Annotated in this window: 49 protein-coding genes (1 of these 49 only partly in view); 25 read left to right on the forward strand and 24 right to left on the reverse strand. The window is 73.7% G+C overall.

The annotated features are described in order from the left end of the window. The first annotated feature begins 458 nt into the window (after positions 1–458). Together ACFYP3_RS28165 and ptsP are read left to right on the forward strand one after the other, a co-directional pair. On the forward strand, positions 459–908 hold the full coding sequence (locus ACFYP3_RS28165) for a PTS glucose transporter subunit IIA (protein WP_030706660.1): 450 nt from the start codon (positions 459–461) through the stop codon (positions 906–908). 78 nt (positions 909–986) lie between these two features. Beyond that, positions 987–2657 carry a phosphoenolpyruvate--protein phosphotransferase gene (gene ptsP / locus ACFYP3_RS28170; protein ID WP_388838191.1) on the forward strand — a complete coding sequence of 557 codons (1671 nt, stop codon included), beginning with the start codon at positions 987–989 and terminating at the stop codon, positions 2655–2657. Positions 2658–2714: 57 nt separating this feature from the next. Here the strand turns inward: ptsP and ACFYP3_RS28175 are convergent, their stop codons facing one another. Next, positions 2715–3620 carry a hypothetical protein gene (locus ACFYP3_RS28175; RefSeq protein ID WP_388838194.1) on the reverse strand — a complete coding sequence of 302 codons (906 nt, stop codon included), beginning with the start codon at positions 3618–3620 and terminating at the stop codon, positions 2715–2717. 69 nt (positions 3621–3689) lie between these two features. Continuing rightward, positions 3690–5666, reverse strand: coding sequence for an acetoacetate--CoA ligase (locus ACFYP3_RS28180; protein WP_388838197.1), 1977 nt, complete (start codon positions 5664–5666; stop codon positions 3690–3692). A gap of 244 nt (positions 5667–5910) precedes the next feature. Here ACFYP3_RS28180 and ACFYP3_RS28185 point away from each other — a divergent pair, with 244 nt between their 5' ends. From ACFYP3_RS28185 to ACFYP3_RS28200, 4 genes are all read left to right on the forward strand, one after another. Beyond that, a complete protein-coding gene (locus ACFYP3_RS28185) occupies positions 5911–8388 on the forward strand; it encodes a glycoside hydrolase family 31 protein (RefSeq protein ID WP_388838200.1) in 2478 nt (825 codons plus the stop codon). 116 nt (positions 8389–8504) lie between these two features. Then, positions 8505–8978 (forward strand): SRPBCC domain-containing protein, encoded by a 474-nt coding sequence (locus ACFYP3_RS28190; protein ID WP_388838203.1) that lies wholly within the window; start codon positions 8505–8507, stop codon positions 8976–8978. Further along, entirely contained in the window at positions 8975–9319 is a 345-nt protein-coding gene (locus ACFYP3_RS28195) for an ArsR/SmtB family transcription factor (protein ID WP_388838206.1), read from the forward strand. The genes ACFYP3_RS28190 and ACFYP3_RS28195 overlap by 4 nt, the downstream gene beginning before the upstream one ends. Then, complete coding sequence (locus ACFYP3_RS28200; RefSeq protein ID WP_388838209.1) at positions 9316–9780, forward strand: SRPBCC domain-containing protein; 465 nt, start codon at positions 9316–9318, stop codon at positions 9778–9780. The genes ACFYP3_RS28195 and ACFYP3_RS28200 overlap by 4 nt, the downstream gene beginning before the upstream one ends. A gap of 114 nt (positions 9781–9894) precedes the next feature. On the opposite strand, the gene ACFYP3_RS28205 is transcribed toward ACFYP3_RS28200, so the two are convergent. After that, the gene (locus ACFYP3_RS28205; RefSeq protein WP_388838212.1) at positions 9895–10404 is read right to left on the reverse strand and encodes an NUDIX domain-containing protein; all 510 of its coding nucleotides are present in this window, start codon (positions 10402–10404) and stop codon (positions 9895–9897) included. Between the two features lie 29 nt (positions 10405–10433). Here ACFYP3_RS28205 and ACFYP3_RS28210 point away from each other — a divergent pair, with 29 nt between their 5' ends. The 4 genes from ACFYP3_RS28210 to ACFYP3_RS28225 are packed head-to-tail and all read left to right on the forward strand — an operon-like array spanning position 10434 to position 13198. Next, positions 10434–11138 carry a M15 family metallopeptidase gene (locus ACFYP3_RS28210; protein WP_388838215.1) on the forward strand — a complete coding sequence of 235 codons (705 nt, stop codon included), beginning with the start codon at positions 10434–10436 and terminating at the stop codon, positions 11136–11138. Positions 11139–11151: 13 nt separating this feature from the next. Further along, the gene (locus ACFYP3_RS28215) at positions 11152–11520 is read left to right on the forward strand and encodes an Mpo1-like protein (protein ID WP_388838218.1); all 369 of its coding nucleotides are present in this window, start codon (positions 11152–11154) and stop codon (positions 11518–11520) included. 32 nt (positions 11521–11552) lie between these two features. Continuing rightward, positions 11553–12008 carry a Zn-ribbon domain-containing OB-fold protein gene (locus ACFYP3_RS28220; protein WP_388838221.1) on the forward strand — a complete coding sequence of 152 codons (456 nt, stop codon included), beginning with the start codon at positions 11553–11555 and terminating at the stop codon, positions 12006–12008. Further along, complete coding sequence (locus ACFYP3_RS28225) at positions 12005–13198, forward strand: lipid-transfer protein (protein WP_388838224.1); 1194 nt, start codon at positions 12005–12007, stop codon at positions 13196–13198. The genes ACFYP3_RS28220 and ACFYP3_RS28225 overlap by 4 nt, the downstream gene beginning before the upstream one ends. Positions 13199–13418: 220 nt before the next feature. Here the strand turns inward: ACFYP3_RS28225 and ACFYP3_RS28230 are convergent, their stop codons facing one another. From ACFYP3_RS28230 to ACFYP3_RS28245, 4 genes are read right to left on the reverse strand one after another with little or no spacing between them, the layout of a single operon-like run. Further along, positions 13419–14045 carry an ATP/GTP-binding protein gene (locus ACFYP3_RS28230; RefSeq protein ID WP_030706636.1) on the reverse strand — a complete coding sequence of 209 codons (627 nt, stop codon included), beginning with the start codon at positions 14043–14045 and terminating at the stop codon, positions 13419–13421. Beyond that, positions 14026–14490: a DUF742 domain-containing protein gene (locus tag ACFYP3_RS28235; RefSeq protein WP_388838228.1), complete on the reverse strand. Its 465-nt coding sequence runs from the start codon at positions 14488–14490 to the stop codon at positions 14026–14028. Before ACFYP3_RS28235 ends, ACFYP3_RS28230 begins: the two co-directional genes overlap by 20 nt. A gap of 10 nt (positions 14491–14500) precedes the next feature. Then, positions 14501–14938, reverse strand: coding sequence for a roadblock/LC7 domain-containing protein (locus ACFYP3_RS28240; protein ID WP_030016314.1), 438 nt, complete (start codon positions 14936–14938; stop codon positions 14501–14503). Beyond that, positions 14935–17760 carry a nitrate- and nitrite sensing domain-containing protein gene (locus ACFYP3_RS28245; RefSeq protein ID WP_388838231.1) on the reverse strand — a complete coding sequence of 942 codons (2826 nt, stop codon included), beginning with the start codon at positions 17758–17760 and terminating at the stop codon, positions 14935–14937. Before ACFYP3_RS28245 ends, ACFYP3_RS28240 begins: the two co-directional genes overlap by 4 nt. A 387-nt stretch (positions 17761–18147) precedes the next feature. On the opposite strand from ACFYP3_RS28245, the gene ACFYP3_RS28250 reads away from it, so the two are divergent. Beyond that, entirely contained in the window at positions 18148–18597 is a 450-nt protein-coding gene (locus ACFYP3_RS28250; RefSeq protein WP_388838234.1) for a hypothetical protein, read from the forward strand. 86 nt (positions 18598–18683) lie between these two features. On the opposite strand, the gene ACFYP3_RS28255 is transcribed toward ACFYP3_RS28250, so the two are convergent. The 3 genes from ACFYP3_RS28255 to ACFYP3_RS28265 all read right to left on the reverse strand — a co-directional run bounded on the left by ACFYP3_RS28255 (position 18684) and on the right by ACFYP3_RS28265 (position 26250). Next, the gene (locus ACFYP3_RS28255; protein WP_388838237.1) at positions 18684–23456 is read right to left on the reverse strand and encodes a hypothetical protein; all 4773 of its coding nucleotides are present in this window, start codon (positions 23454–23456) and stop codon (positions 18684–18686) included. Positions 23457–23510: 54 nt separating this feature from the next. Continuing rightward, positions 23511–24410: a hypothetical protein gene (locus ACFYP3_RS28260; RefSeq protein WP_388838240.1), complete on the reverse strand. Its 900-nt coding sequence runs from the start codon at positions 24408–24410 to the stop codon at positions 23511–23513. A gap of 334 nt (positions 24411–24744) precedes the next feature. After that, the gene (locus tag ACFYP3_RS28265) at positions 24745–26250 is read right to left on the reverse strand and encodes a hypothetical protein (RefSeq protein WP_388838243.1); all 1506 of its coding nucleotides are present in this window, start codon (positions 26248–26250) and stop codon (positions 24745–24747) included. A 127-nt stretch (positions 26251–26377) separates the two neighbouring features. Between ACFYP3_RS28265 and ACFYP3_RS28270 the strand changes: the two genes are divergently transcribed. From ACFYP3_RS28270 to ACFYP3_RS28280, 3 genes are read left to right on the forward strand one after another with little or no spacing between them, the layout of a single operon-like run. After that, positions 26378–27145, forward strand: a complete 768-nt coding sequence (locus ACFYP3_RS28270) for a LamB/YcsF family protein (RefSeq protein ID WP_388838341.1) — start codon at positions 26378–26380, stop codon at positions 27143–27145. Beyond that, the gene (locus ACFYP3_RS28275) at positions 27142–27762 is read left to right on the forward strand and encodes an allophanate hydrolase subunit 1 (RefSeq protein WP_388838246.1); all 621 of its coding nucleotides are present in this window, start codon (positions 27142–27144) and stop codon (positions 27760–27762) included. The genes ACFYP3_RS28270 and ACFYP3_RS28275 overlap by 4 nt, the downstream gene beginning before the upstream one ends. Further along, positions 27755–28621, forward strand: a complete 867-nt coding sequence (locus tag ACFYP3_RS28280; RefSeq protein ID WP_388838249.1) for a biotin-dependent carboxyltransferase family protein — start codon at positions 27755–27757, stop codon at positions 28619–28621. The genes ACFYP3_RS28275 and ACFYP3_RS28280 overlap by 8 nt, the downstream gene beginning before the upstream one ends. Before the next feature lie 78 nt (positions 28622–28699). On the opposite strand, the gene ACFYP3_RS28285 is transcribed toward ACFYP3_RS28280, so the two are convergent. Together ACFYP3_RS28285 and ACFYP3_RS28290 are read right to left on the reverse strand one after the other, a co-directional pair. Beyond that, positions 28700–30097 (reverse strand): HEAT repeat domain-containing protein, encoded by a 1398-nt coding sequence (locus ACFYP3_RS28285; RefSeq protein WP_388838252.1) that lies wholly within the window; start codon positions 30095–30097, stop codon positions 28700–28702. Positions 30098–30429: 332 nt separating this feature from the next. Then, positions 30430–30852 carry an ankyrin repeat domain-containing protein gene (locus ACFYP3_RS28290; RefSeq protein ID WP_362812437.1) on the reverse strand — a complete coding sequence of 141 codons (423 nt, stop codon included), beginning with the start codon at positions 30850–30852 and terminating at the stop codon, positions 30430–30432. A 317-nt stretch (positions 30853–31169) separates the two neighbouring features. Between ACFYP3_RS28290 and ACFYP3_RS28295 the strand changes: the two genes are divergently transcribed. Both ACFYP3_RS28295 and ACFYP3_RS28300 read left to right on the forward strand, forming a co-directional pair. After that, positions 31170–31364: a hypothetical protein gene (locus ACFYP3_RS28295; RefSeq protein ID WP_030031218.1), complete on the forward strand. Its 195-nt coding sequence runs from the start codon at positions 31170–31172 to the stop codon at positions 31362–31364. 70 nt (positions 31365–31434) lie between these two features. After that, positions 31435–33048, forward strand: coding sequence for a hypothetical protein (locus ACFYP3_RS28300; RefSeq protein WP_388838257.1), 1614 nt, complete (start codon positions 31435–31437; stop codon positions 33046–33048). Between the two features lie 24 nt (positions 33049–33072). On the opposite strand, the gene ACFYP3_RS28305 is transcribed toward ACFYP3_RS28300, so the two are convergent. Continuing rightward, the gene (locus ACFYP3_RS28305) at positions 33073–34575 is read right to left on the reverse strand and encodes a PLP-dependent aminotransferase family protein (RefSeq protein ID WP_388838259.1); all 1503 of its coding nucleotides are present in this window, start codon (positions 34573–34575) and stop codon (positions 33073–33075) included. A gap of 217 nt (positions 34576–34792) precedes the next feature. Here ACFYP3_RS28305 and ACFYP3_RS28310 point away from each other — a divergent pair, with 217 nt between their 5' ends. The 3 genes from ACFYP3_RS28310 to ACFYP3_RS28320 all read left to right on the forward strand — a co-directional run bounded on the left by ACFYP3_RS28310 (position 34793) and on the right by ACFYP3_RS28320 (position 37730). Then, the gene (locus tag ACFYP3_RS28310; RefSeq protein ID WP_388838262.1) at positions 34793–35563 is read left to right on the forward strand and encodes a glycerophosphodiester phosphodiesterase family protein; all 771 of its coding nucleotides are present in this window, start codon (positions 34793–34795) and stop codon (positions 35561–35563) included. A gap of 68 nt (positions 35564–35631) precedes the next feature. Beyond that, a complete protein-coding gene (locus tag ACFYP3_RS28315) occupies positions 35632–37041 on the forward strand; it encodes an MFS transporter (protein ID WP_388838265.1) in 1410 nt (469 codons plus the stop codon). A gap of 314 nt (positions 37042–37355) precedes the next feature. Further along, positions 37356–37730: an RNA polymerase-binding protein RbpA gene (locus ACFYP3_RS28320; RefSeq protein ID WP_007262928.1), complete on the forward strand. Its 375-nt coding sequence runs from the start codon at positions 37356–37358 to the stop codon at positions 37728–37730. A gap of 118 nt (positions 37731–37848) precedes the next feature. On the opposite strand, the gene fxsA is transcribed toward ACFYP3_RS28320, so the two are convergent. The 4 genes from fxsA to ACFYP3_RS28340 form a co-directional block, all read right to left on the reverse strand. Then, positions 37849–38421: an FxsA family membrane protein gene (fxsA, locus tag ACFYP3_RS28325; protein ID WP_388838268.1), complete on the reverse strand. Its 573-nt coding sequence runs from the start codon at positions 38419–38421 to the stop codon at positions 37849–37851. 68 nt (positions 38422–38489) lie between these two features. Next, the gene (locus ACFYP3_RS28330) at positions 38490–39263 is read right to left on the reverse strand and encodes a polyprenol monophosphomannose synthase (protein WP_388838271.1); all 774 of its coding nucleotides are present in this window, start codon (positions 39261–39263) and stop codon (positions 38490–38492) included. A gap of 329 nt (positions 39264–39592) precedes the next feature. Then, entirely contained in the window at positions 39593–41221 is a 1629-nt protein-coding gene (locus ACFYP3_RS28335) for an amidohydrolase (RefSeq protein ID WP_388838274.1), read from the reverse strand. Between the two features lie 57 nt (positions 41222–41278). Then, complete coding sequence (locus tag ACFYP3_RS28340) at positions 41279–41719, reverse strand: Lrp/AsnC family transcriptional regulator (RefSeq protein WP_030011705.1); 441 nt, start codon at positions 41717–41719, stop codon at positions 41279–41281. Between the two features lie 217 nt (positions 41720–41936). On the opposite strand from ACFYP3_RS28340, the gene ACFYP3_RS28345 reads away from it, so the two are divergent. Further along, positions 41937–42413, forward strand: coding sequence for a hypothetical protein (locus tag ACFYP3_RS28345; RefSeq protein ID WP_388838277.1), 477 nt, complete (start codon positions 41937–41939; stop codon positions 42411–42413). 25 nt (positions 42414–42438) lie between these two features. On the opposite strand, the gene ACFYP3_RS28350 is transcribed toward ACFYP3_RS28345, so the two are convergent. Further along, positions 42439–43530, reverse strand: a complete 1092-nt coding sequence (locus tag ACFYP3_RS28350) for a phosphotransferase family protein (RefSeq protein WP_388838280.1) — start codon at positions 43528–43530, stop codon at positions 42439–42441. Between the two features lie 14 nt (positions 43531–43544). Continuing rightward, the gene (locus tag ACFYP3_RS28355; RefSeq protein ID WP_388838283.1) at positions 43545–44678 is read right to left on the reverse strand and encodes a hypothetical protein; all 1134 of its coding nucleotides are present in this window, start codon (positions 44676–44678) and stop codon (positions 43545–43547) included. A gap of 177 nt (positions 44679–44855) precedes the next feature. Here ACFYP3_RS28355 and ACFYP3_RS28360 point away from each other — a divergent pair, with 177 nt between their 5' ends. After that, positions 44856–45239: a ferrous iron transport protein A gene (locus ACFYP3_RS28360; protein ID WP_388838286.1), complete on the forward strand. Its 384-nt coding sequence runs from the start codon at positions 44856–44858 to the stop codon at positions 45237–45239. A 976-nt stretch (positions 45240–46215) separates the two neighbouring features. On the opposite strand, the gene ACFYP3_RS28365 is transcribed toward ACFYP3_RS28360, so the two are convergent. Continuing rightward, positions 46216–47388, reverse strand: a complete 1173-nt coding sequence (locus tag ACFYP3_RS28365) for an acyl-CoA dehydrogenase (protein ID WP_362857682.1) — start codon at positions 47386–47388, stop codon at positions 46216–46218. Positions 47389–47535: 147 nt separating this feature from the next. Next, complete coding sequence (locus ACFYP3_RS28370) at positions 47536–48255, reverse strand: TetR/AcrR family transcriptional regulator (RefSeq protein WP_388838289.1); 720 nt, start codon at positions 48253–48255, stop codon at positions 47536–47538. 85 nt (positions 48256–48340) lie between these two features. On the opposite strand from ACFYP3_RS28370, the gene ACFYP3_RS28375 reads away from it, so the two are divergent. Then, positions 48341–48961 carry a DUF6230 family protein gene (locus tag ACFYP3_RS28375; protein ID WP_388838292.1) on the forward strand — a complete coding sequence of 207 codons (621 nt, stop codon included), beginning with the start codon at positions 48341–48343 and terminating at the stop codon, positions 48959–48961. Positions 48962–48999: 38 nt separating this feature from the next. Further along, a complete protein-coding gene (locus tag ACFYP3_RS28380) occupies positions 49000–50004 on the forward strand; it encodes a DUF6114 domain-containing protein (protein WP_388838295.1) in 1005 nt (334 codons plus the stop codon). Between the two features lie 78 nt (positions 50005–50082). On the opposite strand, the gene ACFYP3_RS28385 is transcribed toward ACFYP3_RS28380, so the two are convergent. The 3 genes from ACFYP3_RS28385 to ACFYP3_RS28395 all read right to left on the reverse strand — a co-directional run bounded on the left by ACFYP3_RS28385 (position 50083) and on the right by ACFYP3_RS28395 (position 52290). Further along, the gene (locus ACFYP3_RS28385; protein WP_388838297.1) at positions 50083–50238 is read right to left on the reverse strand and encodes an SCO1431 family membrane protein; all 156 of its coding nucleotides are present in this window, start codon (positions 50236–50238) and stop codon (positions 50083–50085) included. 134 nt (positions 50239–50372) lie between these two features. Next, positions 50373–50807, reverse strand: a complete 435-nt coding sequence (locus tag ACFYP3_RS28390; protein ID WP_351596325.1) for an SPW repeat protein — start codon at positions 50805–50807, stop codon at positions 50373–50375. 115 nt (positions 50808–50922) lie between these two features. After that, positions 50923–52290, reverse strand: coding sequence for a peptidase C39 family protein (locus tag ACFYP3_RS28395; protein WP_388838300.1), 1368 nt, complete (start codon positions 52288–52290; stop codon positions 50923–50925). A 111-nt stretch (positions 52291–52401) separates the two neighbouring features. Between ACFYP3_RS28395 and ACFYP3_RS28400 the strand changes: the two genes are divergently transcribed. Further along, positions 52402–53055, forward strand: coding sequence for a uridine kinase (locus tag ACFYP3_RS28400; protein WP_388838303.1), 654 nt, complete (start codon positions 52402–52404; stop codon positions 53053–53055). Positions 53056–53433: 378 nt separating this feature from the next. Then, positions 53434–55218, forward strand: partial view of an AAA family ATPase gene (locus ACFYP3_RS28405; protein WP_388838306.1) — the 5' portion only. It continues 135 nt past the right edge of the window; 1785 of the gene's 1920 nt are visible here — the first part of the coding sequence; it begins with the start codon at positions 53434–53436; the stop codon falls past the right edge of the window.

Here is a 55218-nt window from a genome sequence, read left to right on the forward strand (position 1 = left end):
CGACTCTATCAGACTCTTTCGTGTCCGACTTCCTCGGTGCTTTCCGGTTCCGGCGCTTTCGCGCTTTCCCTTTCCGGCGATTCCGACTCTATCAGCGATTTCCCGACCCCTTGACCACTCGCCGTATTACCGAATAGGCATACGAAAAGGCAGCAGGGAGTTCAAGATCGTTGATGAAGAGTGAGGAGTCCCGTCCATCTGCCGTTCGCGAGAAGTTCACACGAGGCGTCCTGGCGGGAGTCACGACAGTACATCCCCCATGGTGCCCAAGCAAATCGATTCAGGCGTATGGTCTAGTCCACCGGTCTAGTCCACTAGTCTCCGTGCCGAAGGGACAGCCCGGATCGGGACCAACATCGGGCGAACCCGAACATCAAGTGACATATCCTTCAGAAGAGTACGCCGTTCGCAACAGGCAGTGACGGCGACACGATGAGCCCCACCCCTGGGAGGCCCCCATGACCAGCGTGACGTCCCCACTTGCCGGGATCGCCATCGGACTCGCGGCAGTGCCGGATCCGGTGTTCTCCGGCGCCATGGTGGGACCGGGCACCGCCATCGATCCCGTGCGCGAGCCCTCCGAGGCGGTGGCCCCCGTCGACGGCGTGGTCGTCTCCCTGCACCCGCACGCGTACGTCGTGGTCGACGGTGAGGGCCACGGTGTACTCACGCACCTCGGCATCGACACGGTCCAGCTCAACGGCGAGGGCTTCGAGCTGCTCGTCAACAAGGGCGACACCGTGACCCGCGGCCAGGCCGTCATCCGCTGGAACCCCGCTGCCGTCGAGGCCGCCGGCAAGTCGCCCATTTGCCCCGTCGTGGCACTGGAGGCGACGGCCGAATCCCTCTCCGACGTCGTCGACTCGGGCGACGTGAAGGCTGACGACGCTCTCTTCAGCTGGCAGTGACCTTTCGCCCGGAACGGGCGAGTGAGTCGGACATCCACCGCGGCGGCTCGGTCCGCCGCTCAATCGGAGACGGGTGAAATGGAGACAACGCTGCGAGGCGTCGGCGTGAGCCACGGGGTGGCGATCGGCGAGGTGCGGCACATGGGCACGGCTGTTCTCGAACCGCCGGCCAAGCAGATCACCGCGGACGAGGCGGAGCGCGAGCAGGGGCGCGCCCGTCAGGCGGTGAGTGCCGTGGCGGCCGATCTGATCGCGCGTGGCCAGCTGGCCGGTGGCGAGGCCCAGCACGTGCTCGAGGCCCAGGCGATGATCGCCGAGGACCCCGAGCTGATGGCGGACGTCGACCGGCGGATCGCCGTCGGCAGCACCGCCGAGCGGGGCGTGTACGACGCCTTCGCCTCCTACCGCGACCTGCTCGCGGGGGCCGGCGAGTACATGGCGGGCCGGGTGGCCGACCTGGACGACGTACGGAACCGCATCGTGGCGCGGCTGCTGGGTGTGCCGATGCCGGGTGTGCCCGACAGCGACGAGCCGTACGTGCTGATCGCGCGGGACCTGGCTCCGGCCGACACGGCGCTGCTGGACCCGACGCTCGTCCTCGGTTTCGTGACCGAGGAGGGCGGGCCGACCAGTCACAGCGCGATCCTCGCGCGGGCGCTGGGCGTGCCGGCGATCGTGGCGCTGCCGGGTGCCGGGGAGATCGCCGAGGGCACGGTCATCGCCGTCGACGGCAGCACCGGTGACCTGTTCGTCGAGCCCACCTCCGAGAAGAAGGCCGAGCTGGCGGCTGCGGCGGCCGAGCGCAAGGCGGCGCTTGCCGCGTCGTCGGGCCCGGGTGCGACGTCCGATGGTCACAAGGTGCCGCTGCTGGCCAATGTCGGCGGTCCCGCCGACGTGCCGGCGGCCGTCGAGGCGGGCGCGGAGGGTGTGGGTCTGTTCCGCACCGAGTTCCTCTTCCTGGACGACAGCAAGAAGGCGCCGTCCGAGGAGAAGCAGATCGAGTCCTACCGCAAGGTGCTCGAGGCGTTCCCCGAGGGCCGTGTCGTCGTACGGGTGCTGGACGCCGGTGCCGACAAGCCGCTGGACTTCCTGACCCCGGCCGACGAGCCGAACCCGGCGCTGGGCGTCCGTGGGCTGCGCTCGCTGCTCGACCACCCGGACGTGCTGCGTACGCAGCTCACCGCGCTGGCCAAGGCGGCCGAGGGGCTGCCCGTCTACCTCGAGGTCATGGCCCCGATGGTCGCGGACCGCACCGACGCCAAGGCCTTCGCGGACGCCTGTCGGGAGGCGGGCCTCAAGGCGAAGTTCGGCGCGATGGTGGAGATCCCCTCCGCCGCGCTCCGGGCGCGCTCGATCCTGCAGGAGGTCGAGTTCCTGTCGCTGGGCACGAACGACCTCGCGCAGTACGCCTTCGCCGCCGACCGTCAGGTCGGAGCGGTGTCGCGGCTGCAGGACCCGTGGCAGCCGGCGCTGCTCGACCTCATCTCCATGTCGGCCGAGGCCGCCAGGGCCGAGGGCAAGAGCTGCGGTGTCTGCGGTGAGGCCGCCGCGGATCCGCTGCTGGCCTGTGTGCTGACGGGTCTGGGTGTCACCTCCCTTTCGATGGGTGCGGCGTCGATTCCCTATGTGCGGGCGACGCTCGCCAAGTACACGCTCGCCCAGTGCGAGCGTGCCGCGGCGGCCGCCCGGGCGGCCGACAGCGCCGAGGAGGCGCGCCTGGCCGCGCAGGCGGTGCTGTCCGGCGAGTAGCCGGAGGGTGGGTGTGGATCGAGGGGCCTTCGCCGGTGGCGAGGGCCCCTCGGTCGTTCAGTGGTGCGGGCCCGGGGCGTCCACCTCGTAGCCGGGGCAGTATTCGACTCCTGGTTCGGGGGCGACGGGCTCCCCCGTGTCGGCGTCGGTGCAGTAGGCGTTGAAGACGGCCGCGGCCGAGAGTGCGGTGAGGCGGCCGCGGTCCAGGCGCCAGCCGTGGACCCGGTCGCGGTGGCCTTCGGTGGTGCTCCGCACGACGAGTCCCCCGGGTCCGCCCTGGGCGAGCCCGGCGGCGAGGACGGTCACGAAGTCGAGGCTTTCGCGGCCCTCGATGCGCGGTGGGGTGTCCGGATCCCCGGTGGTGTCGGCGTGGAGGACGGCCACGAGTTGTTCGGCCTCGGTCGGGATGCTGCAGACGAAGTGGTGGTGGCCGGGTCCGGCGCCGGCCACGAGGCGTTTGAGGGCGTCGGTGGCGCGGTCGAAGGAGGCGTGGCCGATGTCCTCGCCGCAGTCCGCGCAGCGGCCGATTCCGGCGAGGAGGGTGGTGGCGTACTCCCAGGTGGCCTGGCGGACCGCCTCGTCGACGAGGAGCGGGACGATCTCGTCGACCGGCTGACCGGTGTAGGGCAGGGCGGCGCTGCCGCCGGCCAGTTCCGCCGTGAAGCGGGTACGGGTCTCGGCCGTGTCGGGGTCGAGGCCGTGCTCCCGACAGTATTCGGCGTAGGCGTCGGGGTCGAAGAGGGCGACGGTGGTGTGGATGCCCCGGGCCGCGAGGGACCGGAGCAGACCGTCGACGTGGCGGAGGTACTCGGCGTAGTCGGCGGGGTGGTCGAACGTGAAGCTGCGGTAGCCGCACATGGCCGCGAAGTCCCCGGCGTCGGCCAGCAGGCCGAGGGTGCTGGGAACCTCGCGGCGCAGCGTGCGGCGCCTGTCCGTGTCGTGGTCGTTCTTGCGCGGTGGCATGGCTCCCCCTGAATGATGCGGACTTCTGCTCACTCAGAGTAATCATCACCACTGACAGTGACGGTCGCCTCAGCCGCGGGTGCGGGCGAGCTCCTCGTAGAAGTGGAGGAGGTCGAGGTTGTCGACGGAGCCCGGGTTGACCGCCTTGGCCAGCGGCGCGCCCTGGAGCAGGCGCTTGACCGGCACCTCGATGCGCTTGCCCGTGAGGGTGTGCGGGATGCCCGGGACCTCGATGATCTCGTCGGGGACGTGGCGCGGGGAGAGTTCCTCGCGGATCGTCGCCTTGATCCGGGCGCGCAAGTCGTCGTCGAGGGTGGCGCCGGGGGCGAGGTGGACGAAGAGCGGCATCCAGTAGCCGCCGTTCGGCTCCTCCAGGCCGATGACCAGGGACTCCTTGATCTCGGGGAGCCGCTCGACGGCCTCGTAGATGTCGGCGGAGCCCATCCGGACGCCCTGGCGGTTGAGGGTGGAGTCGGAGCGGCCGTGGATGATCACCGAGCCGTGGTCGGTGATCGTGATCCAGTCGCCGTGGCGCCAGACCCCCGGGAACATCTCGAAGTAGCTGTCGCGGTAGCGGCTGCCGTCGGGGTCGTTCCAGAAGTGGATCGGCATGGACGGCATGGGATTGGTGACGACGAGCTCGCCGACCTCGCCGACGACGGGCTTGCCGGACGGGTCCCAGGACTGCAGGTCGGTGCCGAGGCAGGCGGCCTGGAGCTCGCCGATGTGGACGGGGAGGGTGGGCACCGCGCCGGCGAAGCAGCTGCAGACGTCGGTGCCGCCGCTGACGGAGGCGATCCAGAGGTCCTCCGCGACCTCGTCGTGGAGCCAGCGGAAGCCGTCGGGCGGGAGCGGGGACCCGGTGGTGGCCACGCACTTCACGGCGGAGAGGTCGAAGTCGCGCGCCGGGTGGACCTCGGCCTTGCGGCAGGCCATGACGTAGGCGGCGGAGGTGCCGTAGAGGGTGGCCCCCGTCCGCTCGGCGATGCGCCACTGGGCGCCCGTGTCGGGGTAGCCGGGGCTGCCGTCGTAGAGGACGACCGTCGTACCGGTGAGCAGGCCGGAGACGAGGAAGTTCCACATCATCCAGCCGGTGGAGGTGTACCAGAAGAACCGGTCCTCGGGCCCGAGGTCGCAGTGCAGGCCGAGCTGCTTGAGGTGTTCGAGGAGGATGCCGCCCTGGGACTGGACGATGGCCTTGGGCAGGCCCGTCGTACCGGAGGAGTAGAGGACCCAGAGGGGGTGGTCGAAGGGGACCGCCTCGAAGACGGGCTCCGTGTCCGCGGCGGTGAGGGCGGACCAGTCGAGGGCGCCGTCGGGGGCCGGCGTGCCGAGGAGCGGGATGTGGACGACGGCGCGCAGGGAGGGGAGCTCGGCGCGCAGTTCGGCGACGGTGTCGCGGCGGTCGTGCTCCTTGCCGCCGTAGCGGTAGCCGTCGACGGTGAACAGGACGACCGGCTCGACCTGCTGGAAGCGGTCGAGGACGCTGCGGGCGCCGAAGTCGGGGGCGCAGGAGGTCCAGACGCCGCCGACGGCGGCGGTGGCGAGGAGGGCGACGGTGGCCTCGGGGATGTTGGGGAGGTAGCCGCTGACGCGGTCGCCGGGGCGTACGCCGAGGGCGCGCAGTTCGGCGGCGAGCGAGCCGACCTGGCGGCGGAGCGCGGACCAGGTGACCGGGGTGACCTCGTGGGTCTCGTCCACGTACAGCAGGGCCGGGTCGTCGGCGCGGGCCGGGTCCTCGGCGGCGCGCAGGGCGTGCTCGGCGTAGTTGAGGGTGGCGCCGGAGAACCAGCGGGCGCCGGGCATGGAGCGGTCGGCGAGGACGGACTCGTAGGGGGTGGTGAAGCGGACGTCGAACCACTCGGCGACGGCCTGCCAGAAGATGTCGAGCTCGTCGACGGACCAGCGGTGCAGGGCCGGGTAGCCGCCGTCGGCGGGGGCTCCGAAGCGGGTCGCGGCCCAGGCCTGGAAAGCGGTGATGCGGGTCGCGGCGATCCGGTCGGGGCCCGGCGCCCAGAGGGGTTCCGGCTGCGTGGCTGAGGTCATGGGTCGGCTCCCGGTCAAGTCTGCGGCTCGCGCTTCGTGTGCGTACGGTGCCATCGTCCGGTGGGTGTCCGCGCGACGGCTCACAGGGACGATGCCATGTGATCGACATCCGCACCAGAGTCGTCATCGCCGCTCACGGGGTCGGCGGTGTGTGGGCCGCCGCTGGTCGCGGGCGGTCGTCCCGCGGGTGAACGACAGTTGAACGCCGCCCCTTCGGCCGGGGGCCGGTGGCAGGGTGATCTCCATGGACGGTCGTGATCTGGTGCGTGCGGTGAAGGACATCGGTTCGGAGCGCGGTCGGCGCGCCTGGCGCGCGGCGTGGCGCCATCGGCGCGCGGATGCGGTGGGGCTCCCGCGCCGGGGCGCGGAGCGGGCGCGCGTGCCGGGGCTGCTGACCGGTACGGAGCCCCGCCCGGGCGGGGGTGTGCTGCGGTTCGCGCGCTCGGAGCTGCTGGTACGGGTCACGGTGGGCGGCGCGGTGTTCTGGGGCTGGGACGGGGCCGGACCGACCCCGTCGTACGCGGTGGTGGGCGACGGGCCGGAACCGGATCCGCGGGCGGTGCTGGAGCCGGACACCGGGGGCGGCTGGCGGGTGGTGTCGGAGCGGGTGACGGTGGCGGTGTCCCGGCACGGGGCGGTGGAGGTGCGCACCCCGGGCGGGACGGTGCTGCGGCGGGAGGCGCCGCCGCGGTGGTGGGAGCCGGTCCCCCTCGCCGGGGAGGCCGCCGTGGGGGCCGGCTCGGGCCCGGCCGGGACGGATCCTTCGGGGGATCCGGCCGGGGCCGGGGGGCCCGGGGCGTCCTCCGGTGGAGGCCGGGCCGGGGGCGGTGCGGTCGGTGCGGGCCGGGGGCGGTGGGTGCAGCGCAGCGAGGTGGCGGCCGACGCACGGTTCTTCGGGCTGGGCGGGCGGGCCGCCGGGCCGCGGCTGCGGGACGGGGCGTACCGGCTGTGGAACACGGACCCGAAGGGCGGCTTCGGGCCGGGCACCGATCCGCTGTACCTCACGATGCCGGTGCAGATGGTGGTCGCGGACGCGGGCACGCACCTGGTGTTCCACGACAACTCCTGGGACGGGCGGGTGGTGCTGCGGGAGGGCGAGGAGGGCGCGGGTTCGGGCGCGGACCGCCCCGGGGCGAGCGAACTGCGCATGGAGGGCGGGCCGCTGCGGTGCTGGGTGCTGGTGGGGACGCCGGCGCGGGTGCTGCAGGGCTGGTCGGGGCTGACGGGCGCGGCCGCGGTGCCGCCGGAGTGGGCGCTGGGGTACCAGCACGCGCGGTGGGGCTTCGGGAGCGCGGCGGAGGTGCGGCGGGTGGTCGAGGGGTACGCGTCGCGCGGGCTCGCGCTGTCGGCCGTACACCTGGACATCGACCACTACGACGGTCACCGGGTGTTCACGGTGGACGAGGAGGCCTTCCCCGATCTGCCGGGTCTGGCGCGGGAGTTGCGGGATCAGGAGGTGCGGCTGGTCTCGATCGTGGATCCGGCGGTGAAGGCGGGGGACCCGGTGCACGCGTCGGGGCTCGCGGTGGGGGCGCAGGGGGCGTTCGTGCGGGACGCGGGGGGCGTGGAGGTGCGCGGCGAGGTGTGGCCGGGCGAGTGCGCGTACCCGGACTTCACGGATCCGGCGGTACGGGAGTGGTGGGGCGGCCTGTACGAGGAACGGCTCGCGCAGGGCTTCGCCGGTTTCTGGCACGACATGAACGAGCCGGTGTCGTTCGCGCCCTTCGGCGACGCGACGCTGCCGCGGTCGGCGCGGCACGCGATGGACGGGGCCGGCGGGGACCACCGCGAGGGGCACAACGTGTACGCGCTGGGGATGGCGCGGGCCGGGTGGGAGGGGCTGGTGCGGCTGCGGCCGGCCGAGCGGCCCTTCCTGTTCTCCCGGTCGGGCTGGGCCGGCATGCAGCGGTACGGGGGCAGCTGGTCGGGCGATGTGGAGACCAGCTGGGAGGGGCTGCGGGCCTCGCTGGCCCTGGTGTTGGGGCTCGGCCTGTGCGGGGTGCCGTACTCGGGCCCGGACGTGGGCGGCTTCGGCGGTTCGCCGTCGCCGGAGTTGTACGTGCGGTGGCTGCAACTGGGTTCGTACCTACCGCTGTTCCGCACCCACTCGGCGCTCTGGGCGGGGCGGCGGGAGCCGTGGGAGTTCGGGCCCGAGGTGGAGCGGCAGGCGGCGGAGGTGATGGCGGAGCGGGAGCGGCTGCGGCCGTACTTCGTGACGCTGGCGCACCTGGCCCGGCGGACGGGCGCCCCGTACGTACGGCCGCTGTGGTGGGGGGCGACGGAGGACCGGCGGCTGCGGGACTGCGAGGACGCGTTCCTGCTGGGCGACGCGCTGCTGGTCGCCCCGGTGCTGGAGTGCGGGGCGGACCGGCGGGCGGTACGGCTGCCACGGGGCCGCTGGTACGACACGGCCACCGGAGCGGCGTACGAGGGCCCGGGACAGATCCTGCTGGACGCCCCGCAGGGGCGGATCCCGGTGCTGGCCCGGGCGGGGTCGCTGCTGCCGGTCCGCTCCGCCGGGGGTGACGGTAACGGGGTGGCCTTGGAGGCCTGGGCGCCGGCGCGGGGGCGCACGGGTGGCGGGGTGGTGATCCGGGATCCGGGGCCGGGGTTCGAGGCGGGCGCGGTCGAGCGGTACACCGTGCGGTGGGCGGGGGACGCGGTGGTGGTGGAGGACGAGGCGGGGAACCGGGTGGAGGGGGTCACCCTGCGGGGCCTGTAGGCGTACCGGTCCGGGCGGTGAGGCCGCCCCGGTCGATACGCAACCATCGGTTGCATTTCCGTCGGAGGCGGACTAGCTTGATATGCAACCGATGGTTGCGAAAGAGGGAGACGGCCATGGAGTACGGGAGCATCGAGCGCGAGCTGCACGTCGACGCCTCGCCCGAGGTGGTGTTCGAGGTGCTCAGCAGCCCCGAGCACATCCGGGAGTGGTGGAGCGCCGAGACCACCGCGTTCGAGCCGGCCGCCGGTGCGACCGCCCGTCTCACGTGGACGGATCAGGACACCGGACGGCGCCAGTCCGCACCGTTCACGGTCGTCGAGGCCGACCCGCCACGGATGTTCTCGTTCCGGTGGACCTACGACGAGACGGAGACGGAGGCGGCGGGTCCGGGCAACTCGCTGCTGGTGACCTTCGAGCTCGTCCCCGCGGGGACGGGTACCACGGTCCGCTTCCGCGAGAGCGGCTTCCGCGAACGGGGCTGGGAGGCAGCCGTGCTCGAAGCCCACTACGACGACCACCGGCAGGGCTGGGACTTCTACCTGCCGCGCCTGGTCGCGACCGCCGACCGGCTGGCGGCCCGGCGATGAACACCGCCGTTGACGACGACCTGTGGTCCGCGATAGGCGACCCGACCCGACGCCGCATGATCGATCTCCTGCTGGCCGACGGCCAGGGGACCGCGACGACGCTCAGTGCGCACCTGCCGGTGACCCGGCAGGCCGTGACCAAACACCTGGCCGTGCTCGACCGGGTGGGACTCGTACGGTCCGCGCCGGCGGGACGGGAGAAGCGCTACCGGGTGGACGCGGCCCAGCTGGCCCGGGCCGTGGCGCAGCTGAACTCGGTCGGCGAGATGTGGGACGCCCGCCTGCGGCGCGTCAAGAGCCTCGCCGAAGCGATCCAACGGGCCAAGGACGCGGAGAAGTGACACGGAGAAGTGAGGAGAGCGAGATGGTGGACATCCTGCACCGGGTAGGCATCACCGCGACCCCGGAGAAGGTGTACGAAGCGCTCACCACGGTCGAGGGGCTGGCCGCGTGGTGGACGACCGACACGAGCGGTACCGGCGACGGGGTCCTGGAGTTCCGGTTCGGCGACCTCGGCGGCTTCGACATGAAGGTGCTCGACCTGCAGCCGAACGCACGGGTGCTGTGGGAGGTCGTCGACGGTCCGGCCGAGTGGGTCGGAACGACGGTCCGCTTCGAGCTGGCCCAGGACGGTGAGTGGACGATCGTCAGGTTCGCGCACGCGGGCTGGCGCGAACCGGTCGAGTTCATGAACCACTGCAGCACCAAGTGGGCGATCTTCCTCATGAGCCTGAAGTCCCTGCTGGAGACGGGCTCCGGCGCGCCGCATCCGCGCGACGTGCAGATCGGCAACTGGCACTGACGCCACCGCTGCGGGCCGCGACGAGCCCGGGGCCTGAAAGCCGGACCGGCTCCCGGGCCCCGGGCTCAGGGCATCGGGCGTCGCGCGTCGGGCGTCGCGCGTCGCGCGTCGGGCTCAGGCGTACTTGCCCGCGAACCAGGCGGCGGCCGCCTGGGTGTGGAGGGGGAAGGCCAGCGGGGACGGCGTGCGCAGGACGTGCCAGCCCGTGGTCTCGTCCGTCGGCTTCGAGGCGGGGAGGTCGGCCGCGGGGCGGGGCGGGAGGAGGCCGAAGAGGAGGAGGTGGCCCGCCGGGGAGCTCAGGGCGTCGGCCAGGGTGACCTCGGAGGCGGGGGCCGTGATGCCGGTTTCCTCGCGGAGTTCGCGGACGACGGCGTCGCGCCAGTCCTCTCCGAAGTCGATGAAGCCGCCGGGCAGGGCGATGCCGCCGAGGGCCGGTTCGATCGTGCGGGTGATGACCACGAGGCCGGTGCCGTCAACGTCCTCGACGGGCAGGAGGGTGACGGCCACCGGGAGCGGGTTGCGGTAGGCGCTCGCCCCGCAGGCGTCGCAGGTGCGGGGCCACGCGTGGGTGGAGTAGGGCGCTCCGCAGGTGGAGCAGTGCGAGTCCTTCAGCTGTGCCGGCATCCGGCGATGGTATGCCAAGGGGTATGCGGATGACGGCTGTTGTGGGTGTGCTCGCGGTGCTGGCCGGCGGGGCGGCGGCGCCCTCCGAAGCCGGGCCCGGTTCCGGGCCCGGGTTCGTGGCGCTGCGCGAGGTGGATCCGAGTGTCCGGCAGGACATGCGGTACGCCGGTGCGCGGAATTTCACCGGCGGGGTGGTGGACGGGTACGAGGAGCCGGTGTGCCTGCTGGCCCGGCCCGCCGCCGAGGCGCTGCGGCGCGCGCAGCGGGGGCTGCTGCGGCGCGGCTACGCGCTGCGGGTGTACGACTGCTACCGGCCGCAGCGGGCGGTGGACCGGTTCGTGCGGTGGGCGCGGGAGGCGGACGGCCCGGAGGACCGGGCGCGGAAGGCGGAGTTCTACCCGCACGTGGAGCGGAGCCGGCTGATTCCGGAGGGGTACATCGCGGAGAGGTCCGGGCACAGCCGCGGGAGCACCCTGGACGTGACGCTGGAGGAACTCTCCGGCCGGGAGGTCGGCATGGGGACGCCCTTCGACTTCTTCGATCCGCTCTCGCACACCGACGACCCGCGGATCACGGGCGCCGCCCGGGCCAACCGGCGGTTGCTGAAGGGGGCGCTGGCCGAGGAAGGGTTCGTGAACCTTCCGGAGGAGTGGTGGCACTTCACGTACAAGCCGGAGGCGTATCCGGACACGTATTTCGATTTCCCCGTCTCTGTCGCCGCCGTGCGGCCCTGAGTAGCGTGCCCGCATGACTTTCAGCTCGTACGAGGAATTCTGGCCCTACTACGTCGCGATGCACTCCCGGGCCGCGACCCGTTGGATCCACCTCACCGGCACGCTCACCGGTCTGGCCGTGACCGCCTACGGGTTGGCGCGCGGCCGCAGGCGCTACCTCGCCGCGCTCCCCCTGATCGGGTACGGCACGGCCTGGCCGGCGCACTTCCTGGTCGAGGGGAACAACCCGGCGACCTTCGGCCATCCCGGGTGGTCGCTGCGCGGGGACGCGCAGATGATCCGGATGATGCTGGCGGGGCGGGACGCGGAGCTGGGCGAGATCGCCCGGAAGTGGCTCGCCGAGAACCCGTGCCAGGGGTGCCAGCCCGTGACAGACTTCTGACGATCCGTCAGAAGTCTGTCTTGGGAGGGGTCTTGGCACGCACACGTACACCCGTCGTGCACGGGTGGTTCACCGAGGACGGTCCGGACGGCGGCTTCCGGCTGCTCGGCACCCGGTGCTCGGCCTGCACCGCGGTGTTCTTCCCGCGCGAGGACGCGTACTGCCGCAATCCGCACTGCCCGGGCGGCGGCGAGCTCGCCGAGGTGCCGCTGTCGCCGCGGGGCCGGGTCTGGTCCGCCACCGACGGTCGCTACCGGCCGCCGGCGCCCTACGTGTCCGACCCGGACACCCCCTGGGAGCCGTACACGCTGGTCGCGGTGGAGCTGGAGGCCGAGGGGATGGTCGTGCTGGGGCAGGCGGTGCCCGGGGTGGGCGTCGCCGATCTGGCGGTCGGGACGGAGGTCGAGGTGGTGGGCGGCGTGCTGAACGAGGACGCCGAGACCGTCTGGACCACCTGGCGGTTCAAGCCGGTGGGAGGGACCGCATGAGCGCCGCCGACATCGCCGTCCTCGGAGCCGGCATGCACCCCTGGGGCAAATGGGGCCGCAGCTTCGTCGCATACGGCCGGACCGCCGCGCGGGCGGCGCTCGCGGACGCCGGACTGGACTGGACGGACGTGGGCTCCATCGTCGGCGCCGACACCGTGCGCTCCGGGTATCCGGGCTACGTGGCCGGTGCGACCTTCGCGCAGGCCCTGGGCTGGCAGGGCGCCCGGGTGACCAGCGTGTACGCGGCCTGCGCCTCCGGCGCGCAGGCGATCGGCGCGGCCCGCGCGCAGATCCTGGCGGGCCTGGCCGACGTGGTCCTCGTGGTGGGTGCGGACGCGGCGCCCAAGGGGTTCTTCGCGCCGGCGGGCGGCGAGCGGCCGGACGATCCGGACTGGCTGCGGTTCCGCGTGCTGGGCGCCACCAACCCGGCGTACTTCGCGCTGTACGCCCGGCGCCGGATGGCCGTCCACGGGGACACCCCGGAGGACTTCGCCCTGGTGAAGGTGAAGAACGCGGCGGCCGGGGCGCTCAATCCGTACGCCCGCTACCGCAAGAGCGTGAGCGCGGAGGAGGTCGCGGCCTCGGCGGTGGTCGCCGATCCGCTCCGGCTGCTCGACATCTGCGCCACCTCCGACGGGGGTGCGGCGCTGGTGTTGAGCAGCATGGAGTTCGCGCGCTCGCGCGGGGTGGCCGATCCGGTGCGGATCCGGGCGGTGTCCACGGTGACGCCCAGCTATCCGCGGACGGTGCTGGACCTGCCGGACATCGCCACCGACTCGGTGGTGGCCGTGGATCCGGCGGCCGGCTCTTTCCGGTCCTCGATCGCGCGTGCCGCGTACGAGGAGGCGGGGCTCGGGCCGGACGAGCTGTCGCTCGCCGAGGTGTACGACCTGTCCACCGCCCTGGAACTGGAGTGGTACGAGGACATCGGGCTGTGCGCGCAGGGTGAGGGGGCGAAGCTCGTCCGGGAGGGGGCGACCGCGCTGGGCGGCCGGATCCCGGTCAACACCAGCGGCGGGCTGGCCTCCTTCGGGGAGGCGGTGCCGGCGCAGGCCATCGCGCAGGTGTGCGAGCTGACGTGGCAGTTGCGCGGGACGGCCGGGGACCGGCAGGTGCCGGGGGCGCGGGCCGGGATCACCGCCAATCAGGGGCTGTTCGGGCACGGGTCGGCCGTCGTCGCCGTGCGCTGAACAGCTCGTGCTGTCCGAACGCTTGACGGCCCCCGGCGGCAGGTTCACACTCGCTCCACAGTCCCGCGCCGCGACCGGGACCCCGAACCCCCCGTGAGGGCCGCGGCCCGTACCCCAGTCGGCGGGGGTACGGGTCGCCTCCATGTCGAGCCTGTCGTACGGGCACCGCTCCCGGGCCCTCGGACGGGCACCGCGCGGGCCCGGGTACGGGCACCGCCCGTCAGGCCCCCGCGGAAAGGCTCCGGCGCCGCTCGCGCGCCAGGGACATCGCGTGTTCCACGACCCCCACCAGCACGTCCTTCACGGACTCCCGGTCGCGTGCGTCGCACAGCAGCACCGGTACCCCGGGGTCGAGGTCGAGTGCCGTCCGTACGGTCACCACGGGGTGCCGGTCGGCGCCGTCGAAGCAGTTGACCGCGACCACGAACGGGATCCCGCGCCGCTCGAAGTAGTCGACGGCCGCGAAGCAGTCGGCGAGGCGGCGGGTGTCGGCGAGGACCACGGCGCCGAGCGCGCCCTGGGCCAGCTCGTCCCACAGGAACCAGAAGCGGTCCTGCCCGGGCGTGCCGAACAGGTACAGCACCAGGTCCTCGCGGAGCGTGATGCGCCCGAAGTCCATGGCCACGGTGGTGGTGCTCTTGCCCTCCACTCCCCCGGTGTCGTCGACACCGACGCCCGGCTCGGAGAGCCGTTCCTCGGTGCGCAGCGGTCTGATCTCGCTCACCGCACTGACCAGGGTGGTCTTGCCCACCCCGAAGCCGCCCGCGACCAGGATCTTCAAGGTCAGCGGTTCGACCGGCGACACCGCGTGCATGGCACCGGTGCGGCTAAAGCGCCCGAAGGCCATCGATCACCTCACGCAGAATGGATTCATCGGGCAGTTCGGCCGGTGGTACCGGCCTGGTCACGTGGACCAGTTCCTCGTCGACCAGGTCGCCGATCAGGACGCGTACGACCCCGACCGCGAGGTCGAGGTCGGCCGCGAGTTCGGCGACCGACTGAGGTCGGTCCCGGCACAGCCCGAGGATGTGGGCGTGTTCCGGGGAGAGGGTCATGTCCCAGACCGGATCGTCGGCCGCCGCTTCGGCGACGACGAGCGCGATCAGGTCGAGGCGGTGCTGACCCGCGTGGCTGGTCCGGCCGCGGGTCATGGCGTACGGGCGTACGACGGGACCCGCTTCGTCGTCGAACCAGTGCGCGTGGTCGGGGCCGTCGGCCGACGGGTCGACGGGGAAGCCGAAGCCGGCGGCGATGTCGGTGTCGGTGGAGTGGTCCTGGCCTGAATCGCTCATGCCGTACGACTCACCCTCCGGCTGGCAGCCCGGTGCGCGGGGCGGTCGCCAGGTGGTCGCCCACTCGCTTGACCATCAGCGTCATCTCGTACGCGACCTGCCCGACGTCGGAGTCGGCGTCGGCCAGCACGGCCAGGCAGCTGCCGTCGCCCGCGGCCATGACGAAGAGGAAGGCCTCGTCGAGTTCGACCACGGTCTGGCGGACCCGGCCGGAGTCGAAGTGCCGGCCCACGCCCTTGGCCAGGCTGTGGAACCCGGAGGCCACGGCCGCCAGGTGCTCGCTGTCCTCACGGGTCAGGTCCTTGGAGCTGCCGGTGGGCAGGCCGTCGCCGGAGAGGACCACCGCCTTGCGGATGGAGCCGACCCGGTCGACGAGCTCGTCGAGGAGCCAGTTGAGCGGGCCGGAGCCGCGGCCCCTGGTGTCGTTGCCGGTCTGCGGTGCGGTCATCGACCGTCCCCTTCGTTCTCGTATCCGGGACCGCCGGCGGCGGAGGTGCCTGCCTCGGTCTCGGACTGCTGCGGTGCGTGCTGGTTGCGGCCCGCCGTCCAGCCACGCTGGAGTGCGGACATGCGCGTACGTACGTCCTCCGCGTCCCGGTCGGCCCCCTGGTCAGTGGCGGCTTCGGCGGGTGCGGCGGACGGGGACTTCTTGAGCTGGGGTGCCAGGCTGGCCTGGCGGACCCGGCGGGGAAGCCCGCCGGTGCCCGGGCCGGGTGCGGGGTCCGTGTCACCGGATCCGGCCGCGGATGCGGGAGTGGGCTGCGGGACCACCGACACCGGACGCTCCACCCGGCGGCCGTGCTCGGCCACCAGGGTCGGCGCGGGGCGGCGGCGCGGCAGCGGTACGGCGCCCGCGGGGCGGGGGCCGTCGGATCGCGAGGCCTCCACGCGCTGGGTCTCCAGCCGGACGGGGCCGGTGGGAGCGAGCGATTCGCGGTCGCGGTCGCCCGGGCGGGGGCCGCCGCGTTCGGTGTGCCGGTCCGTGTGCGGCCGGTCGGCCGGGCGCAGGCCCAGCAGGGCGCTGCGGGGCGTGCCGTTCGGCGGGGTCTCGTCGTCGAGGGTGGCCATGACGGGGCGGCCGGCGGCGCCGGGGCGGCCGGCGATCCCGGCCGCGGTGTCGTCCAGCGCGGCGGGGTCGTCGAGGCCGTCCAGCGGGTCCAGACCGTTCAGGCCGCGGCCCACGAGCGGGGCCTCCAGCTCGACCGGGCCGCGCAGTTCGGCGACGGGCAGCGGGCGGCCGGAAGCGGCGCGCTCCACCGCGACCGGCACGGGCCGCTCGGACGGGGTCCGGCCGACCGGCGCGGGCCCGCCGGCCCGTACGGACTTGGCGGCCGCGCGGGGGCCGTCGAGGCGCACGCCGTTGCCGTTGGTCTCGGGCGCGTCGGTGAGCAGTGCCACGGGGAGGAAGACCACCGCGGTGGTGCCCCCGTACGGGCTGGGCTGGAGGACGACCTTGACGCTGTGGCGCTGGGCGAGGCGGCTGACGACGAACAGGCCGAGGCGGTCGGTGTCGGAGAGTTCGAACTCGGGGGTCTCGGCGAGGCGGAGGTTGGCGTCGAGCAGCGCCTCCGGGGTCATGCCGAGCCCGCGGTCGTGGATCTCCAGGGTGAAACCGTTCGCCACGCGCTCGCCGTGCACCTGGACCGCGGTGTGCGGCGGCGAGAACACCGTGGCGTTCTCGAGGAGTTCGGCGATGAGGTGGGTGATGTCGGCGACGGCGGGGCCGACGATGCCCAGGCGGGTGAGCCGGCGCACCTCGATGCGCTCGTAGTCCTCGACCTCGGCGACGGCGGCCCGTACGACGTCCATCAGCTGGACGGGCTTGCGCCACTGGCGGGAGGGCGCGGCGCCGGAGAGGATCACCAGGCCCTCGGCGTGGCGGCGCATGCGGGTGGTCATGTGGTCGAGGCGGAAGAGGTCGGCGAGCTCCTCGGTGTCCTCGGTGCGGCGTTCCATGGTGTCGAGGAGCGTCAGCTGGCGGTGCAGCAGCACCTGGTTGCGGCGGGCCAGGTTGACGAACACCTCGGAGACGCCGCGGCGCAGGTCGGCCTGCTTGACGGCGGCCTCGACGGCGGCGCGCTGGAGGGTGTTGAGGGCCTGGCCGACCTGGCCGACCTCGTCCTTCTCGTATTCGAGGTGGGGCGCCTCGGTCTCCACGTCCACCGGCTCGCCGGCGGCGAGGCGGCGCATCACGCTGGGCAGCCGGACGCCGGAGGCCTCGTGGGCCTCCTTGCGCAGCCGGGACAGGTCGCGGACCAGGTCGCGGCCGATGCGTACGGAGAGGATCAGGGACACGATCAGGGCGAGGAAGCCGAGGATGCCGGCCGCGGCGGCCTGGATCATGACGCCCCTGGCGACGGGCTCGATGCGCTGCTGGTAGCGGTCACCGGCGGCGGTGTTCATGGCCGCCAGGTCGTCCAGGACCTTGGCCGAGGCCTCGTCCCACTGGGCTGAGGTGACGCTGCGCGGCTTGTTGACCGCGCCGCCGGCGATGAAGCGCTCCTCGGCGTCGCGCAGGGGCTTGGTCTCGGGGTCGTTCCAGTACCGCTCGAACCGCTCCCGGTCGTCGGCGGGGAGGGTCACGAGGTTGAACTCGTAGAGCAGCGAGCGGTTGGCGGCGAAGTCGGAGACGTGGCGCACGTCGGGTGCGGTGACGTTGCGCGCGGCGAGGGCGGACGCGACGACGGCGTCCTCGCGGGAGAGCAGTTCGCGGGCGCGGCTGATGCCGACGAGGGCGCGGCCTTCCTTGTCGACCTCCACGTTGTCGAGGCCGTGGAGGTTCATGAGGAAGTCGTAGCAGGGGTCGACGAGCCGGTTGTACAGCTCCAGGGCCTGGGTGGGGTCCAGGGCGTTCTGGTCGACGGAGCGGCGCATGGCGCCGATGCCCTGGAAGGCCGAGACGATCGAGTGCAGGCGCTGGGCGCTCTGCGAGCTCAGCTCGTCGATGACCTTGGGATCGCGGGCGCTGACGGTGATGGCCTCGACGGCCTGGTCGGTCTCGGCGCGACGCTTGGTGAGTTCGGCCGTGGCGGTGGCGGCCCGGGGGTCGCCGAGGACGACGAGGGTCTGGCGCCGTTCCTTCTGGATGACGCGGGCCACGTCCTCGATCGGGTAGCCGACCTTGTCGATGATGTAGGCCACGTCGAACAGTTGGATCGCCTCACGGCCGGTGATGACCGTGGCGAAGCCCCAGAGCGCGGTCAGGGAGACGAGCGGCACAAGGAGCAACGCCACGATCTTCCGGCGGATGGACTTCCCGCGAAAGCGCATGGCCTCCCCAGCCTCCCCCAGGTCAACCCCGTTACCGGGGGTCGGTGTTCCGTCATTTAAACGGCGTGAGCCTACTACTGCTCCGGAGCAGGTTCGAAGGCGTGTCCGGACGTTTTCGGCCTGACCCCTGTGCGAAGATCACCAGTTGTCCGACACTTCCGGTCAACACCGGCCCGATATGTGGCAGATGACACTTGGTGGGGCGTCAGTTCCTGCACCTTGATGGATGGCTGGAATTGTTCGTTCCGCGATCTTCGCGGGGCCGGGGAGGTTTCCGCGATCCGGGAATCTCCCGACGCCGTCGGACGTCTGTCAGTTCGAGGGCCGCGTCGGGGGTAGACGTGGTGGGTGGACATGGCGGACCGCGGCGTGGGGAGTGAGCGGACCATGAGGAACGACGAGGGCGGCGGCACGGGTTCGGGCGCGTACGCGGGCGTGGCGGCGCGCGGGCTGTGGGTGGAGGAGCCGGCCCGCCGGCTCCGGATGCCCGATCCGGTACGGACGTCCGCGGTACGGGCGGTGGTGATCGTGGCGGTGACCCTGATCCAGGCGACGATCACGTTCTTCCTGACCCTGACCGGGTCCTGGCTGGCCCTGCCGATGGCGCTCTGCGCGATCGCGGGGACGATCGTGGCCACGTGGGGCGTGCTGGACGTGTGGATCACCCGGCAGACGTGGAACCAGCGGTACGGGGTCCTCTCGGAGCCGAGCAGCACGGCGCGCCGGCATCGCCGCGAGGCCCGCAGGGCGGCCCGGGGGCCGCGCGGGGCGGCCCCGGGCCGCATACCCCGCGAGGACGGCCCCCTGACCGCCTCCGGGCCGTACACCACGCGCTGACGGCCGACCTGCCGCCGCCCGACCCTGCCGGGCGGCTGCCGTGCGCTTCCCGGCGGACGGACCGCGTCCGGAACGGGTGTCGTGCGTCAGGAAGGGGCGCCGCTGCGGCGGAACATGCGGGTGGCCGTGACCTCGCCGTGGATGGTCTCCTCCTCCGGGGACTGCTGCGGCAGGCCCGGGCGCAGGTGTTCCTCGACGCTGATGTACTTCAGACCCGCCCGCAGGTCCGCGTCGTTGCGCAGCCGGATCACCAGCGGGAACTCGGCGAGGGCCGTGGTGTCGAACAGGCCCGTCGTGTAGAGCAGTTGGACGCCGAGCGCGTCGGAGACGGCCCGCTGGAGCTCCAGCAGGTACGTGGCGTTCGCGCGGCCGATCGGGTTGTCGAGGAACAGCGTGCCCGCGTGGCGGTGCTTGTCGCGGCCCCGGTCGTTGCTGCGCAGCGCCGCCATCGTGCAGTAGAGCGCGATGGCCGCGGTGAGCAGCTGGCCGCCGGAGAAGACGTCGCCCATCTGGCCGACGGGGACGCGCTCGGCGCGCAGCACGGCGTCCGGCTTGAGGATCTCCACGGAGATGCCCTTGGGTTCGAGCGCCGCCTGGACGCCCCGCAGCAGCAGGGACATGCCGTCGCGGCGGCCGTCGCCGAAGGAGGCCGTGCTGTTCTTCTTCACGGCCGCGCGGGTGGCCTCGTCGATGACCTCGCCGAGCCGTTCCGTGAGCGTGGCCTGGTCCGGCTCCTCGAAGCGGATCCGCAGGAACTCCTGGCCCGACCATTCGCCCAGGCCCTCGGGGAGCTGGGAGAGGCGCTGCGCGGAGCGGAGCGTGGCCAGGGCGGACTCGACGAGGCCGCGCAGGCGGTCGACGATGCTGTCGCGGTTGCGCTCCAGCTGCGCCAGCTCGTCGGTGAGGACCCGCAGGCGGGGGGCGAAGGCCGTCGCCCAGGCCGCCGCGTGCTCGGGCAGGGCGGCGGCGGGCAGTTCCCGGATCTGCTGGCGCGCGGGGGTGCGTACCTGCTCGTAGCGGGTGGAATTGGCGTGCCGGACCAGGATGTCGCTCGCCTCGCGCACCGCGGACTCGGCGGCCGAGAGATCGGCCGCGCAGGCGCGCAGCGAGCGGCGGGCCTCGGTGGCCGACTGGCGGGCCTCCTCCAGCGTGCCCGGGTGGGGCACCGGCTCCTGCTCGTCCTCGGCGTGCGTGTGGTCGCGCAGGAGGTCGCGCAGCAGGGCGGCGGTCTCGTCGAAGCCGCCGGCGCCGTCCTCGGCGGTGCGGTGGTCGCGCAGCAGGTCCGCGTGGGCGGCGCGGGCGCTCTCCACGGCCGCGGTGTGGGCGGCGAGCTGGGCGGTGGCCGTACGGAGCAGGGCCTGGGCCTGTTCGACGTTCTCGGGGACCAGTTCCTCGGGCAGTTCGGTGTGCGCCTCGCCCTCGGCGGGGGCGTGCCGCTCGGCCTCGCCGCGCAGCCGGCCGAGCTGTTCGCTGGCCGTGGACGCGCGGGTCTCCAGCATCTGCACCAGGGACTCGGCGCGGGCGGCGGCGGCCTGCCGGGAGGGGCCGTCGGCGCCGTCGGTGCCTTCGAGGAGCTGGGCGGCGCGGGTGCGCACCTTGTTGGTGAGGCGGTCGAGTTCGGCGAGGGCGGCGCTCTCGTCGCTCTCGGCGCGGGCCTGTTCGGCGCGCAGGTCGGCGCCGACCCCCACCTTCTCGTAGAGCTGGGAGGCGGCGCGGTAGGCCTCGCGCAGGTCCGGGAGGGGCGCGCGCGGGCCGTCCCCGTCCGCCTCCGGCAGCTGGTCGGGGGCGCCGGCGATCTCGGCCCGCTCGGCGCGCAGGGCGCGGGCGGTGCGACGGGCGTCGTCGGCGGCGCGCTGGGCGGCGCGGCGGTCCTCGTCGGCGGCGCGGGCGCGGTCCAGGCAGACCTCGGCGCGGGCCTCGGACTCGGCGCTCTCGTCGGCGAGTTCGCGGAGCCTGGCCTGCCAGCCGGCCCGCTCGCGCAGGCGGTACGCGAGGCCCGCGAGGGCGTCGGCGACGCGGCGGGCGCGCTGGGCGGTGTCCTGGCGCTCCTCGCGGACGCGGGCGGCGTCGGCGGCGGCCTCGTCGGCCTCGGCGCGCACCGTACGGGCCTCCGCGAGCTCGGCGTCGGTCTCCTCGGCGAACGCGCGGGCGGCCGCGGCCTGTTCCGCGAGTTCGGTGAGGCGGCCGGGCGGGCAGCCGGTGCGCCAGGAGGCGAGGCGGGCGGCGAGTTCGCGGTCGCCGGAGAGGCGGGCGGCGAGCTCGCGGATCTCGGTGTCGCGGGCTGCGGCCCGGGTGCGCAGCGCCTGGCGCTCCTCGTCGGCGGCGTGCTCGTCGTGCATGGCCGGGTTGGGCGGGACGAGGAACACCGCGGTGTCGGAGTCGGCCGCGGGCGGTACGGGCGCCAGCAGGGCGGCGGCGGTGCCGACGGCGACGGTGGAGCGGGGCAGCAGGGCGGCGCCGGAGAGGACTTCGCGGGCCCGGCTGTGGGTGTCGGGGTCGGTGATGACGACGCCGTCGACGAGTTCGGGGCGGGCGGCGAGGACGGCGGCGTGGTCGGCGGGGTCCACGGACTGGGCGAGGTAGCGCCAGCCGGGCAGGGCCGGGATGCCGTGCTCGCCGAGGTACTCGACGGTGGCGAGGACGTCGGGGCCGGGCGGCAGCAGGCCGCCGTCGCCGAGGGCGCCGAGGATGCGGGAGTCGTCGGCGGCGGCGGTGCGCAGCTCGAACAGCTGGCGTTCGGCCGCGGCGACCCCGTCGGTGAGCAGGGTGCGCAGGTCGTCGGCGTTCCGGTCGAGGTCGGCGACGGTGAGGCCGCCGGCTTCTGGGGCTCCGGCGGCTCCGGCTCCGGGGCGGCCGGCGGGCCCGGCCTGGGCCGGGCCGTGGCCGCCGGAGCCGTACGCCGCTCCGGCCGCCCCCGCCGTCCCGGCCTGGGCGGCCTGCGCGGCGGATCCGGCGTAGGGGCCGGAGGCGGCGCCGCTCTGCGTGCGCGGGTGGGGCAGGAAGGAGGCGGGAACCGAGGGCAGGCCGAGGAGTTCGGCCAGGCGGGGGGAGTCGGCGAGGGAGGCCGCCGCACGGTACTCGGCGTCGTGCGCGGCCTCGGCCGCCTCGGCGGCGTCCGCCGCGCGGGCGGCGGTGAGTTCGGCGCGGGATTCCGCGGCGGCGGCCTCGCGGGCGGCTTCGGCGGCGGCGCGGGCGGCGTCCCGGGCCTCGTCCCAGGCGGCCACGGCGTTCTTCTCGGCGTCGGTGGCGGCGAGGGCCGCGCGCGCCGGGTCGGCGTCGGGGGCGGAGTCGTCGAGCCAGCCGGCCCGGACCGCCTCGGCGGTCTCCTGCTGGACCTCGGCGAGGCGCGAGCGGAGGTGTTCGGCCTCGCTGCGGGCCCGCTGGGCGGCCGTGGCGGCGGCGGTGGCGTCGCGGTGGGCGCTCTCGCCGACGGAATGCAGCTCGGCGGACCGTGCCTCCTCCTCGTCGGCGGCCCGCTCGCCGTGTTCGGCGGCCGTGTGCAGGGCCCGTACGAGGTCGGCGGCGGCCGTGGCGCGCGCGGCGAGCGCGGGGGCGGCGTCCCGCTCGGCCTCCAGGATCGCGGCGGCGACGCGGGCGGAGCGGTCGGCGGCGGCGCGGTGGCGCAGGACGATCTCGGCGGCCTGCCACGCGGAGTGCAGGGTGCGGGCTTCGAGGAGTTCGCGGCGCTGGGCGGCGGCGGCCTTGTCGGCGACGGTCAGGGCGAGCGAGGCGTGCCGGTAGGCGAGTTCGGCGGAGACGGCCGCGCTGCGGGCGCGGGCCGAGTCGGCGGCGGTGACCTGGTGGGCGGCCGCGGTGACCCGCTGGGCGAGGTCGGCGGCGCGGCCGCGTTCCTCGGCGGCGCGGGCGGACAGCCGCCGGGCGAGGGTGCGCGTACGGCGTTCCGCGCCCGCGTGCACGTCGCGCAGCCGGGAGCGGGCCCCGGCGGCCTCGACGATCTTGGTGAGCAGGTCCACCGAGCCCGCGGTGAAGTCGCGTTCGGCCATGAGCTCGGCGCGGCGGCCGAGCTTGTTGCCGAAGCCGTGGACGAGGTCGGCGAGGCCGTCGGTGTCGCGGGTGTCGGTGACGGCGCGCAGCAGGAGGTCGGTGAAGTCGGAGTCCTTCTTCACCGCGAAGAGGCCGGCGGCCTCGCCCTCGTCGGCGTTCATCTCGCGCTGGTAGCGGAAGAGTTCGGGGTCGAGGCCGAGCTCGGTGAGGTGCTCGTTCCAGCGGTCGTGGATCTCCTCGAAGTACACCTCGAGGTGCGGGTACGCCTTGCCGGCCTCGGTGAGCGCGTCGCGGAAGCCCTTCATCGTGCGGCGGCGGCCCTGGGCGCCGGAGGCGCCTTCGACGGGCGGGCGCACGGCGGTGGCCTCGGCGACGGGCAGGTTGTCGAGGCCGAGGCCCGGGCCGGGGCGGAAGGAGTACCAGGCCTCGGCGAACTTGCGCGGGTCGTTGGAGACCTGGCGGCCGCGCCATTCGCTGACCTTGCCCACGACCACGCACTCGCCGGTCTGGGTGTGCTGCCACTCCAGGGCGACGTGGCCGCAGTCGTCGGCGAGCAGGAACTTGCGCAGGACGCCGGAGCTCGCGCCGCCGAGGGTGTTGCGGTGACCGGGGAGCATCACCGAGAAGATCAGCTTGAGGAGGACGGACTTGCCGCCCCCGTTCTCCAGGAAGAGCACGCCGGCGGGCGCGGGGCGGCGCGGCGGGCCGGTGGGCTCGTCCTCGAAGAACTCCGCCTGGGCCGGCGCCGGGTGGGGCACCGGCTCGCCGACTCCGCGCAGGTCGAGCACGGTGTCGGCGTAGCGCGCACCGGCGGGCCCGATGGAGTAGAGGCGGATCCGGGACAGCTCGTACATGGCGGCGGACTCTCGTGGTGTCTGGTGGCTCAGGGCGTACGGAGGACGGGTGGCTCAGGCGTGGAAGGGGAGCCCGGCATCGGCGGCCAGGTCCAGGTCGTCGCCCTCGGGCGGCGGCAGGAGGGTGGCGGAGCCGTCGGTGACGGGGACCACGCCGAGTTCGAGGAGTTCGGCCATGGCCGCGCTGCCCGCCATGTCGCGGACCTGGAGCTGGTAGCGGGGGGTGGTGCGGTAGGTGCCGCCGGACTCGTCGCCGGTGCGCTGGAGGAAGCCGGAGTCGGTGAGGAAGGCGGCGGCCTTGCCGACGATGCCGGTGGTGGAGCCGGCGAGGCGGCGGGCGTCCTTGGTGGCGCCGGTCGCGCTGCGGCGGGAGTAGACGCGCCAGGCGGCCTCCAGGCCGGGGGCGTCGGAGGCCGGGTCGGTGTTCTCGCCGGTCTCCTCGGCGCGCTCCTCCAGGCGGCGGCAGGTCTGCCGGACGAAGGAGTCGACGCCGTTGACGGTGATGCGGCCGATGTAGCCGTCGTCGGCGAGGTCCTCCGGGCGGGGGAAGGCGAGCGCGGCGACGGCGAGGTGGGCCAGGCCGTGCAGGAACCGGTCGGCGGAGTCGGCGGTGGTGCGGCGGGCGTAGTCGCCCATCCGGACGGCGAAGACGGAGTCCTCGCCGGCGGCCACGGCCATGCCGGCGCGCGGGGAGACCTCCAGGACGACGAGGCCGAGGCCGGTGGCGACGGCGTCGGCGAGGCGTCCGAAGGCGGGCTCCTCGCGGTAGCGGCGCAGCAGCTCGGCGTACTCGGCGTCGCGGGCGGGGAGCAGCTTGGGCTGCAGCCCGAAGGCGACGAGCCGGGCCGCGTCGGCGGCGTCGGCGGGGGTCACCGCCGGGCTCGCGGCCGTGACGGGGGTGGCGGGAGCCGCGGGCTCGCTCCACGCGGGGTGCTCGGCGTGGTGGTCGCTCACGGGTGGGTCTCCTCGGCGGCGCGGGTGGTTCGGGTGGTTCGGGTGGTTCGGGTGGTTCGGGTGGTTCGGGTGGTTCGGGTGGTTCGGGTGGTTCGGGTGGTTCGGGTGGTTCGGGTGGTTCGGGCGGTACTGAGCGTGCGGCCGGGCCGCGCAGGGGATTCGGCCACCTCCGGCCCCGTCGGCGTGTGAGCGGGGGGCACCTCCCAGCGGTGGCCGGGGAAGGGTCCGGGCAGAGCCCGGTGCCCGGCGGAGCCGGGTTTCCCGGGGCTCCGCCCCGGACCCCGCTCCTCAAACGCCGGAGGGGCCGAAATCGGCCGGGCCGGGGCGACGGCGGTCACGACGCCTCCGCGCGGTCGGCGGCCATGCCGGCGGCGTCGAGGAGGGCGGTGCCGACGATGAGGTCGGCGCCGCCGAACTCGGGGTCGTCGAGCTGCGTGCCGTCGTCCACCGCGAAGAGCAGCCGCTCCTCCCCCTGCCGGTACGCCGTGCCGACGGCCGGGCTCGCCGCGTGGACGGCCAGCAGGGCCACCAGGTACGGCAGGTCCGGGTCGCTGCGGCGGGCCTGCGCGAGGAGCCCGGACAGCCGTCGCGGTGCGTCGTGCGGAAGGTCCAGGAGCTCCTTCGCGGCGGCGAGCTGCTCCTCGCTGAAGCGGCTGTCGTCCGGGGTGGCGATGAGGTCCGGCTCCGGCATCTCCGCGCCGAGGTGCTCGCGCTCCACGGGCGGGGTGAGCAGGATCTCGACCAGGTCGCTCACCCGCACCGAGACGGGCGTGCGCAGCCCGGCGCCGGCGGCGAAGAAGGCGGCGGTCACCCGGCTCGCCTGCTCCAGGGGCAGCGGCAGGAGCGGGGCCACGAGCTGGCCGTACAGGTCGATGCCGGAGCGCGGCGCCGGGGCGGCGAAGGCCTGGCGGTCCTGCTCGGCCCGGAACAGCGGGCCCGCGTCCAGCAGTCGGGACTGGAGCTGGGTGTGGCGGCGGATGCAGTCCTTGACGATGTCGACGAGCTCGGCGGCGCGCCGCTTGCTCTCCGGCTCCTCGGCCTCGTCGCGCGCCTTGCGGATGTTGGTCAGGATCGCGTTCTCGTGGCGGTAGCGGTCGGCGACGTGGTCGAGGGCTTCGGCGATCATGTCGGGCACGGCCTGCAGCCAGTCCACCGCCCGTACGTTGCGCCGGGTGGCGTCCAGGGTGCGGCGCAGGGTCTCGGCGTACTGGACGGTCCGGTAGCGGGCCTGCTCGGCGGCGAGCTGGGCGTCCGCCAGCCGGCCGCGGCTGATCAGCACCTCCAGCTTGACCTCGGCGGCGATCTGGGCGCTGGTGACGTCGGTGTCGAGGGCTCCGACCAGGACGTTGACGGCCTCGTCGGTGGTGCGCAGGTAGACGGCGCCGCCGTAGCCGGGGACCTCTTCGATCAGTTTGAAGTCGTAGTCGCGGCGGACGTAGACCCCGTCCGGGCCGAAGGTGCCGTAGATCGCGCGGAAGCCGCGGTCGACGCTGCCGACGTTGATCAGGTTCTCCAGCACCCAGCGGGCCACCCGCTCGTGCTCGGCCGCCGGGCGGCCGGGGGCCTGGGCCGCGACGCGCGGCAGCAGCCTGGCCACTATCTGCTCGTGGTCGGCGCCCGTGTCGAAGTCCATGTTGAGCGTGACCAGGTCGATCGCGGCCAGCGCGACCTCCGCCATCGCGTAGATGCCGTACTCGCCCGCCAGATTGGCCTTGCGGACGTCGAGGTCGTGCAGCGGAGCGGTGCAGGCGAGGGCGCGCAGCCGCCGGGCCAGGCCCTCGTCGGCGGCCGGGCCCGGCGCCGGGGACGGGAGGGTCTTCGCCGGGGCTGGGAGAGTCACGGACAAAGACTAGGCGCTGTTGCTGACAACATCCCAAACGGCATGGTTCGGCCGGATCGTCCCCGGCCGGACCGGGGGACGTCTGCTCTACGCTCAGCGCATGGATTCCATGATCGCATCCTCTGCGGTGGTCGACCTCAACGCCGACCTCGGCGAGGGGTTCGGGCGCTGGACGCTCACCGACGACGAGGCCCTGCTGTCCGTCGTCACGAGCGCCAACGTGGCCTGCGGTTTCCACGCCGGCGACCCGTCCATCATGCGCCGGGTCTGCGAACTGGCCGCCGAGCGGGGCGTACGGATCGGCGCGCAGGTCTCCTACCGCGACCTCGCCGGGTTCGGACGGCGCGCGATGGACGTCCCGGCCGGCGAGCTGGCGGACGAGGTGGCCTACCAGATCGGCGCGCTGGAGGTGTTCGCGCGGGCGGCCGGCTCCCGGGTGTCGTACGTGAAACCGCACGGCGCGCTCTACAACCGGACCGTGCACGACGCGGACCAGGCCGCGGCGGTGGTCGCGGGCGTCCGGCTGGCCGCCGGGTCCGGTGCCACCGGGGGCCTGCCCGTACTGGGCCTGCCCGGCTCGCTCCTGCTCGCCGCCGCCGGCGAGGCCGGGCTGGCCGCCGTACCGGAGGCCTTCGCCGACCGCGCCTACACGCCCGCCGGGACGCTGGTGCCGCGCACCGAGCCGGGAGCGGTGCTGCACGACCCGGACGCGGTGGTGGCGCGGGCCGTGCGGATGGCCGCCGAGGGGACGGTGACGGCCGCCGACGGCTCGCCGGTCCGGGTGGCCGCGCGGTCGCTGTGCCTGCACGGGGACACCCCGGGGGCGGCGGTGCTCGCGCGGCGGGTCCGGGAGGCGCTGGGCGCGGCCGGGGTCCGCGTGGCGGCCTTCGCGTGAGGACCCTGGTGGTGGGCGGCGCGGCGCTGTTGATCGAACTGGACTCGGCGGCGGAGGTGGCGGCGCTCCACGCCGAGCTGCTGCGCCGCCGGGACGCGGGCGAACTGGGGCCCGTACGGGACCTCGTGCCGGCGGCGCGGACCGTCCTGCTGGACGGGGTGCGGGACCCGGCCGCGCTGGGTGCCCGGATCGCCCGGTGGGAGGTGCCGGCGCTCACGCAGGCGCAGGGGCCGCTGGTCACCGTCCCGGTGCGGTACGACGGGCCGGACCTGGCGGAGGTGGCCCGGCGGTGGGGGGTGTCCCCGCGGGAGGTGCCGGGGATCGTGGGCGGCATCGGCTTCCGGGTGGCCTTCTGCGGGTTCGCTCCCGGCTTCGGCTACCTGACGGGGCTCCCGGAGCGTTTCCACCTGCCCCGCCGGGACACGCCCCGGACGTCCGTCCCGGCGGGCTCGCTGGCGCTGGCCGGCGAGTACGCGGGGGTGTACCCGCGCTCCTCCCCCGGCGGCTGGCAGCTGATCGGCTCCACGGACGCGGTGCTGTGGGATCCGGAGCGGGAGCCCGCGGCGCTGTTCGCGCCGGGCGTCCGGGTGCGGTTCACGGAGGCGGGCCGTGGCTGAGCTGCTGGTGGTGCGGCCGGGCGCGCTGACCACGGTCCAGGACCGGGGGCGGCCCGGGTACGCGCACCTGGGCGTTCCCCGCTCGGGCGCCCTGGACACGGCGGCGTACGCGATGGCCAACCGGCTGGTCGGCAACCCGCCGGGCGCGGCGGCGCTGGAGACGACCCTGGACGGGACGGGGCTGCGGGCGCTCGCCGCGACGGTCGTGGCGGTCACGGGCGCACCCTGTTCCGTACGGATCTCAGGTCGCCCGGCGGCCTGGGGAGCGGCGGTCCGGCTGCCGGCCGGGGCGGAGCTGGAGGTGGGCCCGGCGGAGTCGGGGCTGCGCAGCTACGTCGCGGTGCGGGGAGGCCTGGCCGTCCCGCCGGTCCTCGGCAGTCGCTCGGCGGACCTGCTGTCGGGGCTGGGGCCGGCCGTCCTGTCGGCCGGGATGCGGCTGCCGGTGGGCCCGGCCGGGCCGGATCCGGTGCCCGGGGCGGACGTCTGCGGCCTGCCCGGGCCGCCCGCGGAACTGCTGCTTCCGCTGCGCCCGGGGCCGCGGGCGGACTGGTTCGAGCCGGCTTCGCTGGCCGGGCTGTGGCGGGCGCGGTTCCGGGTGTCGGCGAGGTCCAACCGCATCGGCCTGCGCACGGAGGCGGGCCCGCCGCTGGTCCGCGCACGGCCCGGTGAGCTGCCGAGCGAGGGCATGGTGCTGGGCGCGGTCCAGGTCCCGCCGGACGGCCTGCCGGTGGTGTTCCTGGCCGACCACCCGGTGACGGGCGGCTACCCGGTGGTCGGCGTGGTGCCGGCGGGCCCGGCCCTGGACGCGGCGGCGCAGGCCCGGCCGGGGACTGCGGTGAGGTTCCTCCGGTCCCGGTGAGACGTCGCCGCGGGGTTGCGGCCGGGTACGGACGCCCCGGCCTTCCTCGGGCCGGGGCGTCCGCGCGTCCTCGACCCGCTACACGGCCGACTCCGGGGCGATCCGGCTCCGGACGGCCGACTGCACGTCCTCTTCCTCGGCCGGGTCCGTCGCCAGGCGGCGCAGCCGGGGGGCGACCCGGGCGTCGGCGGTCTCGGCGTGGTGGGCCGCCACCTCGCGGGTGGTCTCCTCGCAGTCCCAGAGGCATTCGACGGCGAAGCCCGCCGCGAAGGAGGGGTCGGTGCTGGCGAGGGCCCGCGCGGCCCGGCCGCGCAGGTGGGACGAGGCCGTCTCGCGGTAGATGTGGCGCAGCACGGGGGCGGCGCAGCCGATGGCGAGGCGGCCGGCGCCGTCCACGAGGGGGTAGAGGTGCCGGGTGTCGGGGCCCGCGCCGCGGACCGTGGAGCGCAGGGCGCCGAGGACCAGTTCCGCGTCCTCGGCTCCGCCGCGGGCGGCCAGGGTGGCCGCGGCGGCCGCGCCCAGGGCGTCGGGGCGGTGGATCCAGCGCCGGGCCCGTTCGACGGCCTCGGGGCCGCACATGCGCTCGTAGGCGGCCACGGCGGGTTCGTCGGCTGCGGCCTCGATGAGGTCGAGCACGGCGGGGTTCTCCGGCTCGGCGAGGACCAGGTGGTGCAGGGCCGTGGCGCGGGCGGCCTCGCCGGAGGCGCCCGCGGCGGCCGCGAGGATCGCGGAGCGGTCCTCGGGTGCGGCGACCGCGGCCAGGCAGCGCGCGGCGGGCACGTGCAGCGGCGTGCCGCGGCGCAGGCCGTCGGCGGCCCAGTCGAAGACGGCCTGGACTCCCCAGTCGGGCCGGGGGCCGCTGGGGGTCAGCTGGCGCTGCCAGCGGTCGAAGGAGCCCTGTCGGCGGGCGGCGCTCAGGCGCGCGCCGTGCTGCGGGGTCTCCTCCCACAGGGACCACGGCCGGGGCTCGTAGGCGTCGCGGACGGCGGCGGCCAGCCGCGCCTCGCCCTCGGCCGTGGCCGGGAACCTGGCGAGGACGGGGGCGGCCAGGGACCGCAGGCCTTCGTCGTCGTCGCGCAGGGCGAGTTCGTCGAGGGCCCAGGCCCAGTTCGCCCCGGAGGCGGCGTAGCGGCGCAGCAGCATGAGCGCGTCGTCGCGGCCGTACGAGGCGAGGTGGCCCAGGACGGACAGGGCGAGGCCGGTCCGGTGGTCCTCTTCGTCGACGAGGTCGTCGGCGCTGAAGAGGTGGTGCTCGATCTCGCCCAGCGGACCGTTGAGGTCCAGGTAGAGCCGGGCGTAGTACAAGGAGCGGTTCTCGACCTGCCAGTCCTGGCGCGGGTCGCGGAGCACGCACTGGTTGAGGGCCTCGAGGGCCTCCGCCCTGGGTGCCGCGAGTGCGTGCAGCGTGCCGTCGCCGCGGCCGCGCTGGAGGAGCCCGAGCAGGGTACCGCTCGGTGCTATGACTGGTTCGAACATGGGAATGGCCTCAAATCAAGCTGGGGACGCAACCGGGAATCGGGATTCACAGGGCCGCGTAACAGCATGTGAGGACGTCCGCCGTCATGTTCCGCTCGATGTAGACCATTGCCTTCTCACTCTCGTCAGTTCTTCGTGACCATGGTGGCCGGGTCGGGCAGGGACACCCTTCGTGTCCTACCCGCTCCGGCCCGCCCCCCGTGCTCGCGAATCGAATCCGACGCCATGATGGCCCAGGCGGTTTGTGCACCGCGACCACATTTACGGCTGCCGTGACCATTCCGTGAGGTCGGGAACCGGCCGGGCCCGGCCAGATCCGAGGCAAAAACGGACTACTCGGCTCCGAAAAGTTCCAGCAGGTCGGCCTTGGCGAACATGCGCGCCGTGTCCACGGCGGAGGGGGTTCCGGCGGTCGGATCGGCTCCGCCGGCGAGCAGGGCGCGGATGACGGCCTCCTCGCCCTTGAAGACGGCCCCCGCGAGCGGGGTCTGGCCGCGGTCGTTGGCGCGGTCGGCCTCGGCGCCCCGGGCCAGCAGGGCGGACACGGCGTCGGCGTGGCCGTGGTAGGCGGCGAGCATGACGAGGGTGTCGCCGCGGTCGTTGGTGAGGTTCGCCGGGACCCCGGCGTCGAGGTAGGCGGTGAGCGTCTCGGTCTCACCCTGACGGGCGAGGTCGAAGATCTTGGTGGCCAGCTCGATGACGTCCTCGTCGGGGACGTCCTGGGAACCGGCGCCTTCCGCGGCGTGCTCGCTCATCGTTCGTTACCGCCTTTCACTCGTTGCTGACATGGTCCGCCCCGCAGCCCCGTCCCCAGGACGGGCGGGCAGGGGGGTGCACGGCACTGCGTCCGTACGGGTGAATCGCCAGAGTAGCGCCCTGGCCTGCACATGTCCGGGTCGGGCCGAGGCAAGGATCACCCTCGACCCCGGGTATGCCGGACGCGCCAGCCGGGCTGAGCCGGTCAAGTGAAAAACTCGCAGATTCACCCGTATGCACCTTTTGTCGCATTGATACTTCCTGTGAGCCTGGAACAACTGATGGTGACTGTCCCCACCAAACAGGAGAACACCTCATGGTCCTGTCCATCTCAGGCGTGGTCCTGCTCGGCATCATCTGCTTCCTCTTCTTCAAGAAGGACGGGATGAAGCTGACGCACGCGTTCGTCTGCTCGCTCTTCGGCTTCTTCCTCGCCGGCTCCGCCATCGCCCCGAGCATCACGGCGAGCACGGCGAGCCTCGCGAGCCTGCTCGGCGGGATCAAGCTCTAGCCCGGCCATCGCGCAGCAGCACCAGCGACACCCGAAGCACCCGTCACCACCACAACTCCAGGAGACGCCCGTGGCCCGGCGCCCACTTCCCCGCATCCTCAGCAGCGGCACCGTGTCGCTGTCCCGGGGCCGCGACTTCGCTCGCACGGCCGCCGACACCGCCACGGACGTCCTCCATCCGCTCCTCACCATCGGACGCGGCCTGCGCGTCCTGGCCTCGGCCGGGCGGCGCAGATGGTCCGAGACGCCCAAGGACAAGCGTGGTCCCGCGCTGTTCCTGGGAGCCGCCTGCGTCCTCGTGGTCGCGCTCGTCCCCTACGGTCCGCTCCTCGCCCTGATCACCCTCATGGCGGCCGCGGCCTGGCAGGGACGCGACCGCACCCCGGTGAAGACCGGGCCCAGCGATGCCGAGACCGAACGGCTCGGCTCCCTCTACGAAGCCCTCGTGCCGTACTTCTCCATCCCGGAGGACCCGACCCCCCTCTTCGCCCACGGCGGGGACTGGGACAAGGCCTTCAGCGGCTACGAGTTCGACGAGGCGGGCCGCGTCACCCGGCTCCACATCCGCTACCCGGCCTACTTCACGGATGGCGAGGCCGCCTCACGGGCCCGGATCGAGGCACTGCTGCACGCCAAGTCCGGGCGCGGTCGGGAGTATCTCTTCGACTGGGACGAGGAGGGCAACCAGCTCGACCTGAGCGTGCTGGCGGCGTTGCCGACGGGCATCGCCGCCCAGCCGTTCGTCACCTCCCCCGGCGAGACCGTGCTCGGTTTCACCGACGCGGGCGGCGTGCAACGCACCCTGCCCGTCCTGGAGGCCGGTGAGCCCCGCGACGTGCCGCCGGTGATCTGGCGCACCGGGCCCCGCTCCACCGAGCCCCACCTGCTGGCCGTCGGCCAGCCCGGCAACGGCACCTCCACCCTGATCCGCTCCGTCGCCCTCCAGGCCCTGCGGCACGGCGGCGACGTACTGATCGTCGACGGCGGCGGCAGCGGCGAGTACGCCTGCCTCACCGGCCGCGTCGGCGTCCTCGCGGTGGAATGCGGGCCGACCGGGGCGCTGGCCACCCTGGAGTGGGCCGCGCAGGAGACCGAGCGGCGGCTCATCGCCTCCCACCGGGCCCGGGAGGCCGGCCGGCCGGCGCCCGAGGACACCCGGCGCCCGCTGTGGATCCTGCTGGACCAGCCGAGCGTGCTGGCCCACCTCGCGGTCGCCGAAGGGGGCCCCGACCCGCTGACCCCCCTGCAGGTGCCGCTGCGGCACGGGCGGCCCGCCCACGTCACGGTGGTGGTGGCCGAGCACTTCGACCACCTGGAACTGCTGCACGACTCCGTCTGGCAGCACACCCGCGCCCGGATCGTCCTCGGGCCCGCCGGGATCCAGCAGATCGCCGACGTGCTGGGGCTGCCGCCGCACACCACCCCGACGGCCCAGGTGCCGCCCGGGCGCGGGTACGCCCGGCTCGGCACCGGCCCCGTGCACCGGCTGCAGGTGCCCGCCACCCCGGACCCGTACGACGAGGCCACGCACCCGGCCTACCGCCAGGCCGTGCTCGAACTGCTGCCGGACCGGCAGCAGGCTCCCGGCCGCGGCCCGGGCAAGGCGCTCCAGGCGCAGCCCCCGGCACAGGGCTCCGCCTTCGACACCTCGGAGGTCCCGGAGGTGCCGGCCGAGGCTCCGTAGGCCCCTCGCGTCGGGTCCGGCGGGTTACGCCACGAACGTGCGCGGCGGTTCCGCGCCGCTGCCGCCCGCGCCCGTGCCGACCAGCCGGGCCGCCGCCGCGAGCCGGGAGGCGGCCTCCTCGGCCACCGGCCCGCCCACGGTGAACGGCAGCCGGACGTAGCCCTCGAAGGCCCCGTCCACGCCGAACCGGGGCCCCGAGGGGACCCGTACGCCGACCCGCTCCCCCACCTCGGCCAGCCGGGACCCGGACAGGCCGCCCGCGCGGGCCCACAGCGTGAGGCCGCCCTGCGGAACCTCGAACTCCCAGTCCGGCAGCTCCCGACGGACCGCCGCGACCAGCGCGTCGCGGTTTTCCCTGGCCTGCTCGCGGCGGATCCCGACGGCCTCCCGCCAGCCCCCGGTGCGCATCAGCCAGTTCACCGCGAGCTGTTCCAGCACGGGCGTGCCCAGGTCGGCGTAGGCGCGGGCGGCGACCAGGCTGCGGATCACGTCGGGCGCGGCGCGGACCCAGCCGATCCGCATGCCCGCCCAGAAGGCCTTGCTGGCGGAGCCCACGGTGATCACCGTGCTGCCGGCGGGGTCGAAGGAGCAGACCGGGCGCGGCATCTCCAGTTCCGGGTCCAGCTGGAGTTCCAGCATGGTCTCGTCGGCGACGAGGACGGTGCCGGCCGAGCGGGCGGCCGCCACCATGGCGCGCCGCTGCTCGTCGGAGGCCAGGGCCCCGGTGGGGTTGTGGAAGTCGGCCACGACGTAGGCGAGGCGGGGGGCCGAGTCGCGCAGCACCTGCCGCCAGACGTCCATGTCCCAGCCGGCCAGCCCGTCCGCCATCGCGACGGGGACCAGGCGCACCCCGGCGGCGCGCATCAGCTGGAGGATGTTGGCGTAGGACGGCGACTCGACGGCGATCCGCTCCCCGCGCCCGGCGAAGAGGCTGCAGATGGCGTCGATCGCGCCCATCGCGCCGGTGGTGACCATGATCTGCTCGGGCATGGTGGGGATGCCCTGCTCGGTGTAGCGGTCGGCGAGCATCCGGCGCAGCGCGGGCAGGCCGGCCGGGTAGTCGCCGTGGGTGTGGGCGTACGGGGGCAGCTCCTCCAGTGCGCCCTGCACGGCCTTGGTGAGCCAGGGCTCGGGGGCGGGGAGGGCGGCGCAGCCGAGGTCGATCATCGAGCCGAGGGACTCGGGCGGCAGCGGTTCCAGGCCGCGCGCGGGCAGCGGGTTCCCGGCCGGTACGGCGGTCCAGCTGCCGGCGCCCCGGCGGGACTCCAGGAACCCCTCCCCGCGCAGCGCCTCGTACGCGGCGGCGACGGTGGTGCGGCTGAGGGAGAGGGAGCCGGCCAGCTCCCGCTCGGCGGGGAGCCGGGCGGCGACCGGGACGCGGCCTTCGAGGACGAGGAGGCGGATCCCGTCGGCGAGGGTGCGGTACGCGGGCAGTCTGCGGGCGCCGGGGACCGCGGGGCGCTCCTGCTGCGAGGTGATGAGGCGGGCGAGCTGGGCGGCGCCGACCGCCGAGGTCCATTCGGCCATTGCGTCCGGTCCACCTTCGTCGGATTGGCCTCGACGGCAGGGGTCGGAAGCCGGGATTGGATTGATGTCTGCGGGCCCAGACTGTCACGCGCCAGTCCACTCGCACCAGGGGGCACCGCACCCGGCGGACCGGAAGGGCCCCAGGATCGGCCTCCGCCGTGTCCGCCGTTCACCTCGCGGACCACCGTCCCCTCACGTCACGGGGGATACTGCCGCCGTGACGCACGTACGCCTTCGCCATCCGTATCTGGACCACCCGGCTCCGATCCCCTTCGCGCACCGGGGAGGTGCCGCGGACGGGCTGGAGAACACCGCCGCGGCCTTCCGCCGGGCGGCCGAAGCGGGCTACCGGTACTTCGAGACCGATGTGCACGCCACGGCCGACGGGAAACTCGTCGCCTTCCACGACTCCACGCTGGACCGGGTCACCGACGGCCGGGGCCGGATCGCCGAGCTGCCCTGGAAGCAGCTCCGCGAGGTGCGCGTGGCGGGCACCGAGCCCCTGCCGCTCTTCGAGGAGCTGCTGGAGGAGTTCCCGGACGCCCGCTGGAACATCGACGTCAAGGCCGAGTCGGCCCTGCACCCGCTCGTCAACCTGATCGCGCGGACCGGCATCTGGGACCGGGTCTGCGTGGGCTCCTTCTCCGAGAGCCGGGTGGCCCGCGCCCAGCGGCTCGCCGGCCCCCGGCTGGCCACCTCGTACGGCGTGCGCGGGGTGCTGGGCCTGCGGCTGCGCTCGTACGCGATCCCGGCGGCGCTGCGCGTGGGCGCGGTGGCGGCCCAGGTGCCGGAGACGCAGGCGGGCATCCGCGTGGTGGACCGGCGCTTCGTGCGGACCGCGCACGAGCGGGGTCTGCAGGTCCACGTGTGGACCGTGAACGAACCGGAACGCATGGAGGCTCTCCTCGACCTGGGAGTCGATGGCATCATGACCGACCGGATCGACATCTTGCGCACGGTGCTGGACCGGCGCGGGGCCTGGGCCTGACACGCCCCTCGGCCGCCGCGCGGGGCCGGCGGCCGCTGCGGTACGGGGACCAGCGAGGGGGACACCAGGTGAGCGCGGAAGACAGCAGCACGACCGAGCAAGCGGAACCAGCGGAACCGGGAGCCGAGGACGGCAGATCGGCGACGTCGGTCGCGGCCGGGGCGGCCGCCCGCAAGCGCGAGCAGCGCGGCTGGTACTTCTACGACTTCGCCGTGTCGGTGTACTCGGCGAGCGTGCTCACCGTGTTCCTGGGGCCGTACCTGACCTCGGTGGCCAAGGCCGCCGCGGACGCCGAGGGCTTCGTGCACCCGCTGGGCATCCCGGTGCGGGCCGGTTCCTTCTTCGCCTACGCGGTGTCGGCCTCGGTGATCCTGGCCGTGCTGCTCATGCCGCTGGTGGGCGCCGCGGCGGACCGGACCGGGCGCAAGAAGCCGCTGCTGGCGGTGGCCGCGTACACGGGCGCCGCGGCGACGACCGGAATGTTCTTCCTGGGCGGCGAGCGCTACCTGCTGGGCGGGCTGCTGCTCATCGTGGCGAACGCCTCGCTGTCCGTCTCGATGGTGCTCTACAACGCCTACCTGCCGCAGATCTCCACGCCGGACGAGCGGGACACCGTCTCCTCGCGGGGCTGGGCCTTCGGCTACACCGCGGGCTCCGTGATGCTCGTGCTGAACCTGGTGCTCTACATGGGCCACGACTCCTTCGGGCTCACCGAAGGCATGGCGGTACGGATCTGCCTGGCGTCCTCGGGCCTGTGGTGGGGCGCCTTCGCCCTGATCCCGCTGCGCCGGCTGCGCGACCGGGCCGTGGTCCGGGAGCCGGGGGCCGGGCCGGCGGTCAGCGGCTGGAAGCAGCTCGTCGCCACCCTGAAGGACATGCGGCGCTACCCGCTGACGCTGTCGTTCCTGCTGGCGTACCTGATCTACAACGACGGCGTGCAGACGGTGATCTCCCAGGCCTCCATCTACGGGTCGGAGGAGCTGGAGCTGGACCAGTCCACGCTCATCGGGGCGGTACTGCTGGTGCAGGTGCTGGCGGTGGGCGGGGCGCTGGGGATGGGCCGCCTCGCGCGGACCTACGGCGCCAAGCGGACGATCCTGGGCTCGCTGGCCGCCTGGGGCGTGACGCTCGCGGTCGGGTACTTCCTGCCGGCCCGGACCCCGGTGTGGTTCTTCGCGCTCGCCGCGATGATCGGGCTGGTGCTGGGCGGCAGCCAGGCACTGTCGCGCTCGCTCTTCTCGCACCTGGTGCCGGCCGGCAAGGAGGCCGAGTACTTCTCGGCGTACGAGATGAGCGACCGCGGGCTGAGCTGGGTGGGACCGCTCGTCTTCGGCCTGACCTACCAGCTCACGGGGAGCTACCGGGACGCGATCATCTCGCTGGTGGTCTTCTTCGCACTGGGATTCGTGCTCCTGGCCAGAGTGCCGGTGCGGCGCGCGGTGGAAGCGGCAGGCAATCCTGTACCGGAGCGGATCTGAGGGCGGGTCCGCGAGTGCGCACGGTCCGGATCCGCGAACGAATTCCGAACGAATTTAGACGTTGAAGCAAAGGGCCGGTAGTGTACGCCTTTGGCCTGCCAGGCGGACCGTTACTGCGCGCTCAAGAAGCGTGGACGTTGGGTGACATCTGCTGCCAGATGTGACAAAACGGGCATTGGTGGGTACAACAAGGGGCGGCACGACGGGCGACGCACGACCCGGAGCGGGAATCTATACCGCCGACCGGACGTTGACCGGATGACGACGACAGCGACACCTGTCCTGTGGGCGACAAAGCCCGGGAGGCACGATTCATGAGTGAGCGAGCTCTCCGCGGTACGCGCCTCGTGGTTACCAGCTACGAGACGGACCGCGGCATCGATCTGGCCCCGCGCCAGGCGGTGGAGTACGCATGCCAGAACGGACATCGATTTGAGATGCCGTTCTCGGTTGAGGCAGAAATTCCGCCGGAGTGGGAGTGCAAGGCGTGCGGCGCCATGGCACTCCTGGTGGACGGGGACGGGCCCGAAGAGAAGAAGGGCAAGCCTGCGCGAACGCACTGGGACATGCTCATGGAGCGACGCACCCGCGAGGAGCTGGAGGAAGTGCTGGCCGAAAGGCTCGCAGTCCTGCGTTCCGGCGCCATGAACATTGCCGTGCATCCGCGGGACAGCCGCAAGTCCGCCTGACAGCCGGACGGATACACAAGCCGAGGGGCCCCGCCACGCATGTGGCGGGGCCCCTCGGCTTTGTCCTGCGCCCGGTGCCGTGCCGACCGGCACGGCATCGGGCGGACGTGCGGCGGTCCTACGGCGCCAGGGGCGGGCGGTAGACGGTGCCCGGGCCGGCCGGCCCCTCAGGCCGGTCCTCGCGGATGACCTCGCCCTGCACGACCTTGCCGTCGGGGTGGTGGATGCGCGCCTGCTGGAAGGCGTCGCCGAAGCTCCCGGCCGGGGCCGAGGCCATCTTGCGCTCCAGCGAGCGGGCCGCGCGGCGGCCGACCCAGGCCCGCACGGGCGGGAGCAGCAGGAACAGGCCCGCCACGTCGGAGAGCAGCCCCGGCATCATCAGGAGCAGGCCCGCCAGCATGGTGAGGCCGTTGCCGCGGCCGGGCTCCTGCGGGGTGGGCTGGCGCCCCTGCTGGGCCTGCTGGAAGGTCTCCGAGAGGTTCTTGAAGGCGCGCCGCCCGGCACGCTTGATGACCACCGCGCCCAGGACGATGCCGCCCGCCAGCAGCGCGGCCACGGCGAGCCCGCCGGCCACGTCCGCGACCACGGTGAGCAGCCAGATCTCCAGGATCAGCCAGGCCGCGAGGGCCAGGGGAAGGAAGGTTCGGGCGGTCGAACGCCGCCGGGGGGCCGTGGAAATGCCGGTCGTCATGGCATCCAGTGTGCCTGGGACCGCGTAAAAGCGGCCTCAGCCGGAGGTACCGGACATCCCTTAGGGGGTCACCGCTTGTCGTCGTCCTTGCCCAGCAGTCTGGCCGCCTGGGCCTTGAGGCCCCACTGGGTGACCCGCCACAGGGCCTCGACCACGATGTCCTTGCTCATCTTGCTGTCGCCGAACTCACGCTCGACGAACGTGATGGGCACCTCCACCACGCGGAAGCCCTTCTGCACCGCCCGGCGGGCCAGGTCGACCTGGAAGCAGTAGCCCGCGGAGGCCACCTCGTCCAGGCCGAGGCCCTCCAGGGTCTCGCGGCGGAAGGCGCGGTAGCCGCCGGTCACGTCGCGGATCGGCACGTTCAGCATCAGCCGCGAGTACGTCGAACCGCCGCGCGAGAGGATCTCCCGGCTCTTGGGCCAGTTGACGACGCGGCCGCCCGGCACCCAGCGGGAGCCGAGGACCAGGTCGGCGCCGGCCAACGCGGTGAGCAGGCGGGGCAGCTCCTCCGGCTGGTGGGAACCGTCGGCGTCCATCTCGACGATCACCCCGTAGCCGGCGTCCAGGGCCCAGAGGAAGCCCGCCAGGTAGGCGGCGCCGAGCCCTTCCTTGCCCTTGCGGTGCAGCACGTGCACGTGGTCGTCGCCGACCGCGAGCTCGTCGGCGAGCTTGCCGGTGCCGTCGGGGCTGTTGTCGTCGGCGACCAGGATGTGGGCGTCGGGCACCGCCGCGCGGACGCGGCCGACGATCAGCCCGATGTTCTCCGCCTCGTTGTAGGTCGGAATGATCACCAAGGCCGTACCGAGCGGCCCGTAGGTCCGCTGTCCGCCGTCGCTCACTGAGTCCCCTTTTGTGCTCGTGCACGTCCTGTACGTCTGGTCGCAGAGGATGACTTTAGAACAGTGATCGGGGCCCGCGGTCCTTCGGGCCGGTCAGACGCCCGCTGGCTGCGGGCCGCCGTGACCGTTGTCTACTGGACCGCCGGGCCCCGACCCGGGGCCACCCTCCCCCAGCTGCCACTGGGGGTGCCCCCACCGGCGAAACCTTCCCTCGCCCCCGAGGCGCGGGCGCGCTGAGCAGACGGATCCGTCCGGCACGGACGTCCTGTGGTGGACCCGGCCGAACCTATCCGGGTCCGACCGCCGGTACCGAACCGAGGCACACCGGATCACCCCTGTGGGCGTACGAATACCTCCCGGCCGCCGACGACGGTGGCGAGGCACACCGGCAGTTCGGATCCGGGGGTCAGATCGGGCAGTCCGGGGGTGCCCGAGCGGGGGTCCGTGGACCAACGGGCGACCCGGTCGTCGGGGGCCTGGACCACCAGTTCGCCGGTCTGCCAGACCGCGTAGTCGGCCGGGGCGCCGGGTACCAGGATCCCCGCGTCGTCGCGGCCCAGGGCCCGCCAGCCGCCCCGGGTGTGGGCGGTGAAGGCGGCCCGCACGGAGACGCGGTGCCCGGGGGTCCGGTGGAACGCGGCCGCGCGGACCGTGCCCCACGGGTCGAGCGGGGTGACCGGCGCGTCCGAGCCGAAGGCCAGCGGGACACCGGCCTTGAGCATGGCCGCGTACGGGTTGAGGGTGCGGGCGCGCTCGACGCCGAGCCGGTCGGCGTACATGCCGTCCTCGCCGCCCCAGGCCGCGTCGAACGCGGGCTGCACGGAGGCGGTGAGCCCCAGCTCCGCGAAGGCGGCGATGGCGGCGGGGGTCATCATCTCGGCGTGCTCCACCCGGTGCCGGGCGGCGCGCACCCGGGCCAGACCGACCTTCTCGGCGGCCGCCCGGACGCCCTCGACGACGGCGGCGATCGCGGCGTCCCCGATGGCGTGGAAACCGGCCTGGAGGCCCTCCTCGGTACAGGCCGTCACGTGTTCGGCGACCGCGAGCGCGTCCAGGTACTCCGTACCGGTGTGCGCGGCGTCCGCGTACGGGGCGTGCAGGCAGGCGGTGTGCGAGCCGAGGGCCCCGTCGACGAAGAGGTCGCCGGCGGCCCCGACGGCCCCGAGCGCCCGGACCTGCTCCAGGTCCCGGTCGGCCCAGTAGCCGAAGACGCGCGGGCCGGGCCGCTCGGCGGCCAGGGCGAGCAGGCCGGTGAAGTCCTCGGCGGAGGAGATGTCGGGTCCGCCGCACTCGTGCAGGGAGCCGATGCCGAGGGAGGCGGCCTCGTCGAGGGCGGCCCGCTGGGCCTCGGCGCGCTGGGCCGGGGTGACGGCGGCCAGGGCGGCACGCCGTACGGCGTGGTGGTCGTCGGCGGTCAGCGGCTGGTCACCGAGGGGCCGCACGCCCGGGACGAGGTCGAGGAGGGCCGTGGTGACCACGGCCGAGTGCACGTCGATGCGGCTCAGGTAGAGCGGTCGGCCGCCCGCGGCCTCGTCGAGCTCGGCCCGGCGCGGCGCCCGGCGCTCGGGCCAGCGGGCGGCGTCCCAGCCGTGCCCGAGGAGCACCCGGTCGGCCGGACGGCTCGCGGCGTACGCGCGTACGAGGTCCAGCGCGGCCGGCAGGGAGCGCGCCCCGCTGAGGTCCAGCCCGGTGAGGGCCAGACCCGCGGAGGTGGTGTGGACGTGGGCGTCGGTGAAGGCGGGCGTGACGAGCGCTCCGCCGAGGTCGACGACCTCGTCCACGCCCTGCGCGAAGGCGTCGGCCGCCCCCTCGGAACCGACCCAGGCGATGTGGCCGCGCTCGACGACCATCGCGGTGGCGAAGGGGTCGGCGGGGCTGTGGACCTCGCCCCCGCGGAGGAGGACGGTCCTGGTCGGTGCTCCGGCGGTGTCGGCGGAGGGGGCGGTGCGGTCAGTCATGCCGACCAGTGTCCCGCGTCGCCCCGTCCCGTCCGTACGCCGGGTCCCCCACAGGGCCTACACGCGGGGCGGGCGGGCCTCGTAGGGGGTGGAGAGGACGACCGTCGTACGCGTCGAGACGTGGGCGAGGGCGCGCAGGCGGCCCAGCAGGTCCTCGAGCTCCAGGGGCGTGGCGACGCGCACCTTGAGGATGTAGTTCTCGTCGCCGGCGACGCTGTGGCAGGCCTCGATCTCGGGGACACCGGCCAGCCGGTCCGCGATGTCGTCGGGGGCGCTCGGGTCGAAGGGCTTGACCGAGATGAACGCCGTCAGCGGCAGGCCGACGGCCTCCGGATCGACGACCGCCGCGTACCCGCGGATCACCCCGCGCTGTTCCAGACGGCGTACTCGCTGATGGACTGCCGACGTGGACAGTCCCGTGGCCTTGCCCAGATCCGTGTAGCTCATCCGCCCGTCCCGTACGAGCAGATCCACGATCTGGCGGTCCAGCTCCTCCATTGCGCTCATAGCCGCTCAACCTAAGGCCCAAGGGCACTCCAGGCCCAGTGGTGTCCGCCCACTGGAGGCATCTGCGTCAGGCATGTGACCAAGGCCACAGGGGTATGCAGGTGCGGGCCCGTCTGTTGTGGTTACTCGTGACGCTCGACGGGAAGTGCTTGCTGTGGCCGAGGCCGCAGAACCTGCCCGCCCGGCCCACCCAAGGGGGAGTACATCCATGCTGAACACCAAGCGCGCCGGTCGCACCGAACCGGAGCCCCTCGAACCGCTCGATTCCGGGGACGGCACGTACGCGGTGGACGCCGAATACGGCGAATACCCCGACGACCTCGACGGGTTCGAGATCCACCACGCGATCTGCCCCGACTGCGGCCAGTCGATCGCCCTCGTCGCGGACGAGGAGTACCTGCCGCAGCACGCGCTCTGCCTGACCCCGTGGAACCCCTTCGGACTGACGGTGTGCGCGGGCACCGGGCGGCCGGCCACGGACGCGCTGCCCAGCGTCGGCGTGATCCAGCCGGTGGAGGCCCCCGACGCCGTCGTCCTGTCGACGACCCTGCCCCAGGGGCTGGACTGGCGGACGCAGCCCTTCTCGCACGTGGGCGGCCCGGGCTCGCGTCCGGTCCGCGTGGTGAGCCCGGTGCTCCCCCGCCCACAGGCGCAGACGCGGCAGCAGCACGCCCAGGCGGCCTGACGACCGCCGGGCCGCTCCGGCGTCCCTACCAGTACGTTCCCTGCACCATGGCGGCCAGGCTGGCGTGGTGCAGGATCAGGCTGTCCGAGTCCGCCGGGATCTCGACCTCCCCGAAGTGCGCCTGCCGGTAGGCGATGCGCAGCATCACGATGGCGTGCCGCAGGGCGGCGTAGAGGGTGTGGAACTCCATGTCCCGCGGGGTGTGCCCGGTGAGTTCGGCGTAGCGGCGCTCCAGGTCCGCGCGGCGCAGGAAGTCCGGCAGGCCGGGCTGGCCGAAGCTCACGGTCAGGTCCTGGAAGAAGCGGTGGAGGTAGACGCTCCAGCCCAGGTCCACCTCGCGGGGGGCGTAGGCGGCCATCTCCCAGTCCAGTACGGCCACCGGCGTGAAGCCGTCGTAGATCACGTTGCCGATGCGGGCGTCGCCCCAGTTGAGGACCGCCGGGCCCTCGTCCGCCGGCCACAGCTCCTCCAGGCGGGCGAACGCCCGCTCGATGAGCGGGGAGGGGGCGAGTCCGCCCACCACCCAGGCGTAGTAGGCGCGTTGGGCGTCGACGTGCCGCCGCAGGGGGGTTCCCTCGCCGTCGGGGAGGAGGAACTCCGCCTCCTCGGCCGGGAACTGGTCGTGCAGGCGGGCCAGCAGCGAGACGCTCGCCTCCTGCAGGACGGCGCGCTCGGCATCGGTGGCGGCGTGCAGCCAGTTGCCCTCGTATGTGTAGGGCATCACGTCGGGCGGGACCCGGCCCTCGGCGCGGGCCATCACGAAGAACGGCGCCCCGAGCGGCCCCGGGTCCTCCTCCAGCCACTGCACCCGCGGGACGGGCAGGTCCGTGTGCTCGGCGACCAGACGCATCACCCGGTGCTGGCGCGGCATGTCGTACGTCGGGAAGACGGTGTAGGCGGCCGGGTCGGCGGCGAGCCTCAACGCGCAGGCCCGGACGGGGGTGTCGGGGTGCTCTATGTCGAAGAGCAGGGTCTCGCTCGACATCCCGTTGGACCCCGGGACGCGGACGCCGGTCACCTTCGCGCCGGGGAGCCTGGTGTCCAGCCAGGCGGCGAGGCGCTGCCCGAGCTCCTCGGGCTCCCTGGTGGAGGTGCGCGGACGTGGTGCGGTGGCCATGGTCGGTCCCCTTCCTACTGGGCGACGGAGGAGTAGTCGGTGAAGCCGCTCGGGTCGTGGCGCCCGAAGCTGCCGTGCTCGAAGATGCCGTGTCCGGTCCGCCCGTCGAGGGTGAAGCGGGCCGAGTGGTCGGTCACCCCGAACGCGGCCATCGGGTGGGCCGCGGGGTCGGACAGGTCGTAGACCCGGCGGTCGGTCCAGCCGCGGCCCTGCCAGGTGCCGTGCTGCCAGTCGCCGGCGGGCGGGTAGCCGGCGCCGACGGCCAGCGGCGAGCTGTTGAGGATCTCCACGGCGAGTTCGAGGGGTTTGCGGGACGGATCACTGAGGTGGACGACCGCCCTCTCGGGGTGCCGGCTGCCCGGCCGGTATCCGATCTCGGTCTGCGGCCAGCCGAGCTGGACGTCGTGGCGGCCGCTGCCCTCGGGGAACACCTGCACCGCTTCGTTGAGCGTGCGGTGCCCGTCGGCGTCCTCCTGGGCGATGACCATCACGAACCGGTCCTCGAAGCGGACCGGTATCCAGAGCCAGTGGAACCCCTCGGGCCGGTACTCCTCGGCGGCGCGGCCCCCCTCCTCGCCGGGGATCGGCCGCACCCCCCAACTGCGGTCGCGGGTGCCGGTCCACTCCCCCGGCGTGAGCACGAACTCCTCCCCCTTCGCCCGGATGACCCCGCTCACGCCGCCGGCCTGGACGAAGCGGCGGCCCTCCAGCATGAGGCGGTCGCCGCGCCGCTGGATGTGGTGGGGTTCCCAGACGGCGGGGAACTCCGCGGTCCAGGTGACGTCGTACGAGAGCCCGTCCGGATCGTCCGGGTCCGCCGCGCAGCGGAGCGTGAGCCGCTTGAGCGGCACGTCGACGGTGATGGACAGGGGCCCCACGGACAGGTTCATCCGATCGTCGGTGAGGGCGTCGGAGGCCCGGACGGCGAGGAGCTCGTCGCCGATGCGGAGGGTGGCGTAGGCGTCGATGACCCCGGCGTTGGGGTACACGCCGAGGCCGAGGATGAGGACGGCGCGGCCCGCGTGGTCGAAGACGTGGAAGATGCAGCGGTCGTAGGCGTTGCGGTCGCCGCTGACGAGGTGCTTCATCGACAAGGGGGCCTGATGGATGGGGTACTCGTCGAGGGCGACGGGCCGGTCGACGGACATGGCGGACCTCCTGGACGGCGGGCTTCGGGGGGCGGCTCAGGCGGATATGACGGTACGTCAGAAACCCCGCCGGCGACCACCCTTCTGGCACGCTCTGACACACCGGCACACCACGCCGTGATCGGTGACCGGGCCGCGGATTGCACTCCTGGAGTGGCGCGGGCAGGGTGGGGCGGCATGACAGACGGTTCCGGCCCCGCACCTGCGGACGTGGATGATCGCCAGGCGATAGAGCACGTCCTCGGCCGCCCCTTGGGCCAGGCGTGGCCGACGGGTGCGTTGGCACCGGGCAGTAGGGTCACGGTCCTACGCGACCCGGACTGGGACGGCCCGTGGCAGGTCGAGTTCGCCGGAACGATCGATGCCACGGGCGCACCCGAACCCAACGAACACGCCCGGTCGCTCAGCGGCGAGCTGCTGTACTGGGTGATCTTCGACGCGCCGCAGTACGACTGCGACGGGGCCGGCCCCTACCGCAAGGCCCAGATCTGGGGCCGGTACCTCAGGGCCGATCCGCCCCCGGCGCACTCACCGTTCCTCCCGCCCCGACCACGACGGTGACCCTCTTCCGAGCACCTGTCGAAGGACCGATCGCCAGCCGCCGAGCCGACCGAAGCGCGGAACGATCGACGGCGGCCTATGCCCAACCCAGGAAGGCAGCCAGCCGCCGAGCCGACCGAAGCGCGGAGCGATCGACCGCGGCCTATGCCCAACCCAGGAAGGCCGGCAGCCGCCGAGCCGACCGAGGCGCGGAGCGATCGACCGCGGCCTATGCCCAACCCAGGAAGGCCGGCAGCCGCCGAGCCGACCGAGGCGCGGAGCGATCGACGGCGGCCTATGCCCAGCCCAGGACGGCAGCCAGACGCCGAGCCGACCGAAGCGCGGAGCGATCGACGGCGGCCTATGCCCAGCCCAGGACGGCAGCCAGACGCCGAGCCGACCGAAGCGCGGAGCGATCTGAAGCGCACCCGAACCCCACCCCGGCCGGAGGTCACGGACGTGCCCGCCTGTCCCCCGCCCGCCCGGCCCGTTCCTTCAGGGGTTTCCCGGCTGTCTTCGTGTTTTCGTGGCGGGTCGGTCGGTCAAGGGTGGCCGCAGGCCATCGCGCAGCGACGCGACGAAGGAGCGCCCTTGAGGGACCGACCCGCCACGGAAGGACGATGAGACCGACGGGAAACCCCGCCCCGCGGGGACGGCTCGAACGGATACCCGCACCCCGGGGGCGATTACCCGGCCCTCCGCTCCCGCGTTGGCCGTGCATGACCATGCTTCAGGCTTCAACCGGCCGAAGGCGTCGGCCGACGCCGCCGGGTTTCGAAGAATCGGTTCAGCAGCAGCGGGACCCTCGCGACCAGCGGGACCACCGCGACCCTCGCGACCACCGCGAGCCGCAACACCAGACGCCGGACCCGCCGATCTACCGTGATCTGCTGGCCCGGTGGGCCGACGCCGGCCGCACGCTGCCCGGACGGCGCGACCCGGAGTGGTCCCGGCTCACGTCCTCCCCGGTCTGGCCCACGACCAGCAGCGGCCTGTACTAGCGGGTCTCCGGCCCCGCCAGGTGCCGGGCGATGACCATGCGCTGGATCTGGTTGGTGCCCTCCACGATCTGGAGCACCTTCGCCTCGCGCATCAGGCGCTCGACGGGGAAGTCCGCGGTGTACCCGTAGCCACCGAGGACCTGCACGGCGTCCGTGGTGACGGCCATCGCCGCGTCCGTGCAGAACAGCTTGGCCATCGCCGCCTGGCGCGAGAACGGCTTGCCCGCGTCCCGCAGCCGCGCCGCCGCGAGGTACAGCGCCCGGCCCGCCTCGATCTTGGTGGCCATGTCGGCCAGCATGAAGCGCAGCCCCTGGAAGTCGGCGATCGGGTGCCCGAACTGCTTGCGGTCCAGGGCGTACGTGAGCGCCTCGTCCAGGGCCGCCTGGGCCACGCCGATGGCGCAGGCGGCGATGCCGAGCCGCCCCGCGTCCAGGGCGGCCAGGGCGATGGTGAAGCCCTGCCCCTCCTCGCCGATGCGGCGCGCGTCCGGCACCCGTACGCCGTCGAAGTGCAGCTGGGCGGTGGGCGAGCCCTTCATGCCCATCTTCTTCTCGGGCACGGCCGCCGTGAGGCCCTCCGCGTCCCCGGGGACCAGGAACGCGGTGATGCCCTTGGGGCCCTCGGCGCCCGTCCGCGCCAGGACGGTGTAGAAGTCGGCGACTCCACCGTGGGTGATCCAGGCCTTGGTGCCGGTGATGACCCACTCGTCGCCGTCGCGCACCGCCTTGGTGGTGAGCGAGGCGGCGTCGGAGCCGGCGGCCGGCTCGGAGAGGCAGTAGGCGCCCAGCAGGCCGCCGCCGAGCATCGCGGGCAGGTGCGCGCCCTGCTGTTCCTTGGTGCCGTAGCCGGCGAGGCCGTGACAGGCCAGGGAGTGCACGCTGACGCCGAGTCCGACGGTCAGACGGGCCGCCGCCAGCTCCTCCAGGACCTGGAGGTACACCTCGTACGGCTGCTCACCGCCGCCGTACTCGCCGGGATACGGGAGGCCGAGCAGGCCCGCCTCGGACAGCAGGGTGAAGACCTCGCGGGGGAACCTCCCCGAGTCCTCTTCCTCGGCGGCCCGGGGACGGATCTCCCGCTGGGCGATCTCGCGTACGAGGGCGAGGAGGTCGCGGGACTCCTCGGTGGGCAGCTGACGGTCCACCGGCTGCGGGGCGCGGTCTGTCATGGCGGCGCTCTCCTCCCTGGTCGGGCACGGCGGCGACGCGTCAGGTGTGGGACGCGACGCCGGGTCTCGGGGCTCTCACAGCCGATGGTGCCCTCCCGGATCACGGAATGGGCTGTTCAGCGGCTGCGGCGGCTTGAGTATGCCCGATCAGGAGCTTCCCGTCACCGGGGCAAGATCACCATGCTGACCGAACGGTCCTTCGGGAAAGGGAGGTGCCGGACACTCCGGGACGAACTCCTCGATCACCGCCAGCGTCGCGCGCAGCTGCCGCACCAGCAGGGCCCCCAGCTCGCCGCGATCGGGCTGCTCCGCGACCGCGGACGCGACCTTCGGTCCGCCGGGTCCGCCGGGCCCGCCGATCCACTCCAGCGTGATCCCTTCCACGGCGGAGAGCCAGCCGACGAGGGCGAGCCGGGCGAGCGGCGGGAGCGAGCGGTGCCCGTACGCGCCTTCGGCGATGGTGGCGACCAGCTCCTCCCGGACGGCGTGGCGGATGGCGAGCACCTCGGCGTCGGAGCCGACGCCGCCGGTGACGATGGTGCGGTAGGCCGCGCGGTGGTGCTCGGCGTAGTGCAGGTATCCGTCGACGGTGCGGCGGACGCGCTCCGCGTTCGGGAGATCCGTCTCGCCGCCGGCGCGGGCGACGAGCTCGGCGACCGACTCCTCGACGATGGCGAGGTAGTAGCCGCGCTTGCTCTTGAAGTAGTAGTAGATCAAGCCCTTGGCGACGCCCGCGTGCTGGGCGATGTCGTCCACGGAGAGTGCGTCGTAGGGGGTGTCGGCGAACAACTTGCGGCCGGTCGCCAGGAGTTCGGCCCGGCGCACCTGCGAACGTTCGGTCGTACCGCGCTGTTGACTATTATTCAAATTCAGCCCTAGCCTCGAACCGCCACAACGTGCCCGAAGTATGGCAGCACTTCCCCTGCGCACCGGACGACGTACGGGAGGAACCATGGCTACCGGCAAGAGCACCCCCGGGCCCGGCGAGGGCCGGGTCCACTGGAAGAGGTCGGCCGCCGTCGCGGTGCCCGCGGTCATCGCCGTCGGCGCGCTGGCGATGGTCGTGGCGCAGGGCGCGCTCGCCGCCTCCTTCGCCGTCTCGGGGACCAGCTTCCAGGTCTCCTCCTCGAAGCTGAGCAGCAAGGGACTGGCCTCCTACGTACAGACGGACCGTTCCGTCGACGGCAAGGGGCACCCGGTCGCCCTCCTCGGCATCGGGGAGGCCACCCTCACGGACATCTGCCAGGCCGCCGAGGTGGCCACCCCGCTGGGCACCGTGGTCTTCAAGCTGACCGCCGGCGGCCCCGCCGGGGAGGTCACGGCCAGCAGCCTCGTCATCGACGGCGAGGACCTCGACGGCGACGCCACCTTCGGCACGGCGCAGATCGGCCGGGACGCCTCGACCCTGGACCAGGTGGAGGGGGTCGCCGGGGAACCGGGGAAGTTCGGCCTCCAGGCCGGGAACATCGAGGTGGTGGGCGTGAAGTCGCACGCCTGGTCCGCGACCGGCGGCAACTTCAGGCTCAAGGGCATGAAGCTCGACGCCAGCCTGGACGGCGGGAAGTGCTTCTAGGCGTGCGGGGCGGCGGCCGCCGGTCACTGCGGCTGCCGGTGCGACGGCCCCTGGCGGAGCACCGGCGGCGGCTGCGCGCCTGGCGCCGGACCCGGCCGTTCTGGGGCGGACTGCTGGTGATGCTGGGCGGGGCCGAGCTGCTGCTGGTCCCGCTCTCCCCGCTGACCGTGCTGGTCAGTCTGGGCCTCGGCGGGATCGCGGCCATCGGGATCGGCGTCGCGCTGGTCCTGGCGGGGCTGTGCCTGTGGTTCCTGCCGCAGGCGCGCACGTACGTGTCCCTGCACGCCCTGCTGCTGTCGGTGCTGTCCTTCGTGGCGACGAACCTGGGCGGGTTCCTGATCGGGATGGCGCTCGGCATCGCGGGGAGCGCCCTGGCCTTTGGCTGGACCCCTCTGCCGACGGAAGGCTGGGGTACAGGCGAGGGCACGGGTACGGGTACGGGTGCGGGTACAGGTACGGGTACGGGCGCGGCCGGGGGCGAGGAGGGTCCGTACCGGAAGAGCCCTGACGGCGGCGGCGCCGGCGCCGGCCCGCGCGCAGTGGCCGCCGTCCTGCCCGTGGCGCTCCTGGCGGCGTTGGTGACGGGGACGGGCACCCCACGGGCGGAGGCCGCCCCCGCCGCGCGACCGCCGGTGCCGACGGCCCCGCGGACTCCCCCGACGGTCACCACCTCGCTCTTCGCACCGCAGGGCTTCGCGCTGGCGGGTACGGCCGAGGTGCCCACGGTGGCCGGGCCGCTCAAGGTGCTGGTGCTGAGGATGCAGGCGGCCTCGCTGCGCGACTACCGGCTGCGCACCCGGGACGGCGGCGGCGAGTACGGGCTCGCCGCCGACTCCCTCGACCTGCGCGGGGACGTCACCTTGTACCTGACGCGGTTCAGCGGCTGCATCAACGGGCTGCTGTGCGTCACCTTCAGCCCCGAGGGGCTGCCCGCTCCCCCGGTCATCCCGCCGTTCGTCTTCATGACCCGGGTCAGCGCCGAGCAGGCGTTGGTCACCGCCGATGTGATCGTCACCGACGGGCTGAGGCTGGCGGCCTCGTGATCCGCGGCGCGCAGCCGGCGGCAAGGACGGAGGCGGCCACGGAGGCGGCCTCAGAACCAGCCCCGGTACCGGTACGGGTCAGAGCCAGCCGACCTGGGTGACGAACATGGCCACGACGACCACGAGGGTCCAGCCGAGGACGTGCTCCAGCCAGGAGGAGGAGTCGTCCTCGGGGCCTCCGGTGCGGACCAGGTTCAGGGCGGGGGCGGTCGGGGTGGCGCTGTCGGCAGTCATGATGTCCAATGTGCCAGCGTTCGCGGCCTTCGCGGTAGATGACGATGGTCACGCGGTGGCACCCGTCACACCGCGGGCCCCCACCACGCCCCGGAGCGGGGAGCGGTGGGGGCCCGGCGGCCCTGCCGGCGTCGTCAGATGCGGGTGTCGCGGTTGCGGCCCGCCATGGCCGCCATCGCGAGGCCGAGGCAGAGGGCGACGGCTCCGGTGATCACGTTGTTGACCACCGTACGGGTCGTGTCCATCTCTCCGGCGATGGCCCACGGGGCGATGATCGTCCACGCGCCGAGCGCGACGGCCGTCCAGGCCATCGCGTGCGTGCGCTCGTAAGCGGATCCCAGACCACCCATGCACAGGCAGAACGCCAGGCCGGTGATCAGGTTGTTGATGGCCAGCGGGGTCAGGACGCTGAACCCGGCTATCCACGGCGAAGCCGCCAGGTACAGGCCCGTGATCAAGGCCAGTGCCTCAACGGCCTGCGCGGCGGGGGTGCTGGTCACCCGCTCGAACCGAGTGCGCATCTCGGCAAGGTCCGGGTGGTGCTCGATGCTGCTGGGATGAGTGGTCATGGCGGACTGCCTCCCACAAGAAGCCTTATATGCCTTTTATGCCCATATTCCGCCTGTTAAGCCATCCGGACCAGCCGAGCCTGCCCAGACTTCCCGGAACGCGCCCAGAACGCGCTCAGAACACCCCGACCGCCGACAGCGCCGCCGTCTGGGCCGTGCTCGGGCTCGCCGGCACGTAGAGGTAGCAGATGCCTCCGCTGCCCGAGGCGACCTTGCCGGAGGTGCCGTGGCGCTTGGTCCGCAGCCAGATCGTCTCCCATTCGGCGCGCTGGTAGACGCGGCGGACGGAGGGGTTGTCGGGCGAGTTGGGGTCGTTGGCGATCACGTCGCCGGCGGCCGTGAAGCCGATGACGGTCATCAGGTGGCCGGCGGTGCCGTAGCCCGCGCCGGTGAGCTCCTCCGGGCGGAAGGACTGCGAGGTGATGGCCGGGATGCCGGCGGCGACCAGGGTCTCCAGGTCGGTCAGCGAGCCGAGCCTGGTGACGACGCCGCCGAGTCCGCGGTAGGTGGCCGCATAGGCGGCGTTGAAGGCCCAGTTGCCGCAGCCCTTGTAGGCGGCGTCGTAGGTGGAGCGGGCCGCGTGGCAGATCTGCGGGTCGGAGTACCTCGGGTTCACCCAGGTCAGCGCGGTGGCGCTGGCCTTGCCGCCCCAGTACTCGATGATCATCTGCGAGGAGGTGGGGCTGCACCAGGCCTCGCCGCCGTTGTCGTATTCGGGGTACTGCCCGGCGTGGATCTCCTGCGAGTAGCGCGGGACCTTCAGCTCGTGGGCACGGCCGGAGGGGGTGGAGGCGGGGACGGTGAACCGGTCCGGGACGTCGGAGGCCATGGCGCCCGTCAGCCACACGGTGGGGCCGCCGCCCGCGCCCGGCTTGCGGTGCAGGGTCAGGCGCAGCTGCCAGTCCCTGATCCGCAGCCCGGCGGACGCGGCCGGGGCGTCGACGGCGAGGGTGTCGGTCCAGACGGTGGACTTCCCGTCGGTCTGGCCGTCCACGGAGGTGCGGCGGATGTCGCGATCGCCGGAGGCCCAGCGCCCCATCACGTACCAGGGGGTGGGGGTGCCGTCGGTGTAGGTGCCGCGCAGGTCGATCTGGATCCAGGTGCCGGCCGGGGTACGGGCGTTCCAGGAGGCGATCGCCTCGGTGGCGGGCACGGTGGAGCGGTGCACCGGCGAGGTCCAGGTGGCGTACTCCCAGACGCCCTTCCTGCCGGTGTGCGGGTCGGCGTACTCGGTGCGGCCGGCGGCGGTCGCGATCTCCAGGCCGGGGCGGGCGCCGCCGACGGCGGTGGTGCCCTGGTGGGTGCCGGCCTGCCAGTGGGCGAGGGAGTACCAGAAGCGGTTGTCGACGGTGCGGCCCGTGGCCCGCGGGATCGAGCGGGAGGCCGCCGAGGCGCTGCCGCCGGGGATGCCGGCGGCGGTGGCCGCGGTGGCGACCGCGAGTGCGGCGACGAGTACGGCCCTGCGTGGCGTGGATGCTGTCATCGCGAGGTTCCCCCAGGGGGTGGGTCGGCGCTTCCGTGGCTTCACCCTTCCAGTTCCCGGCAGCCGGACGCCGAAGCCGGGGGCCGTGTCGGGCCTGTCTAGGCTGGTCGGGTGGAGCCACAGCAGTCACTTGAGTCACTCGCACGGGAGCTCGCCGCGTTGCCGCCCTCCCTCGGCCCGGTGCGCCTGATCGGGATCGACGGGCACGCCGGATCGGGCAAGAGCACCTTCGCGGGGCGGCTCGCCGAAGCACTGGGACAGCCCGCGCCGGGGCGGCCCGCGCCCCTGTTGCACCTGGACGACGTGGCCAGCCACGAGGAGCTGTTCGCCTGGGAGGAGCGGCTGCGCGCGCAGGTGCTGGAGCCGCTCGCCGCGGGACGGCCCGCGCACTGGGCCCCGTACGACTGGGTGGAGCGCCGCTTCGGGCCGGAGCGGGTACTGGAGCCGGCGCCGGTGCTGCTGATCGAGGGGGTCGGGGCCGGGCGGCGGGCGCTGCGCCCGCACCTGGCGCGGCTGCTGTGGATGGAGACGCCGCGTGCGCAGTCGTGGCTGCGGGGGCGAAACCGGGACGGGCGTGAACTTTCCGACTTCTGGGACGGATGGGAGCGCGCGGAGCGCGCGCACTTCTCCAGTGATCCTTCGCGCCCCTTCGCCGACACCCTGGTGCGCCAGAGTGGTACGGGATACGAGTGGTCTTCCGGGGCGGGAGCGACAGTGGGAACCACCCCTTCCGTGACCGAGGGTGACGAACTCCCCCGGGCCTGAGCGGGCCTGGAAATCCTCTCCGCCGGGCCTCCACCGACCTGCTTGACCTGGGGCCCGCACCGGCCTTACGTTCTCAATGCGCGCCTTAACCGGCTGCCGCGGACACGAAGCCCCCGATTGTTCCCCCGTGATCGGGGGCTTCGTTCTGCCCGCACACCCTCTCCCGCAGGCGTCACGCCCGGAGAATCCGGCCCCGGATATTCACACTGAGTCACCGACTGCTCCTGGGGCGCACGCGCGAACCCGGTCTGCCGCGCCCTACGTAAGGTGCGAAACCGCAGGTACGATGCAGCCCTGATTTCATCGGCGCAATGGCTGACTCGCGCGCTCGAAGCGGGGGTTGCCGCGCACCACGGGGGCAGGCTTGTGGGGGACGTGATGGATTTCGGCACGCCGGGCAGCATGCACGCCCCGGCCGAACTCGCCTGGCTGCGCGGAGTCGACGCCTGCACCATGGGCGCGTATCCGCAGGCCGAGGAGGAGTTCCGGGCGGCCGTACGACTCGACCCCTCGATGGCCGACGCCTGGCTGGGGTTGCACGCGCTGCGGGTGGACACCGGCAACGCGTTACTCCGGATGTACGCGCACCGGGACCGCTTCGGCGAACAGCGGGCCCGGCACCGGAGGACGCTGAACTCCTGGTACTGGCTGGGCTGGTGGGTCCAGCCGGTGCTGGAGAGCCGGCGGGACCTGCTCCTCGCCCACGCCTCGCACTGGCTGGACGGCCGCCACGTGCCCGAGCTGGACCAGGCGCTCGCGGCGCTGCCGCCGGTGGACACCGACGCGCAGGTGCGGTTCCTGCACGCCTGCCGGGCCTACCTGGTCAAGGACTGGGAGCAGCTGGTCCGGCACACCGAGCCGCTGGTGAACGATCCGCTGCTGGGGATCGAGGCGGGCCTGTTCGGCGGGATGGCCCGGGTCCGGCTGGAGATGTACGGGCAGGCGGAGCCGATGCTGTCGGCGGCGCTGATGCGCTGTCGCAGCGAGCAGCCGCAGCGCAAGGAGCTGCGGTACTGGCTGGCGCGGGCGCACGAGGGCACCGGGCGCAGTGCGGCGGCGTTGCCGCTGTACCGGGCGGTGCACCGGGTGGATCCCTCGTTCATGGACACCGCCGCCCGGCTGACGGCCATCGAGGACGGCGACGACACCGACGGCATGGCCGATCTGGCGGGCCTGGCGGGATACGCCGGGTACGGGGCCTACGCCGGGCACGGCCCCTCCCCCGTCGGCGGGGACTTCGCGGCGGTCGCGCTGGGCGGCGGGCCCGTGCAGGACATCGCGGCCGACGACCAGGCCGAGCCCGACCCGCCGGCCCCGCCGACGCCCCCGGCGAGCCGGGTGGAGGGCGCGCGGCGCAAGGTGCCCGTCCCGCCGCAGGGCGCGCCCGAGGGGCTGCCGACCGGGCCGTCCGATCCGGTGGCGCTCGCCGAGGCGCTCGCGGAGCTGGAGCGGATGGTGGGCCTGGAACCGGTCAAGCGGCAGGTGAAGGCGCTGTCGGCGCAGCTGCACATGGCGCGGCTGAGGGCGGGTCAGGGGCTGCCGGTGCAGCCGCCGAAGCGGCACTTCGTCTTCTCGGGGCCCTCGGGGACGGGGAAGACGACCGTGGCCCGGATCCTGGGACGGGTCTTCTACGCACTGGGGCTGCTGGGCGGCGACCATCTGGTGGAGGCCCAGCGGGCTGATCTGGTGGGCGAGTTCCTGGGGCAGACCGCGGTGAAGGCGAACGAGCTGATCGACTCGGCGATCGGCGGGGTGCTGTTCGTCGACGAGGCGTACTCGCTGTCCAACTCGGGCTACAGCAAGGGCGACGCGTACGGCGACGAGGCCCTGCAGGTGCTGCTCAAGCGGGCCGAGGACAACCGGGACCACCTGGTGGTGATCCTGGCGGGCTATCCGGCCGGGATGGACCGGCTGCTGGCGGCCAATCCGGGGCTGTCCTCGCGGTTCACCACCCGGGTGGACTTCCCCAGCTACCGGCCGCTGGAGCTGACCGCGATCGGCGGGGTGCTCGCGGACGCGAACGGGGACCACTGGGACGAGGAGGCGCTGGAGGAGCTGCGCAGCATCAGCGCGCACGTGGTGGAGCAGGGCTGGATCGACGAGCTCGGCAACGGCCGGTTCCTGCGGACGCTGTACGAGAAGAGCTGCGCGTACCGGGACCTG

This window comes from Streptomyces sp. NPDC005533, assembly GCF_042871845.1.
Taxonomy (GTDB): Bacteria; Actinomycetota; Actinomycetes; order Streptomycetales; family Streptomycetaceae; genus Streptomyces.

What these genes read in the sequence shown, in the direction of transcription:
- ACFYP3_RS28165 (WP_030706660.1), top strand. Translation starts at nt 459, where the DNA reads ATGACCAGCGTGACGTCCCCACTTGCCGGGATCGCCATCGGACTCGCG.
- ptsP (WP_388838191.1), top strand. Translation starts at nt 987, where the DNA reads ATGGAGACAACGCTGCGAGGCGTCGGCGTGAGCCACGGGGTGGCGATC.
- ACFYP3_RS28175 (WP_388838194.1), bottom strand. Translation starts at nt 3,620, where the DNA reads ATGCCACCGCGCAAGAACGACCACGACACGGACAGGCGCCGCACGCTG.
- ACFYP3_RS28180 (WP_388838197.1), bottom strand. Translation starts at nt 5,666, where the DNA reads ATGACCTCAGCCACGCAGCCGGAACCCCTCTGGGCGCCGGGCCCCGAC.
- ACFYP3_RS28185 (WP_388838200.1), top strand. Translation starts at nt 5,911, where the DNA reads ATGGACGGTCGTGATCTGGTGCGTGCGGTGAAGGACATCGGTTCGGAG.
- ACFYP3_RS28190 (WP_388838203.1), top strand. Translation starts at nt 8,505, where the DNA reads ATGGAGTACGGGAGCATCGAGCGCGAGCTGCACGTCGACGCCTCGCCC.
- ACFYP3_RS28195 (WP_388838206.1), top strand. Translation starts at nt 8,975, where the DNA reads ATGAACACCGCCGTTGACGACGACCTGTGGTCCGCGATAGGCGACCCG.
- ACFYP3_RS28205 (WP_388838212.1), bottom strand. Translation starts at nt 10,404, where the DNA reads ATGCCGGCACAGCTGAAGGACTCGCACTGCTCCACCTGCGGAGCGCCC.
- ACFYP3_RS28210 (WP_388838215.1), top strand. Translation starts at nt 10,434, where the DNA reads ATGACGGCTGTTGTGGGTGTGCTCGCGGTGCTGGCCGGCGGGGCGGCG.
- ACFYP3_RS28215 (WP_388838218.1), top strand. Translation starts at nt 11,152, where the DNA reads ATGACTTTCAGCTCGTACGAGGAATTCTGGCCCTACTACGTCGCGATG.
- ACFYP3_RS28225 (WP_388838224.1), top strand. Translation starts at nt 12,005, where the DNA reads ATGAGCGCCGCCGACATCGCCGTCCTCGGAGCCGGCATGCACCCCTGG.
- ACFYP3_RS28230 (WP_030706636.1), bottom strand. Translation starts at nt 14,045, where the DNA reads ATGGCCTTCGGGCGCTTTAGCCGCACCGGTGCCATGCACGCGGTGTCG.
- ACFYP3_RS28235 (WP_388838228.1), bottom strand. Translation starts at nt 14,490, where the DNA reads ATGAGCGATTCAGGCCAGGACCACTCCACCGACACCGACATCGCCGCC.
- ACFYP3_RS28240 (WP_030016314.1), bottom strand. Translation starts at nt 14,938, where the DNA reads ATGACCGCACCGCAGACCGGCAACGACACCAGGGGCCGCGGCTCCGGC.
- ACFYP3_RS28245 (WP_388838231.1), bottom strand. Translation starts at nt 17,760, where the DNA reads ATGCGCTTTCGCGGGAAGTCCATCCGCCGGAAGATCGTGGCGTTGCTC.
- ACFYP3_RS28250 (WP_388838234.1), top strand. Translation starts at nt 18,148, where the DNA reads ATGAGGAACGACGAGGGCGGCGGCACGGGTTCGGGCGCGTACGCGGGC.
- ACFYP3_RS28255 (WP_388838237.1), bottom strand. Translation starts at nt 23,456, where the DNA reads ATGTACGAGCTGTCCCGGATCCGCCTCTACTCCATCGGGCCCGCCGGT.
- ACFYP3_RS28285 (WP_388838252.1), bottom strand. Translation starts at nt 30,097, where the DNA reads ATGTTCGAACCAGTCATAGCACCGAGCGGTACCCTGCTCGGGCTCCTC.
- ACFYP3_RS28290 (WP_362812437.1), bottom strand. Translation starts at nt 30,852, where the DNA reads ATGAGCGAGCACGCCGCGGAAGGCGCCGGTTCCCAGGACGTCCCCGAC.
- ACFYP3_RS28295 (WP_030031218.1), top strand. Translation starts at nt 31,170, where the DNA reads ATGGTCCTGTCCATCTCAGGCGTGGTCCTGCTCGGCATCATCTGCTTC.
- ACFYP3_RS28305 (WP_388838259.1), bottom strand. Translation starts at nt 34,575, where the DNA reads ATGGCCGAATGGACCTCGGCGGTCGGCGCCGCCCAGCTCGCCCGCCTC.
- ACFYP3_RS28320 (WP_007262928.1), top strand. Translation starts at nt 37,356, where the DNA reads ATGAGTGAGCGAGCTCTCCGCGGTACGCGCCTCGTGGTTACCAGCTAC.
- fxsA (WP_388838268.1), bottom strand. Translation starts at nt 38,421, where the DNA reads ATGACGACCGGCATTTCCACGGCCCCCCGGCGGCGTTCGACCGCCCGA.
- ACFYP3_RS28335 (WP_388838274.1), bottom strand. Translation starts at nt 41,221, where the DNA reads ATGACTGACCGCACCGCCCCCTCCGCCGACACCGCCGGAGCACCGACC.
- ACFYP3_RS28340 (WP_030011705.1), bottom strand. Translation starts at nt 41,719, where the DNA reads ATGGAGGAGCTGGACCGCCAGATCGTGGATCTGCTCGTACGGGACGGG.
- ACFYP3_RS28345 (WP_388838277.1), top strand. Translation starts at nt 41,937, where the DNA reads ATGCTGAACACCAAGCGCGCCGGTCGCACCGAACCGGAGCCCCTCGAA.
- ACFYP3_RS28350 (WP_388838280.1), bottom strand. Translation starts at nt 43,530, where the DNA reads ATGGCCACCGCACCACGTCCGCGCACCTCCACCAGGGAGCCCGAGGAG.
- ACFYP3_RS28355 (WP_388838283.1), bottom strand. Translation starts at nt 44,678, where the DNA reads ATGTCCGTCGACCGGCCCGTCGCCCTCGACGAGTACCCCATCCATCAG.
- ACFYP3_RS28360 (WP_388838286.1), top strand. Translation starts at nt 44,856, where the DNA reads ATGACAGACGGTTCCGGCCCCGCACCTGCGGACGTGGATGATCGCCAG.
- ACFYP3_RS28365 (WP_362857682.1), bottom strand. Translation starts at nt 47,388, where the DNA reads ATGACAGACCGCGCCCCGCAGCCGGTGGACCGTCAGCTGCCCACCGAG.
- ACFYP3_RS28375 (WP_388838292.1), top strand. Translation starts at nt 48,341, where the DNA reads ATGGCTACCGGCAAGAGCACCCCCGGGCCCGGCGAGGGCCGGGTCCAC.
- ACFYP3_RS28385 (WP_388838297.1), bottom strand. Translation starts at nt 50,238, where the DNA reads ATGACTGCCGACAGCGCCACCCCGACCGCCCCCGCCCTGAACCTGGTC.
- ACFYP3_RS28390 (WP_351596325.1), bottom strand. Translation starts at nt 50,807, where the DNA reads ATGACCACTCATCCCAGCAGCATCGAGCACCACCCGGACCTTGCCGAG.
- ACFYP3_RS28395 (WP_388838300.1), bottom strand. Translation starts at nt 52,290, where the DNA reads ATGACAGCATCCACGCCACGCAGGGCCGTACTCGTCGCCGCACTCGCG.